71 protein-coding genes and 1 other annotated feature (2 of these 72 running past the window's edge) are annotated in these 55,919 nt (G+C 49.7%); of the genes, 68 read left to right on the top strand and 3 right to left on the bottom strand.

The genetic code is table 11. The features are described from left to right. The 4 genes from KXU80_RS16655 to pssA all read left to right on the top strand — a co-directional run. Positions 1-1,476: the 3' portion of an ATP-dependent Clp protease ATP-binding subunit gene (locus tag KXU80_RS16655; RefSeq protein ID WP_219834357.1), read on the top strand. Its footprint begins 984 nt before the window's first position; 1,476 of the gene's 2,460 nt are visible here — the last part of the coding sequence; its start codon lies beyond the left edge, outside the window; the stop codon is at positions 1,474-1,476. 174 nt (positions 1,477-1,650) lie between these two features. Further along, positions 1,651-3,018 carry a DNA repair protein RadA gene (gene radA / locus KXU80_RS16650; protein ID WP_219834356.1) on the top strand — a complete coding sequence of 456 codons (1,368 nt, stop codon included), beginning with the start codon at positions 1,651-1,653 and terminating at the stop codon, positions 3,016-3,018. A gap of 12 nt (positions 3,019-3,030) precedes the next feature. After that, entirely contained in the window at positions 3,031-4,107 is a 1,077-nt protein-coding gene (disA, locus tag KXU80_RS16645; protein WP_219839077.1) for a DNA integrity scanning diadenylate cyclase DisA, read from the top strand. Positions 4,108-4,264: 157 nt separating this feature from the next. Further along, a complete protein-coding gene (gene pssA / locus KXU80_RS16640) occupies positions 4,265-5,017 on the top strand; it encodes a CDP-diacylglycerol--serine O-phosphatidyltransferase (protein WP_219834355.1) in 753 nt (250 codons plus the stop codon). A gap of 88 nt (positions 5,018-5,105) precedes the next feature. Here pssA and KXU80_RS16635 read toward each other — a convergent pair whose 3' ends face one another. After that, a complete protein-coding gene (locus KXU80_RS16635; RefSeq protein ID WP_219834354.1) occupies positions 5,106-5,501 on the bottom strand; it encodes a nucleoside triphosphate pyrophosphohydrolase family protein in 396 nt (131 codons plus the stop codon). Between the two features lie 191 nt (positions 5,502-5,692). Here KXU80_RS16635 and KXU80_RS16630 point away from each other — a divergent pair, with 191 nt between their 5' ends. From KXU80_RS16630 to KXU80_RS16320, 63 genes are all read left to right on the top strand, one after another. Then, positions 5,693-6,787: a PIN/TRAM domain-containing protein gene (locus tag KXU80_RS16630; RefSeq protein ID WP_374987792.1), complete on the top strand. Its 1,095-nt coding sequence runs from the start codon at positions 5,693-5,695 to the stop codon at positions 6,785-6,787. Positions 6,788-6,941: 154 nt separating this feature from the next. Further along, positions 6,942-7,604: a 2-C-methyl-D-erythritol 4-phosphate cytidylyltransferase gene (gene ispD / locus KXU80_RS16625; protein ID WP_219839076.1), complete on the top strand. Its 663-nt coding sequence runs from the start codon at positions 6,942-6,944 to the stop codon at positions 7,602-7,604. After that, complete coding sequence (gene ispF, locus KXU80_RS16620) at positions 7,601-8,086, top strand: 2-C-methyl-D-erythritol 2,4-cyclodiphosphate synthase (protein ID WP_219834352.1); 486 nt, start codon at positions 7,601-7,603, stop codon at positions 8,084-8,086. Before ispD ends, ispF begins: the two co-directional genes overlap by 4 nt. A 39-nt stretch (positions 8,087-8,125) precedes the next feature. After that, positions 8,126-9,586: a glutamate--tRNA ligase gene (gltX, locus tag KXU80_RS16615; protein WP_219834351.1), complete on the top strand. Its 1,461-nt coding sequence runs from the start codon at positions 8,126-8,128 to the stop codon at positions 9,584-9,586. A gap of 481 nt (positions 9,587-10,067) precedes the next feature. Next, a complete protein-coding gene (cysE, locus tag KXU80_RS16610) occupies positions 10,068-10,742 on the top strand; it encodes a serine O-acetyltransferase (protein ID WP_219834350.1) in 675 nt (224 codons plus the stop codon). Further along, on the top strand, positions 10,739-12,139 hold the full coding sequence (gene cysS, locus KXU80_RS16605) for a cysteine--tRNA ligase (RefSeq protein ID WP_219834349.1): 1,401 nt from the start codon (positions 10,739-10,741) through the stop codon (positions 12,137-12,139). Before cysE ends, cysS begins: the two co-directional genes overlap by 4 nt. After that, on the top strand, positions 12,124-12,606 hold the full coding sequence (locus KXU80_RS16600) for a Mini-ribonuclease 3 (RefSeq protein WP_308858095.1): 483 nt from the start codon (positions 12,124-12,126) through the stop codon (positions 12,604-12,606). Before cysS ends, KXU80_RS16600 begins: the two co-directional genes overlap by 16 nt. After that, entirely contained in the window at positions 12,599-13,360 is a 762-nt protein-coding gene (rlmB, locus tag KXU80_RS16595) for a 23S rRNA (guanosine(2251)-2'-O)-methyltransferase RlmB (RefSeq protein WP_219834348.1), read from the top strand. The genes KXU80_RS16600 and rlmB overlap by 8 nt, the downstream gene beginning before the upstream one ends. 2 nt (positions 13,361-13,362) lie before the next feature. Further along, a complete protein-coding gene (locus tag KXU80_RS16590) occupies positions 13,363-13,884 on the top strand; it encodes an NYN domain-containing protein (RefSeq protein ID WP_219834347.1) in 522 nt (173 codons plus the stop codon). Positions 13,885-14,177: 293 nt separating this feature from the next. Continuing rightward, a complete protein-coding gene (sigH, locus tag KXU80_RS16585) occupies positions 14,178-14,828 on the top strand; it encodes an RNA polymerase sporulation sigma factor SigH (RefSeq protein ID WP_219834346.1) in 651 nt (216 codons plus the stop codon). A 310-nt stretch (positions 14,829-15,138) separates the two neighbouring features. Further along, positions 15,139-15,288, top strand: a complete 150-nt coding sequence (gene rpmG / locus KXU80_RS16580; RefSeq protein ID WP_090583192.1) for a 50S ribosomal protein L33 — start codon at positions 15,139-15,141, stop codon at positions 15,286-15,288. Positions 15,289-15,308: 20 nt separating this feature from the next. Beyond that, positions 15,309-15,518 (top strand): preprotein translocase subunit SecE, encoded by a 210-nt coding sequence (gene secE / locus KXU80_RS16575; RefSeq protein ID WP_219834345.1) that lies wholly within the window; start codon positions 15,309-15,311, stop codon positions 15,516-15,518. A gap of 32 nt (positions 15,519-15,550) precedes the next feature. Next, the gene (gene nusG / locus KXU80_RS16570; protein ID WP_161705150.1) at positions 15,551-16,084 is read left to right on the top strand and encodes a transcription termination/antitermination protein NusG; all 534 of its coding nucleotides are present in this window, start codon (positions 15,551-15,553) and stop codon (positions 16,082-16,084) included. Positions 16,085-16,134: 50 nt separating this feature from the next. Next, positions 16,135-16,560, top strand: a complete 426-nt coding sequence (rplK, locus tag KXU80_RS16565) for a 50S ribosomal protein L11 (protein ID WP_090649030.1) — start codon at positions 16,135-16,137, stop codon at positions 16,558-16,560. Between the two features lie 139 nt (positions 16,561-16,699). Then, a complete protein-coding gene (rplA, locus tag KXU80_RS16560) occupies positions 16,700-17,392 on the top strand; it encodes a 50S ribosomal protein L1 (RefSeq protein ID WP_219834344.1) in 693 nt (230 codons plus the stop codon). A gap of 13 nt (positions 17,393-17,405) precedes the next feature. Further along, positions 17,406-17,574 (top strand) — a sequence feature (ribosomal protein L10 leader region). Between the two features lie 58 nt (positions 17,575-17,632). Beyond that, the gene (gene rplJ, locus KXU80_RS16555) at positions 17,633-18,130 is read left to right on the top strand and encodes a 50S ribosomal protein L10 (RefSeq protein WP_219834343.1); all 498 of its coding nucleotides are present in this window, start codon (positions 17,633-17,635) and stop codon (positions 18,128-18,130) included. 201 nt (positions 18,131-18,331) lie between these two features. Then, on the top strand, positions 18,332-18,694 hold the full coding sequence (gene rplL, locus KXU80_RS16550) for a 50S ribosomal protein L7/L12 (protein ID WP_219834342.1): 363 nt from the start codon (positions 18,332-18,334) through the stop codon (positions 18,692-18,694). Between the two features lie 80 nt (positions 18,695-18,774). Beyond that, positions 18,775-19,377: a class I SAM-dependent methyltransferase gene (locus tag KXU80_RS16545; protein ID WP_219834341.1), complete on the top strand. Its 603-nt coding sequence runs from the start codon at positions 18,775-18,777 to the stop codon at positions 19,375-19,377. Positions 19,378-19,725: 348 nt separating this feature from the next. After that, positions 19,726-23,289 carry a DNA-directed RNA polymerase subunit beta gene (rpoB, locus tag KXU80_RS16540; protein WP_219834340.1) on the top strand — a complete coding sequence of 1,188 codons (3,564 nt, stop codon included), beginning with the start codon at positions 19,726-19,728 and terminating at the stop codon, positions 23,287-23,289. 139 nt (positions 23,290-23,428) lie between these two features. Beyond that, on the top strand, positions 23,429-27,049 hold the full coding sequence (rpoC, locus tag KXU80_RS16535; RefSeq protein ID WP_219834339.1) for a DNA-directed RNA polymerase subunit beta': 3,621 nt from the start codon (positions 23,429-23,431) through the stop codon (positions 27,047-27,049). A gap of 247 nt (positions 27,050-27,296) precedes the next feature. Beyond that, the gene (locus KXU80_RS16530) at positions 27,297-27,527 is read left to right on the top strand and encodes a ribosomal L7Ae/L30e/S12e/Gadd45 family protein (RefSeq protein WP_219834338.1); all 231 of its coding nucleotides are present in this window, start codon (positions 27,297-27,299) and stop codon (positions 27,525-27,527) included. A 133-nt stretch (positions 27,528-27,660) separates the two neighbouring features. Continuing rightward, positions 27,661-28,080 carry a 30S ribosomal protein S12 gene (gene rpsL, locus KXU80_RS16525; protein ID WP_219834337.1) on the top strand — a complete coding sequence of 140 codons (420 nt, stop codon included), beginning with the start codon at positions 27,661-27,663 and terminating at the stop codon, positions 28,078-28,080. Between the two features lie 68 nt (positions 28,081-28,148). Continuing rightward, positions 28,149-28,619: a 30S ribosomal protein S7 gene (gene rpsG, locus KXU80_RS16520; RefSeq protein WP_161705072.1), complete on the top strand. Its 471-nt coding sequence runs from the start codon at positions 28,149-28,151 to the stop codon at positions 28,617-28,619. Positions 28,620-28,648: 29 nt separating this feature from the next. Continuing rightward, on the top strand, positions 28,649-30,730 hold the full coding sequence (gene fusA, locus KXU80_RS16515) for an elongation factor G (RefSeq protein ID WP_219834336.1): 2,082 nt from the start codon (positions 28,649-28,651) through the stop codon (positions 30,728-30,730). Positions 30,731-30,847: 117 nt separating this feature from the next. Then, positions 30,848-32,038 (top strand): elongation factor Tu, encoded by a 1,191-nt coding sequence (gene tuf / locus KXU80_RS16510; RefSeq protein ID WP_219834335.1) that lies wholly within the window; start codon positions 30,848-30,850, stop codon positions 32,036-32,038. A 356-nt stretch (positions 32,039-32,394) separates the two neighbouring features. Then, complete coding sequence (gene rpsJ, locus KXU80_RS16505) at positions 32,395-32,703, top strand: 30S ribosomal protein S10 (protein ID WP_005544556.1); 309 nt, start codon at positions 32,395-32,397, stop codon at positions 32,701-32,703. Positions 32,704-32,743: 40 nt separating this feature from the next. Next, on the top strand, positions 32,744-33,367 hold the full coding sequence (gene rplC / locus KXU80_RS16500; RefSeq protein ID WP_219834334.1) for a 50S ribosomal protein L3: 624 nt from the start codon (positions 32,744-32,746) through the stop codon (positions 33,365-33,367). A gap of 25 nt (positions 33,368-33,392) precedes the next feature. Then, positions 33,393-34,016 carry a 50S ribosomal protein L4 gene (gene rplD, locus KXU80_RS16495; protein WP_219834333.1) on the top strand — a complete coding sequence of 208 codons (624 nt, stop codon included), beginning with the start codon at positions 33,393-33,395 and terminating at the stop codon, positions 34,014-34,016. Further along, positions 34,016-34,306, top strand: a complete 291-nt coding sequence (rplW, locus tag KXU80_RS16490) for a 50S ribosomal protein L23 (protein WP_161705080.1) — start codon at positions 34,016-34,018, stop codon at positions 34,304-34,306. The genes rplD and rplW overlap by 1 nt, the downstream gene beginning before the upstream one ends. A gap of 63 nt (positions 34,307-34,369) precedes the next feature. Next, positions 34,370-35,200, top strand: coding sequence for a 50S ribosomal protein L2 (gene rplB / locus KXU80_RS16485; RefSeq protein ID WP_219834332.1), 831 nt, complete (start codon positions 34,370-34,372; stop codon positions 35,198-35,200). 68 nt (positions 35,201-35,268) lie between these two features. After that, the gene (rpsS, locus tag KXU80_RS16480) at positions 35,269-35,550 is read left to right on the top strand and encodes a 30S ribosomal protein S19 (protein ID WP_219834331.1); all 282 of its coding nucleotides are present in this window, start codon (positions 35,269-35,271) and stop codon (positions 35,548-35,550) included. A 41-nt stretch (positions 35,551-35,591) separates the two neighbouring features. Then, on the top strand, positions 35,592-35,927 hold the full coding sequence (gene rplV / locus KXU80_RS16475; RefSeq protein ID WP_219834330.1) for a 50S ribosomal protein L22: 336 nt from the start codon (positions 35,592-35,594) through the stop codon (positions 35,925-35,927). Between the two features lie 13 nt (positions 35,928-35,940). Next, a complete protein-coding gene (rpsC, locus tag KXU80_RS16470) occupies positions 35,941-36,603 on the top strand; it encodes a 30S ribosomal protein S3 (protein ID WP_219834329.1) in 663 nt (220 codons plus the stop codon). Between the two features lie 2 nt (positions 36,604-36,605). After that, on the top strand, positions 36,606-37,043 hold the full coding sequence (rplP, locus tag KXU80_RS16465; protein WP_219834328.1) for a 50S ribosomal protein L16: 438 nt from the start codon (positions 36,606-36,608) through the stop codon (positions 37,041-37,043). Next, entirely contained in the window at positions 37,030-37,230 is a 201-nt protein-coding gene (gene rpmC / locus KXU80_RS16460; protein WP_219834327.1) for a 50S ribosomal protein L29, read from the top strand. Before rplP ends, rpmC begins: the two co-directional genes overlap by 14 nt. Positions 37,231-37,278: 48 nt before the next feature. Continuing rightward, positions 37,279-37,542: a 30S ribosomal protein S17 gene (gene rpsQ, locus KXU80_RS16455; RefSeq protein WP_219834326.1), complete on the top strand. Its 264-nt coding sequence runs from the start codon at positions 37,279-37,281 to the stop codon at positions 37,540-37,542. Positions 37,543-37,585: 43 nt separating this feature from the next. Then, positions 37,586-37,954: a 50S ribosomal protein L14 gene (rplN, locus tag KXU80_RS16450; protein ID WP_090583243.1), complete on the top strand. Its 369-nt coding sequence runs from the start codon at positions 37,586-37,588 to the stop codon at positions 37,952-37,954. Between the two features lie 45 nt (positions 37,955-37,999). Beyond that, complete coding sequence (gene rplX, locus KXU80_RS16445; RefSeq protein WP_219834325.1) at positions 38,000-38,353, top strand: 50S ribosomal protein L24; 354 nt, start codon at positions 38,000-38,002, stop codon at positions 38,351-38,353. A gap of 31 nt (positions 38,354-38,384) precedes the next feature. Beyond that, positions 38,385-38,927, top strand: a complete 543-nt coding sequence (gene rplE, locus KXU80_RS16440) for a 50S ribosomal protein L5 (RefSeq protein WP_219834324.1) — start codon at positions 38,385-38,387, stop codon at positions 38,925-38,927. Between the two features lie 22 nt (positions 38,928-38,949). Further along, positions 38,950-39,135 (top strand): type Z 30S ribosomal protein S14, encoded by a 186-nt coding sequence (locus tag KXU80_RS16435; RefSeq protein WP_090583249.1) that lies wholly within the window; start codon positions 38,950-38,952, stop codon positions 39,133-39,135. Between the two features lie 30 nt (positions 39,136-39,165). After that, complete coding sequence (rpsH, locus tag KXU80_RS16430; RefSeq protein WP_219834323.1) at positions 39,166-39,564, top strand: 30S ribosomal protein S8; 399 nt, start codon at positions 39,166-39,168, stop codon at positions 39,562-39,564. A 30-nt stretch (positions 39,565-39,594) separates the two neighbouring features. Beyond that, the gene (gene rplF, locus KXU80_RS16425) at positions 39,595-40,137 is read left to right on the top strand and encodes a 50S ribosomal protein L6 (RefSeq protein WP_219834322.1); all 543 of its coding nucleotides are present in this window, start codon (positions 39,595-39,597) and stop codon (positions 40,135-40,137) included. A 63-nt stretch (positions 40,138-40,200) separates the two neighbouring features. Beyond that, positions 40,201-40,569 carry a 50S ribosomal protein L18 gene (rplR, locus tag KXU80_RS16420; protein WP_219834321.1) on the top strand — a complete coding sequence of 123 codons (369 nt, stop codon included), beginning with the start codon at positions 40,201-40,203 and terminating at the stop codon, positions 40,567-40,569. Between the two features lie 31 nt (positions 40,570-40,600). Further along, on the top strand, positions 40,601-41,098 hold the full coding sequence (gene rpsE / locus KXU80_RS16415; protein ID WP_090649107.1) for a 30S ribosomal protein S5: 498 nt from the start codon (positions 40,601-40,603) through the stop codon (positions 41,096-41,098). Positions 41,099-41,111: 13 nt separating this feature from the next. Then, on the top strand, positions 41,112-41,297 hold the full coding sequence (rpmD, locus tag KXU80_RS16410) for a 50S ribosomal protein L30 (RefSeq protein WP_219834320.1): 186 nt from the start codon (positions 41,112-41,114) through the stop codon (positions 41,295-41,297). 117 nt (positions 41,298-41,414) lie between these two features. Further along, entirely contained in the window at positions 41,415-41,855 is a 441-nt protein-coding gene (rplO, locus tag KXU80_RS16405; RefSeq protein ID WP_219834319.1) for a 50S ribosomal protein L15, read from the top strand. Next, positions 41,856-43,157: a preprotein translocase subunit SecY gene (gene secY, locus KXU80_RS16400; RefSeq protein WP_219834318.1), complete on the top strand. Its 1,302-nt coding sequence runs from the start codon at positions 41,856-41,858 to the stop codon at positions 43,155-43,157. 86 nt (positions 43,158-43,243) lie between these two features. Then, complete coding sequence (locus KXU80_RS16395; RefSeq protein ID WP_219834317.1) at positions 43,244-43,897, top strand: adenylate kinase; 654 nt, start codon at positions 43,244-43,246, stop codon at positions 43,895-43,897. Then, entirely contained in the window at positions 43,894-44,655 is a 762-nt protein-coding gene (gene map / locus KXU80_RS16390; protein WP_219834316.1) for a type I methionyl aminopeptidase, read from the top strand. The genes KXU80_RS16395 and map overlap by 4 nt, the downstream gene beginning before the upstream one ends. A 6-nt stretch (positions 44,656-44,661) precedes the next feature. Further along, the gene (locus KXU80_RS16385; RefSeq protein WP_219834315.1) at positions 44,662-44,943 is read left to right on the top strand and encodes a KOW domain-containing RNA-binding protein; all 282 of its coding nucleotides are present in this window, start codon (positions 44,662-44,664) and stop codon (positions 44,941-44,943) included. A gap of 2 nt (positions 44,944-44,945) precedes the next feature. Further along, positions 44,946-45,161: a translation initiation factor IF-1 gene (gene infA / locus KXU80_RS16380; RefSeq protein ID WP_015847200.1), complete on the top strand. Its 216-nt coding sequence runs from the start codon at positions 44,946-44,948 to the stop codon at positions 45,159-45,161. 44 nt (positions 45,162-45,205) lie between these two features. Beyond that, complete coding sequence (gene rpmJ / locus KXU80_RS16375) at positions 45,206-45,319, top strand: 50S ribosomal protein L36 (RefSeq protein WP_003333770.1); 114 nt, start codon at positions 45,206-45,208, stop codon at positions 45,317-45,319. Between the two features lie 16 nt (positions 45,320-45,335). Continuing rightward, a complete protein-coding gene (gene rpsM / locus KXU80_RS16370) occupies positions 45,336-45,704 on the top strand; it encodes a 30S ribosomal protein S13 (protein ID WP_219834314.1) in 369 nt (122 codons plus the stop codon). Positions 45,705-45,722: 18 nt separating this feature from the next. Then, positions 45,723-46,118 (top strand): 30S ribosomal protein S11, encoded by a 396-nt coding sequence (rpsK, locus tag KXU80_RS16365; RefSeq protein ID WP_090986296.1) that lies wholly within the window; start codon positions 45,723-45,725, stop codon positions 46,116-46,118. Positions 46,119-46,244: 126 nt separating this feature from the next. Next, positions 46,245-47,189 carry a DNA-directed RNA polymerase subunit alpha gene (locus KXU80_RS16360; RefSeq protein ID WP_219834313.1) on the top strand — a complete coding sequence of 315 codons (945 nt, stop codon included), beginning with the start codon at positions 46,245-46,247 and terminating at the stop codon, positions 47,187-47,189. Between the two features lie 48 nt (positions 47,190-47,237). Further along, complete coding sequence (gene rplQ / locus KXU80_RS16355; RefSeq protein ID WP_219834312.1) at positions 47,238-47,606, top strand: 50S ribosomal protein L17; 369 nt, start codon at positions 47,238-47,240, stop codon at positions 47,604-47,606. Between the two features lie 70 nt (positions 47,607-47,676). Then, positions 47,677-48,420 carry a tRNA pseudouridine(38-40) synthase TruA gene (gene truA, locus KXU80_RS16350; RefSeq protein ID WP_219834311.1) on the top strand — a complete coding sequence of 248 codons (744 nt, stop codon included), beginning with the start codon at positions 47,677-47,679 and terminating at the stop codon, positions 48,418-48,420. A gap of 218 nt (positions 48,421-48,638) precedes the next feature. Beyond that, positions 48,639-49,076, top strand: a complete 438-nt coding sequence (gene rplM, locus KXU80_RS16345; RefSeq protein WP_219834310.1) for a 50S ribosomal protein L13 — start codon at positions 48,639-48,641, stop codon at positions 49,074-49,076. A gap of 19 nt (positions 49,077-49,095) precedes the next feature. Continuing rightward, positions 49,096-49,488 carry a 30S ribosomal protein S9 gene (rpsI, locus tag KXU80_RS16340; protein ID WP_126011507.1) on the top strand — a complete coding sequence of 131 codons (393 nt, stop codon included), beginning with the start codon at positions 49,096-49,098 and terminating at the stop codon, positions 49,486-49,488. A 148-nt stretch (positions 49,489-49,636) separates the two neighbouring features. Continuing rightward, the gene (locus KXU80_RS16335) at positions 49,637-50,329 is read left to right on the top strand and encodes a phosphoadenylyl-sulfate reductase (RefSeq protein WP_219834309.1); all 693 of its coding nucleotides are present in this window, start codon (positions 49,637-49,639) and stop codon (positions 50,327-50,329) included. A gap of 42 nt (positions 50,330-50,371) precedes the next feature. Beyond that, entirely contained in the window at positions 50,372-51,538 is a 1,167-nt protein-coding gene (gene sat, locus KXU80_RS16330) for a sulfate adenylyltransferase (RefSeq protein ID WP_219834308.1), read from the top strand. Between the two features lie 102 nt (positions 51,539-51,640). Continuing rightward, positions 51,641-52,435, top strand: coding sequence for an N-acetylmuramoyl-L-alanine amidase CwlD (cwlD, locus tag KXU80_RS16325; protein ID WP_219834307.1), 795 nt, complete (start codon positions 51,641-51,643; stop codon positions 52,433-52,435). An 83-nt stretch (positions 52,436-52,518) separates the two neighbouring features. Then, entirely contained in the window at positions 52,519-53,607 is a 1,089-nt protein-coding gene (locus KXU80_RS16320) for a P-loop NTPase (RefSeq protein ID WP_219834306.1), read from the top strand. Between the two features lie 114 nt (positions 53,608-53,721). Here KXU80_RS16320 and gerD read toward each other — a convergent pair whose 3' ends face one another. Continuing rightward, entirely contained in the window at positions 53,722-54,411 is a 690-nt protein-coding gene (gene gerD, locus KXU80_RS16315) for a spore germination lipoprotein GerD (RefSeq protein ID WP_374987709.1), read from the bottom strand. 245 nt (positions 54,412-54,656) lie between these two features. On the opposite strand from gerD, the gene KXU80_RS16310 reads away from it, so the two are divergent. Continuing rightward, on the top strand, positions 54,657-55,283 hold the full coding sequence (locus tag KXU80_RS16310; protein WP_258171036.1) for a KinB-signaling pathway activation protein: 627 nt from the start codon (positions 54,657-54,659) through the stop codon (positions 55,281-55,283). A gap of 27 nt (positions 55,284-55,310) precedes the next feature. On the opposite strand, the gene pdaB is transcribed toward KXU80_RS16310, so the two are convergent. Further along, positions 55,311-55,919: the 3' portion of a polysaccharide deacetylase family sporulation protein PdaB gene (gene pdaB, locus KXU80_RS16305; RefSeq protein WP_219834304.1), read on the bottom strand. 192 nt of this gene lie beyond the right edge of the window; the window shows 609 of its 801 coding nt (coding positions 193-801); its start codon lies off the right edge, out of view — the gene reads right to left on this strand; its stop codon occupies positions 55,311-55,313.

Here is a 55,919-nt window from a genome sequence, read left to right as displayed (position 1 = left end):
GCGCTGGAGCGCCGGTTCCAACCGATTACGGTGGATCAGCCTTCGCCGGAAGAAGCCATTCAAATTCTGCACGGACTTCGCGATCGTTACGAAGCGCATCATCGAGTGAAAATTACGGATGAGGCTATTGAGCAAGCCGTCAAACTGTCGGACCGTTATATTACGGACCGCTTCCTCCCGGATAAAGCGATCGATCTAATTGATGAGGCAAGTTCCAAGGTACGCTTGAAATCGTACACGGTACCGCCTAATTTAAAACAGCTGGAGAACCGTTTGGAGGACATCCGTAAGGAGAAAGACTCCGCCGTTCAAAGCCAAGAATTCGAAAAGGCAGCTGCGCTTCGCGATACGGAACAGAAAATTCGCGAAGAGCTGGATGTAACCAAGAATCAATGGAAAGAGAAGCAGGGACGCACGGATTCCGAGGTTACGCCTGAGGACATTGCGCAGGTAGTCGCAAGCTGGACCGGCATTCCGGTGTCGAAAATGGCGGAAGAAGAAACGCAGCGCCTGCTCAAGATGGAAGATATTCTGCATGACCGCGTCATCGGTCAAAGCGAAGCGGTTAAAGCGGTCTCCCGCGCAATCCGCAGAGCGCGTGCGGGCTTGAAAGATCCGAAGCGTCCGATGGGCTCCTTCATCTTCCTTGGTCCAACTGGCGTAGGTAAAACCGAGCTCGCCCGCGCGCTTGCAGAAGCAATGTTCGGCGACGAGAATGCGGTCATCCGCATCGACATGTCGGAGTACATGGAGAAGCACTCCACGTCGAGACTTGTCGGAGCGCCTCCGGGCTATGTCGGGTATGAAGAGGGCGGGCAGCTGACGGAGAAGGTGCGCCGCAAACCATACTCGGTCGTCCTGCTCGATGAAATCGAGAAGGCACATCCGGAAGTGTTCAACATCCTGCTTCAAGTGCTGGAAGACGGCCGTTTGACGGATTCCAAAGGTCGCGTCGTCGATTTCCGCAACACCTTGATCATCATGACATCGAATGTCGGTGCAGATCAAATCAAGCGCAATTCCTCACTCGGCTTTACGGCGACGCAGGATGCGGGCCGCGACTTTAACATTATGAAAGAGAAAGTGCTCGGTGAGCTGAAGAAAAGCTTCCGTCCAGAGTTCTTGAATCGGATCGACGAAACAATCGTATTCCATTCGCTGGAGCAAGAGCATATCGCTCAAATCGTAACATTAATGTCCGACGAGCTTCGCAAGCGCCTGCGCGAGCAGGAAGTGGACTTCACGCTGACGGAATCGGCGAAGATGTTCCTAGCCAAAGAAGGCTTCGATCCGCAATACGGCGCGCGTCCGCTCCGCAGAGCGATTCAGAAACATATCGAGGATCGTCTTTCCGAAGATCTGCTGCTCGGCAAGATCACCAAAGGCCACACGCTCGTTATTGACGAGAAGGATGGCGAATTAACGGTTGCGCACGTAGACAGCATCCCGGCGGCTGAAGAGCCGGCAACCAAGTAATCAAGGTTCAAATACCCTTCATCCTGCTGCATTCAAGCAGCGGATGGAGGGTATTTTTCTCGTCTGCGGACAGTGCCTCGAACCGACGATTTCGTTTAAGAATAATTAAGGTTTTATCGCAACCGTAGAAGTGGTAAACTTTGATTGATACGTCTTTTGCATAAGGAGCCGCTCATGGCAAAACTTAAAATCAAGTTCGCATGCACGGAATGCGGCAATGAATCACCCAAGTGGATGGGAAAATGTCCGGGCTGCGGACAATGGAATACGATGGTAGAAGAGAAGGAAACAGTCGTCAAGACGCAAGGGATGGGCGCTTCGATCATTCAGACGAAAGAAAAGCCCCAACCTATCATACATATAGAAAGTGGTCAGGAGAAACGGATTGAGACAACCAATAAGGAGCTGAACCGCGTGTTGGGCGGAGGCGTCGTTCCGGGTTCGCTCATTCTGGTCGGGGGCGATCCGGGCATCGGCAAATCAACGCTTCTGCTGCAGACCTCGCATGCGCTCGCTTCGAAGCAGCTGACGGTGCTCTATATCTCCGGCGAGGAATCCGTCAGGCAGACTCGCCTTCGGGCTGACCGCCTCGGTGCGTTGTCGGAAACGCTGTATGTATTGTGCGAAACGAACATGGAGCAAATTAATGATGCGATCGAATCGGTCAATCCCGATTTTCTCGTCATTGACTCCATCCAAACGGTGTATGATCCGCAGGTGCAGTCGGCACCAGGCAGTGTTTCGCAGGTTCGCGAATGCACGGCGCATTTTATGCGCGTCGCCAAAATCAAAGGCATCGCAACCGTGCTGGTCGGCCACGTGACCAAAGAAGGGGCGATCGCTGGGCCGCGGATGCTGGAGCACATGGTGGACTGCGTGCTTTATTTTGAAGGAGAGCGGCATCATTCCTATCGGCTTCTCCGAGCTGTGAAGAACCGGTTTGGATCGACGAACGAAATCGGCATTTTTGAAATGGTGGAGGATGGTTTGAGGGAAGTCAGCAATCCTTCGGAGCTGTTTCTCTCTGAGCGTCCAATTGGGGTATCCGGCTCGACCGTAGTTGCCAGCATGGAGGGTACAAGGCCAGTACTGGTGGAAATGCAGGCACTCGTCGCGACGACGAATTTCCCCTCTCCGAGGCGGATGGCGACAGGTATTGACCACAACCGCATGACGCTGATCGTCGCCGTATTGGAGAAGCGGATGGGCATGTTCCTTCAGACGCAAGATGCGTATCTTAATGTGGCGGGCGGCATCCGGCTCGACGAGCCGGCAGTGGATTTGGCGGCGGCGGTCAGCATTACGTCGAGCTTTCGCGATGCGCCGACAAGACCGTATGACGTCTTCTTCGGCGAGATCGGCTTAACCGGCGAAGTTCGGGCAGTGTCCCGCGCAGAGCAGCGCGTGAAGGAAGCGCATAAGCTGGGCTTCAAACGCGTGATTATGCCGAAGAAGAGCTTGAAGGGCTGGACCCCGCCTGCGGGGATTGAAATCATTGGCGTCGAGACGGTAGCAGAAGCGCTGTCCAAGGCATTCGGATAAGGGGGGTAGATGATGAAAGAGCTAAACCAGGCAGAAATGGTCAATCAACTGCTCCAAATGGTCGCACCCGGGATGGCATTTCGGGAAGGACTGGATAATGTGCTGCGAGCTAAGACAGGGGCGCTCATCGTTGTCGGCTACAGTCCCGAGGTTATGGAGGTCGTCGACGGCGGTTTCTCCATCAACTGCGATTTCTCCCCGAACTATTTGTACGAATTGGCCAAAATGGACGGCGCAATCATTCTGAGCGAGGATCGCAAGCGGATTCTTTATGCTAATACGCAGCTGATTCCCGACAGCTCGATTTCGTCGAGCGAAACGGGAATCAGGCATCGTACCGCGGAGCGCGTGGCCAAGCAGACCGGCAAGCTGGTCGTTTCCATCTCGCAGCGCCGGAATATTATTACGCTTTATCAAGGACAGTTCCGCTATTCGCTCAAGGAAATGGGCGTTATCTTAACCAAAGCCAATCAGGCGATTCAGACACTAGAGAAATACAAAGCGGTGCTTGGCCAGTCATTTACGAACTTGTCAGCGCTGGAGTTCGAGGAAATGGTAACCCTGCAGGAAGTGGCGCATGTCATCAAGCGGGTGGAAATGGTCATTCGCGTCAAAATGGAAATTAAGCGGTACGTGAATGAATTGGGCACGGAAGGCCGCCTGATCAGCATGCAGATGGAAGAACTGGTTGGAGGCGTGGAGGAGGAAGCGTGGTTCCTGCTGAAGGATTACGGCAAGGATCCGGCAGAGGAACGCGTTCGTGAAATCCGGGCCAATATCCGCAAGATGAGCTCGGAAGAGCTGCTTGAAGTTCCGCAGATTATTAAGCAGCTGGGCTACAGCAGTAATATCGCTGCCTCCGAGGAAATGGTTGCTCCCCGCGGATATCGGCTGCTTAGCCGCATTCCGCGTCTACCGGCTAACATTCTGAACAACCTGGTGGAGCGGTTCGGGACATTGCCTCACGTGCTGATGGCTACCATTGAAGAGCTTGATGCCGTTGACGGAATTGGTGAGGTTAGGGCGCGCACGATCAAGGAAGGCTTGAAGCGCATCCAAGAGCAGATGTTCATTGACAGACAAATTTAAATCCCATACAATGAGGGAATGCAGATGGGCATTGGTTACAACTGACAATTTAAACCTTTAACGCATCCAGAAACTTCAGCGAAGTTTCTTTTCTCAGGATTGCCATCCATGCTGTTTGTTGCAGTTTTGGGGCATAGTAAAGATGAGGTGGAGCAGAATGATCACGAAGTCAATACCGAGTCTTTTTACAGTGGCGAACTTGTTTCTGGGTATCATCGCCATTATTCTCGTTTTTCCTGAAAATGCAAAGCCGGAATTGGCTGCCATGATGGTTATCATCGCAATGCTGATGGATGGTGTAGACGGTCGGGTCGCCCGGGCATTGAATGCATCGAGCGAATTTGGTAAAGAATTGGATTCCTTATCCGATGTCATTTCCTTCGGAGTCGCGCCAGCGTTTATTATGTATAGTGTTGCTTTCCAGGAGCTTAATCCGGCGCCAGCTTGGATCATTACGGCTCTCTTCCCGATCTGCGGAGCGCTTCGCCTAGCGAGATTTAACGTCGTATCCGGAATGCCGGGCTATTTCATCGGTCTTCCGATTCCGGCAGCAGGCGGCGTATTGGCTACACTGGCTCTGTTCCACAAAGACATCGCGTTATCTGTCCTTATGGCAACAACCCTGGTACTGTCCTTCTTGATGGTTAGCACCGTGCGGTACCCGAACTTCAAGAAACTCGGCATTCCAAAGAACGCCATCTGGGTCGTTCCAATTGTCGTCCTGGTAGCGGTTGTACTAGGTATATTGTTCCCGCACCATTTATCTAAGATCATATTCGTACCGCTCGTTCTATACGCGCTGTACGGCCTAAAAAAAAACGTTGATCGGCGCATTCCAAGCAGGAAACGCAAGCGCAGATTGGAAAATCAGCTTCAAGAAGAAGCTGTTCATAGCGAGCACAGCGCCTAAAGCGCGTCAGTCAATGAAAAAGACCGCCTTCCTCCTCCACTTGGGAGAATGAGGCGGTCTTTTTGTAATGACTTTTGGCGATGCAGATCTAGGTCAGGTTAAACAGGCCGAGTGTACTGCATTTATCGGATTCGCGTTCAATGACGTCGTCCAGCTTGATCTCAAGCAGGTTGCACATGGCGGACATGTAGAACAAATTGCGGCCTAGCTCGTTTTGAATGGCTTCTTTGCAATGCTCGCAAAGCTCGCCCGAGATGTGGTGATGAACCTTGGTCTTGGCTTGCTCCAGATTAAAGTCATCTTCAAATTGCTGCTTACGGGCGTTTAATTCAATGCATCCGCATTCGGTTACGGATTTGGCAACGGCACGGTTGACGGAAGCGCCGGATTGACCGTACTTGGACAGGACGTCCAGCAAGCTGCGATGTCGCAGCAGCAGCTCGGATACTTGCTGCTGAAATTGCTCCAACGTTGGTGCATGCATCAGTTCCACCTCATTTCAAGAATGGGTTGCTATGGTATTATTATAAGCCTCCTCGCCCCGTATTTCAAAACGGATTTGCCCTATTTGTCCCAATACGGCGGCAAGTTAATAATTTCTAATGCTTTCCTGTCCTCCCTACGATTAACGTTACAATAATTGGAACATAATTGTAATGGAGGTGGATTTATATGATGATGAGACGAATGATTCAAGGGATTGGGCTATTGTTTGGCGGTGTGCTCGGAGCTCGAATGTACAGCTCGTTAAACGCAGGCATCAGCTGGTCAGCTTCGACTAGCGGCTTGCTGCAGCATTCCGGCGGGTATTACATGAATGTAGGGATCGGCGCAATCTGCGGCTTAGCGGCGGCAACCATATTGGCAGGGCCAATCATGAGGCGGGTGCAGCAGGGGGCAGAACGGGTATCAGCGATGCCGATGGGCGAATTGCTGGCAGGCGGAGCCGGGTTGCTGGGCGGCCTGGCATTATCAGCACTGCTCTATCCGGTATTGTCGGGGTTTAGCGGCGCGGCGATGTTTATCCCGGCTGTGCTGACGTTGTTTCTAGGGTATGCTGGATTGCGGGTAGGCTTGAATAAACGGGAAGAGTTTGCGGAGCGGATCGCGGCATTGGCCGAGCGGAGTTCGAAAGCCGTGCGTGTAGATGAGGAAAGCAGCTATGAGGAACACAAAATTCTCGATACAAGCGTCATTATTGACGGCCGAATCGCCGATATCTGCAAAACCGGTTTTATTGAAGGTACACTGGTCATTCCCGAGTTCGTGCTGGAGGAGCTGCAGCATATTGCGGATTCGTCCGATTTGCTGAAGCGTAACCGGGGCCGCCGCGGACTTGATATTTTAAACAAAATTCAAAAAGAGCTTGACGTGAAAGTGCTAATCTACGAAGGCGACATGGAAGAAGGCGAAGTAGACAGCAAGCTGGTGAAACTGGCTAAGGCGCTGCACGGCAAAGTGGTGACAAACGATTTTAACCTGAACAAGGTGTGCGAGCTGCAGGGCGTATCCGTACTTAATATCAATGATTTGGCCAATGCCGTGAAGCCGGTCGTTCTGCCGGGCGAGGAAATTGTCGTTCAGGTTATTAAGGATGGCAAGGAGCACGGTCAAGGCGTTGCTTATTTGGATGACGGCACGATGATCGTGGTAGAGGGCGGCAGAGATTACATCGGAACGACGATGGAAGTGCTCGTAACGAGCGTGCTGCAAACGTCCGCTGGGCGCATGATTTTCGCCAAGCCGAAGCTGTTGGAAAAAGCGCTGTAACAAGGTATGATAGTACACGGATGATTTTCCCTGCTGAGAGGTTTTTCGGGCGGAGGGAAAGTCGAAGTTTACAGCGGCGGGGCGGTTGAAAGGCGTGGAAGCAGCAGAGGCAAAATGGGGTGTTGTCGTCGTGGCGGCGGGCCGTGGAACACGTATGGGAACGGCCGAGAGCAAGCAGTATTTGCTGCTGAGGGACAAGCCAATACTTGTGCATACCCTGGAAGTGTTTGAAGCGATGGCCGAAATCGCCGATGTATGTCTTGTCGTTGGCGAAGACGATGTTTCGCGCTGCGAGGCCATGGTCGCCACCTATGGTTTGCATAAGGTGAAGACTGTCTTGGCAGGGGGCAGCGAACGGCAGCATTCCGTGCGGATCGGCATGGCTGCGCTCCATAGCGATGTGAATTGGATCATGGTGCATGACGGCGTAAGGCCGTTCGTTACGCATGAAGCGGTACGAGCCTGTATGCGCAAAGCTACCCTTACAGAAGCCGCGGTGATGGCCGTGCCTGTTAAAGATACGATTAAACAAGTGAATGAGGCCGGCGTCATCACGAAGACCCCGGAACGGCGGAGCTTGTGGGCGATTCAAACGCCGCAGGCTTTTCGCCGTTCTTTGCTGTGGGAAGCGCTGGAGCGGGCGGTGCAGGATGATTTTCTGGGCACCGACGATGCGATGGCGGTTGAACGGCTGGGCGTAAGCGTCTCGGTGGCCCAAGGCGATTACACGAACATCAAAATCACAACACCGGAGGATCTGCCTTATGCGGAATTTTTGCTGGCGGTCCGCGACCGGGAGAGGGGAACGGAGCAATGATTCGAGTAGGACAAGGCTTTGACGTGCATCAGCTGGTGAAGGGACGACCGTGTATTATTGGAGGCGTGACCCTTCCGTACGAAAGGGGACTGCTTGGCCATTCCGATGCGGATGTGCTGCTGCACGCGATCAGCGATGCGGTGCTGGGGGCGCTTGGACTTGGCGATATCGGGAAGCATTTTCCTGATACGGATCCGGCTTTCAAGGATGCGGACAGCTTGAAGCTGCTTCAGCACATCTGGTCGCTTGTAAAGGAGCGAGGCTACAAGCTCGGCAACGTGGATGCGACGATCATTGCGCAGCGGCCGAAGATGGCGCCTTATATCCCGCAAATGGTGGAAGTGATTGCCGGTGCACTAGAGGCGGAAGACAACACCCAAGTAAACGTAAAGGCGACGACGACGGAGCAGCTCGGCTTTACTGGACGCGGCGAAGGCATTGCCGCGCAAGCGGTTGTCTGCCTTGTAAAAGTTATGCTATGATTCAGCAATACGTATAGTCGACGGGAGGAGCGGAGCTTTATGTCCGATCAAATCAGGGTGCGTTATGCACCGTCACCTACAGGGCATCTGCATATCGGCAATGCAAGAACGGCCTTATTCAATTATTTGTTCGCCCGCAATCTTGGGGGCAAATTCATTATTCGGATCGAAGATACCGACGTGAAGCGCAACGTAGCGGGCGGCGAGGAAAGTCAGCTGACTTACTTGAAATGGCTCGGCATCACATGGGATGAGAGCGTGGATGTCGGCGGCGGATACGGTCCATATCGTCAAACGGAGCGTCTCGATATCTACCGGAACTATTGGCAGGAGCTGCTCGACCGCGGGTTGGCATACAAATGCTACTGCACGGAAGAAGAATTGGAGCAGGAGCGGGAAGAGCAGACGGCGCGCGGCGAAATGCCCCGCTATTCCGGCAAGCACCGCAGCCTCACGGCTGAGGAGCGGGCGACGTTCGAAGCGGAAGGACGGATCCCAAGCATTCGTTTCCGCGTGCCGGAAGGCAAATCCTACGCCTTTGACGACCTCGTCAAAGGACAAATCAGCTTCGAATCCGACGGGATCGGCGACTTCGTCATCGTGAAGAAGGACGGTATTCCAACGTATAACTTTGCCGTTGCGCTCGATGACCATCTCATGGCAATTAGCCATGTGCTTCGCGGCGAGGACCATATTTCCAACACGCCTCGTCAATTGATGATCTACGAAGCGTTCGGCTGGGAGCCGCCGGTTTTCGGCCATATGACGCTCATCGTGAATGAAAACCGCAAGAAGCTCAGCAAGCGCGACGAGTCCATCATTCAGTTCATTGAGCAGTACGACAAGCTGGGCTATTTGCCGGAGGCGATGTTCAACTTTATTACGCTGCTCGGCTGGTCGCCTGAGGGCGAGCAGGAGATTTTCACGCGCGAAGAGCTGATCTCTGTATTCACGGCGAATCGTCTGAGCAAGAGTCCGGCTGTTTTCGATACGAACAAGCTGAGCTGGATGAACAATGAGTATATGAAGAAGACGGATGTTCCTCGTCTAGTGGATATGTGTATTCCCCATTTGCTGAAGGCAGGCAGACTGTCTTCCGGTGAGCTTTCCGAGGCCCAGCGCGCGTGGGTGAACGATCTTGTCGCGCTGTATCAGGATAAGCTGCGTTATGCAGCCGATATCGTACCGCTGACGGAACTGTTCTTCCTGCCGGAAGCTGTCGATGAAGATGAAGCGGCTGCCGTGCTCGCGGAAGAACAGGTGCCGATCGTGCTGGCAGCATTCCTGGAACAAGTGAAAGTGATGGGTGATTTGCATGTCGACGGCATCAAGGCGGCGATCAAATCTGTACAGCAGACGACTGGCTTCAAGGGTAAGCAATTATTCATGCCGATCCGCGCTGCCTTGACGGGTCAGACGCATGGGCCTGATCTGAACGCAACGATCGTGCTGCTCGGTAAAGCGAAGGTACAAAATCGCCTGCAGGGCAGGCTGGCATAATTTAGTTTGTCCGGTCAGTAACTGGGCGGAGGGGTACTTGTCAGTTGTAGGGCTGTGGGCTATACTTGAGGTACTCATTTGAAATCGAATCTTTTTATCATAAGCAATAAGGCTTAGAACAGGATCGTTTATTTCAAGAAGGAATTTCAGAGAGGGCGACCTTTCAAACGGAGCCGTGCGGGATGATAGTCTTTTCGTATGCACCATTCGTTTGATCGGCTGTGAGTCGCTTATTCCTGGGGATGGACATTGCACCTGGGAGCCGCATCTCCGAACTGCGCTGGCAGGGTGGGTGATGACGCTTCGTCCGCGTTAGGGACGAATAAGACGTTCGCGTGCTGCTGCATGCGATACGAAGCAGAGTGGAACCGCGTTGACACGCCTCTGCAGCCTTTACGGCTGCGGGGGCTTTTTGTTTGTCTGGCTTTGCATAGAATCAAACGAAGCGACAGTCAGGTTATGGTAGAGAGGGGGGCTGGCCATGCTGCGCAGTTTGAAAACCGATATCCAGACTATACTCGAGAACGATCCCGCTGCCCGGAATAAATTCGAGGTTATTTTTACTTATTCGGGTCTTCATGCGATCTGGGCTCACCGGTTCGCGCACGCGTTATTCAAGCGCAAATGGTATACGCTGGCACGCTTGATTTCGCAGACGAGCCGGTTTTTTACGGGGATTGAAATCCACCCGGGAGCGCAAATCGGCGAAGGTCTGTTTATAGACCACGGGATGGGCATTGTCATTGGGGAAACCTGCGAAATCGGAGATAACGTCGTTATCTATCAAGGCGTCACGCTCGGCGGCACCGGCAAAGAGAAAGGCAAGCGGCATCCCACCATCGGGAACAATGTTGTTATTGCATCCGGCGCTAAGGTTCTAGGCTCTTTCAAGGTTGGAGACAATGTGAATATCGGGGCGAACTCCGTCGTTCTTCGAGAGGTTCCGCCCAACAGTACGGTCGTCGGTATTCCAGGCAGAATCGTCAAGCGGGACGGCGCGCGCGTAAATGACCGGCTAGACCACGCCCAGCTCCCCGATCCTGTCATCGAGATGCTTCGGACGATGCAGAAGGAAATTGCGGATTTACGGGCCGAATTGGATAAGGAAAAACATAATCATAAACAACCTGTTGCTGGAGGAGAGAAGAGACCATGACCCTGCGTATCTATAATACGATGACCCGCGAGAAAGAAGTTTTTACGCCTCTTGCTGCGGGTAAAGTAAACATGTATGTGTGCGGGCCGACCGTATACGACTATATTCATATCGGCAATGCGCGTCCGGCGATCTTCTTTGATGTTGTCCGTCGGTATTTGGAATCGATAGGTTATGCCGTTAATTATGTCGTTAACTTTACGGATGTCGACGATAAATTAATTCGCAAGGCGGAGCAGCTGGGTACGACGGTACCCGAGGTAGCTGAGCGTTTCATTGCGGCCTTCAAAGAAAATATCGAAGGATTGGGCATTCACAAGGCGACGATGAACCCGCGGGTAACGGAGAATATGCCGGAAATCATCGCGCTGATCGAGGAGCTTGTGGCTAATGGCAACGCCTACGAGAACGGCGGAGACGTCTTCTTCCGTACGAGCACGTTCGCGGATTACGGCAAGCTGTCACATCAGAATTTGGAGGAGCTGCAGCTTGGCATCCGGATCGGCGTCGACGAGCGCAAAGAAAGCGGCCAAGATTTCGTGCTGTGGAAAGCGGCGAAGCCAGGGGAAATCAAGTGGGAAAGCCCATGGGGACCGGGACGTCCGGGCTGGCATATTGAGTGCTCGGCGATGGCGCGCAAATATTTGGGCGATACGCTGGACATTCACGGCGGCGGACATGACCTGCAGTTCCCGCATCACGAATGCGAGATTGCGCAGTCGGAATCGGTAACGGGCAAGCCGCTTGCGAACTATTGGATGCATAACGGGTACATTAACATCAACAATGAGAAAATGTCCAAGTCGCTTGGAAACGGCATTACGGTGCATGAAATGCTAAAGACGATTAAGCCCGCAGTCATTCGATATTTCATGCTGTCCGCGCATTATCGGAGCCCGCTGAACTTCAGTGACGAGACAATTGCACAGGCGGAGAACAGCGTCGAGCGCATCGCTAACTCTGTGGCAAACATCAAGCACCGTCTGGAAGTGGCAGTCAGTGCGCCCGGCGAGGAACAGGCTGCGCTTCAAGCGCGTGTTGCGGAAATCGAGGCGCAGTTCCATGCCAAGATGGATGATGATTTTAATACGCCGGATGCCATTACTGCCATATTCGAGCTGGTGAGCGAAGCCAATCTTCACTTGCAGCGGCCAGTTGTATCGGCAGAAGCGCTTCGCGTGCTCCTGTCGGCATTCGAGTCGTTTGACCGAGTGCTGGGCCTGCTCGCTGCAGACGAAGAACTGCTGGATGCGGAGATTGATGCGTTGATTGTGGAACGGACCGAAGCGCGCGGCAGCAAGAATTGGAAGCGTGCGGACGAGATTCGCGACCTGCTTGCGGCGCAGGGCATTGTGCTGGAAGATACACCGCAGGGCATTCGTTGGCGGCGCAAATGATGGACATCGGCATGGAAGAGCGGGAGAGTCTCTGGTTTCATGAACCGATGAAGCCCATTAACCTGATGAACCCCATTGTGCTTGCCTACATTGGAGACGCTGTGTTCGAGGTGCTGGTAAGGCAGTATTTGATTTCACTGCCCAACCATAAGCCGAATCATTTGCACAAGCAAGCGACACAATTTGTATCAGCCAAATCCCAGTATTTGATTTTAGAGAAATGGCGGCCGCATTTGACGGAAGAAGAGTCGGACATGATCAGGCGCGGGCGCAACGCGAAGTCTGGCACGATGCCGAAAAATGCGGATCCCGCCCATTATAAACAGGCGACGGCGCTGGAGTGTCTCGTTGGCTACTTATATTACGGAAAGAGAATCGCCCGTTTGCGCGAGCTCATGGAGATCGCTTTTGGAGAAACAGCAGAAACAAGCGACAACGTCGCATCGAAGGAGAATCACAATGAGTGAGCACGAAGAAGGTTCGCAGGAGTGGATTGCAGGCAAGCATCCCGTTATGGAGGCCATCCGCTCCGGCCGCGAAATCAATAAGATTTGGGTAGCGGAACAAGCGCAGAAGAATGCGCAGCCGATTTTGCTGGAGGCGAAGAAAGCGGGGCTTGTCGTACAGGTTGTCGATAAGCGCAAGCTGGATCAGATGGTGGAAGGCGCTGCGCATCAAGGCATCGTCGCGCAGGCGGCGGCTTACCGCTACTTTGAAGTGGAGGAATTGCTGGCGCGGGCGAAGGAAAGCGGCGTAACTCCGTTTTTCCTGCTGCTTGATGAAATCGAGGACCCGCATAATTTAGGTTCTATCCTGCGGACGGCGGAATGCACGGGGGTCCACGGCGTTATTATTCCGAAGCGTCGTTCGGCATCGCTCACGGCTACTGTGGCGAAGACCTCGGCTGGTGCGGTGGAATATGTGCCGGTAGCGCGCATTACGAATATGGCGCAGACCATCGACAAGCTCAAGGAAGCGGGCGTTTGGGTTGCGGGAGCGGATGTCGGCGCCAAGCAGGATGTGTTCGCATCTTCTACCAAATTCGATATGCCGCTTGCGCTTGTTATCGGAAACGAAGCCAAGGGCATCGGCAGACTCATTCGCGAGAAATGCGATTTCCTCATCAAACTTCCCATGCAGGGACAGTTAAACTCATTGAATGCTTCCGTGGCGGCAGGCGTGCTCATGTATGAAGTGCTGCGTCAGCGTTTGAACGGGTAGTCATGCGTCGGCGCGATGATGTGCTCCTGGTCGACGGCTACAACATGATCGGATCATGGCCGGAGCTTGCCTCGCTGCGCGACAAGGATTTGGAGGATGCCCGCGACAGGCTGCTGGAAATGCTGGCGGACTATCAAGGCTTTACCGGCATGATGGTCATTGTGGTATTTGACGCGCATCAAGTTCCGGGAGCGGGCTCAACCTTCAAGCAGCACCGGCTGACTGTCGTGTATACGAAGGAGAAAGAAACGGCGGATGCCTGCATCGAACGCTTAGCCTCAGAACTGGCGCAGCGTAGCCGCAACCTTCACGTGGCGACATCGGATCTGGTGGAGCAGCACGTCGCCTTCGGTAAAGGGGCGCTCCGTATATCAGCCCGGGAGCTTCTTATCGAAATCAAACAAAACCGCAAAGCCATTGAGCGGAAGGTCGAAGAGAAGAGCAAGGTGCGTAATGAGCTTGATGGTAATTTGAGCATCGATATTCGAATGAAGCTGGAAAAGTGGCGGCGAGGACAGAAGTAGATGCACAGGCGAGTCAATTTCGTGTTAGTTAAGGTGACGCAACCGACGAAGAAATCGGCTAAAGGCACCATTTTTGCTAGATTTAGAGGGCAGTTTCGGCGTCATCGTCATTGACGGTTCAAGGTTACGTAATGTATACTAAGTCTATGTTTCTGAACGGGGATAGCTGCTAGACTGTTTTGCGTAACAGTCAGGCTTACACGATCCGATTGATAATGACATTGGCGCCGGTAAATGGAATATGCTACTGAAGTTAAGGGCGTTGGAAGCCTTTCGAGCCGGAGGGATTGTTCGTGAGCATCGACCTCAGAGAATGGAAAACGCTGGATTTTGACTGCAAAACGGACGAAGACATTGTCGAGATGGTTCGCGACGGCGACGGCGAAGCGCTGGAGTATTTGATTAATAAATACAAGAACTTTGTCCGGGCCAAAGCACGTTCCTATTTCCTTATCGGGGCCGACCGCGAGGATATCGTCCAAGAAGGCATGATCGGACTCTATAAAGCGATACGAGATTTTAAAGGGGACAAGCTCGCTTCTTTCAAGGCGTTCGCTGAGCTGTGCATAACGCGGCAGATCATAACCGCGATTAAGACGGCCACGCGGCAGAAGCATATTCCCTTGAATTCCTATGTTTCGCTGGACAAGCCGATTTACGACGAGGATTCAGACCGCACGCTGCTAGACGTCATCTGTGGCACGCGCGTCTCCGATCCGGAAGAACTGATTATAAACCAGGAAGAATTCGTAGGGCTTGAGGACAAAATGTCCGAAATTCTCAGCGATCTGGAACGCAAAGTGCTTATGCTTTATTTGGATGGCAGGTCTTATCAGGAAATCGCAGTCGATTTGGATCGTCATGTGAAATCCATCGACAACGCGCTGCAGCGTGTGAAGCGCAAACTTGAGAGATACCTGGAAGTCCGCGACATCGGTATTTAATAGGGTTTAACCGGAGCCGAAACGGGGCTCTTTTTTTATGGGAAGGTATAATAGGGTTTAAATCTTCCGCCCAGCGACCATACTGGGTAGTGCGGAAATGATTTTTCGTCTTTTTTGCGCTGTTGCCTCGGATTGGAACACGAACGTGCTGCAAGAGAATAGAGAGGCTTTGCGGAGCAGGTTTCCGTTGACACTACCTATTGCTTGTGATAAAGTGTTTTGGTAGCCCTAAATAGGTCTTTTTTTATTATGGGTCAATCAGGCTAGATTCACATACAGCGTTTTATGCTTAGTTTGGGAGGTGTCAACAATGCGGGTTATTATTACGTTGGCTTGCACAAACTGCAAACAAAGAAACTATGCTTCCAGCAAGAACAAACGGAATCACCCTGACCGTATTGAGATGAAGAAGTTTTGCAAGTATTGTAACGAGCATACTCCTCATCGCGAAACAAGATAGGTCAATTTGGAGGTGTGGACGTGGCATTTTTAGCTAAACTGAAGCAAAGCTTCGGGTCGACGTTTTCCTTCTTCACCGACAGCTTCGCGGAATTGAAGAAAGTCCGCTGGCCAAGCCGTAAGGAATTGACAAGCTATTCGCTCGTGGTATTTTTCACGATCCTAGCTGTAACGATTTACTTCTGGGTTCTGGACATTGGAATTTCCGCATTGGTCGAACTGATTGTTTAAGAAGGGGCCAAGGGTGGCTTGTTATGGAAATCATGGAAAAAAGATGGTATGTTGTTCACACCTATTCTGGGTATGAGAACAAAGTAAAAGCGAACCTCGAGAAACGCGTTGAATCCATGGGCATGGAAGATAAAATCTTTCGTGTGCTTGTACCGATGGAGGAAGAAGTGGTAGACAAAGACGGTAAGAAAAAAACCGTCATGCGTAAAGTTTACCCCGGCTATGTCCTCGTCGAAATGGTTCAAACGGATGATTCTTGGTATGTCGTTCGCAACACACCAGGCGTAACTGGCTTCGTCGGTTCAACTGGCTCCGGTTCAAAACCAACTCCGCTTTTGCCTGATGAAGTGGAACAAATTTTGAAACACATGGGCATGGAAGAGCCGAAACCGAAAATCGAATTCGATTTGAAGGAAACAGTACGCGTTAAAGTCGGGCCATTCGCTAACTTTGTCGGAACCGTGGAAGAAATTCTACTCGACAAAAGTAAGTTGAAGGTTCATGTCAACATGTTTGGAAGAGAAACTCCGGTTGAACTGGACTACGGTCAAGTGGAGAAGGTTTAACGGACCGTTCCTCAAGAGCATGTGATTATTACGGCAAGGAGGTGTTCATCATGGCAAAAAAGGTCATCAAGTTGGTAAAACTGCAAGTTCCAGCGGGTAAAGCGAATCCGGCTCCGCCGATCGGTCCAGCGCTAGGTCAAGCAGGTGTTAACATCATGGCGTTCTGTAAAGAGTTCAACGCTCGTACAGCGGATCAAGCGGGTTTGATTATCCCGGTTGTAATCACTGTATTCGAGGATCGTTCGTTCACTTTCGAAACAAAAACGCCGCCGGCTGCAGTTCTTCTTCGCGTAGCTGCTAAGATCGCTAAAGGTTCCGGTGAGCCGAACAAGAAGAAAGTCGCAACGGTTAAACGTTCTGTTGTTCGTGAGATCGCTGAACAAAAAATGCCTGACCTCAACGCAGCTTCTGTAGAAGCAGCAATGCGCATGGTTGAAGGTACAGCGCGCAGCATGGGCGTTATCGTCGAGGACTAATTTCGATAGATGCACCATGCTTCGGACACGCTAGACTGCGTTGTCTGACTGACGGACCGGTTGGTTTCGTTCAGGTGGGAGGGTCTCCGTATTCGTATGGAGGATTTTCCGTTATTACCACATAAGGAGGAGAATTTTAATGGCTAAGCATGGTAAAAAATATCAAGAAGCTGCAAAGCTGATTGATGCTGAAGCGACTTATGAGTCGTTTGAAGCAATTGAACTCGTTAAAAAAGCCGCTACTGCAAAATTCGACGAAACTGTTGAAGTTGCTGTGCGTCTGGGTGTAGACCCTAAGAAACAAGACCAAGCTGTCCGCGGTGTTGTTGTACTACCGCACGGTACTGGTAAAACAAAACGCGTACTCGTTTTTGCGAAAGGCGATAAAGCTAAAGAAGCAGAAGCAGCAGGCGCAGACTATGTTGGCGATGCTGACGTAATCGCTAAAATCCAACAAGGCTGGTTCGAGTTCGACGTTTGCGTTGCGACTCCGGACATGATGGCTGAGGTTGGTAAGCTCGGCCGTATCCTCGGCGGTAAAGGCCTTATGCCTAACCCTAAAGCGGGTACAGTAACGTTCGACGTTACGAAAGCCGTTCAAGAGATCAAGGCTGGTAAGATTGAATACCGTCTCGACAGAGCAGGTCAAATCCATGCACCGATCGGTAAAGTGTCGTTCGACTCCACAAAGCTGAACGAAAACTTGAAAGCACTGATTGATGCGCTGAACCGTGCAAAACCGGCTGCAGCTAAAGGGGTTTACCTGAAAGGTATTTCTGTTTCCTCGACAATGGGTCCAGGCGCTCGTTTGAACGCTTCTGCATACCGCTAAGAGAACAGAAATTTAAAATCGAATATGCATACCGAAGACAGTAGGTGCCTTCATGAAGAGGCTTAATTTCCTACCGAGGTGTTATGATAAACGTGTTTGTACGCTTTCATCCTCCGGGATGAAGTGAGTAACGGACCATCATGGCCTTCGCACTGTCTGCGGGGGCCTTTCTCATGCATCGCGGGGAAGGAATCCGCTGCAACAATCGGGATGTTGACAACATAACGGGAGGTGTACATTTTGGCAAACGCAAAAATCATTCAAGATAAAGAGCTGGCTGTTGCAGAGATCACGACGAAACTTCGCGAGAGCTCGAGCACAGTTGTTGCTGATTATCGTGGTCTTAACGTAGCGCAAGTAACTGAGCTTCGTAAACAATTGCGCGAAGCTAACGTCGAGTTTCAAGTATTGAAAAACTCGCTCGTTCGCCGTGCAACTGCACAAGCGGAACTGACTGAATTGGATGCTGTTCTGGCCGGCCCTACGGCCATCGCTTTCAGCAAAGAGGATGCAGTAGCTCCAGCCAAAATTTTGGCTGACTTCGCTAAAAAGAACGATGCTTTGAAACTTAAAGGCGGCGTTGTTGAAGGTCAAGTATTTAACGCGGATCAAATCAAAGCGCTGGCAGATCTGCCATCCCGCGAAGGTTTGCTTTCCATGCTTCTCAGCGTGCTTCAAGCACCTATGCGCAACTTTGCCCTTGCGGTTAAAGCTGTTGCAGAGAAACAAGAAGCTTAAGATGATTGGTTTGACTTGACCTTATGGTCGAGTCAGCATTCATCTAAGATGATTGGTTTGACTTGACCCATGGTCGAGTCAGCATTTATCTAAGACGATTGATTTGTGTAGACCTTTGGTCTACACAGCAATTATCTGCAATTCTGGCTTGCCGGATTCCATGCACGACCATACTAAAACAAATTATTGGAGGTTTATCTCATGAGTAAAGAGCAAATCTTGGAAGCCATTAAAGGCATGAACGTTCTTGAACTGAACGACCTGGTTAAAGCAATCGAGGAAGAATTCGGCGTAACTGCTGCAGCACCTGTAGCATTCGGCGGCGGCGCAGCAGCAGCTGTAGTTGAAGAGCAATCCGAATTTGACGTTATCTTGAACAACGCTGGTGCTTCCAAAATCAACGTTATCAAAGTCGTTCGCGAAATCACAGGTCTTGGCCTGAAAGAAGCGAAAGATCTTGTTGACAGTGCTCCAAAAGCAATCAAAGAAAAAGTATCCAAAGAGGATGCTGAAGCAGTTAAAGCTAAACTCGAAGAAGCAGGCGCTTCTGTAGAAGTGAAGTAATAAACTGCTTATAGCGGAAAGCCCCTTGAAGCGATAAGCTTCAAGGGGCTTCCTTTATTCCGCTGAACAGGAGGGATAACATGTCGGACCATTATTACACGCAAACTCCGGAGACGAAGCATGATCGCCATGAGCTCGAAACCGTGCTGCGCGGACATAAGCTGCGTTTTATGACAGATGCCGGCGTATTTTCCAAGACGGGAATCGACTATGGAAGCCGTGTCCTCATTGATGCGCTGCAAATTAGCGAACAGGCCCGTGTATTGGATGTGGGCTGCGGTTACGGTCCCATGGGGATTACAGCTGCGAAACTAGCTCCCGGCGGACATGTGACGATGATCGACATTAACGAGAGAGCGGTTGCTCTTGCCGCGGAGAATGTGCAGCGTAATGGCGTGACGAATGCAGTGGTTTTGCAAAGCGATATTTATGAGCAGGTGAAGGATCAGTCATTCGATACCATTATTACGAATCCGCCGATTCGTGCGGGTAAAGATGTGGTTCATCGGATCTTCGAGGAAGGCGAACGCTTGCTTGAGCCGGGCGGTTCAATGTGGGTCGTGATCCAGAAGAAACAGGGAGCACCGTCAGCAGCCGCAAAACTGGAAGCATTATTTGAAAGCGTAGAAGAAGTGACGAAAGACAAAGGCTATCGCATTTTTAGGGCAAGGAAGAGTCAATAGGCAGGGGTATAACAATTTGTTGACTTGAATTTGTCGATGTGGTATCATTATGAAATGTCAGCATTAAAATGGGCTCAATCTCTTTAGTAGACTAAAATGTCAAGCGCTTTTTTAAATGTATAGGAAGCGTGAAATTGACGTATAATGTTTACGTTTTGGGTCAAAATTACTTGGTATGAGACTTTTGCGGGGCAAGCAGCGTAGAAGCAGGACTGACTGAAGCACGCTCTTTTTTCGAACTTTCGATAAGGGCTTTTCTTTATTTGAATCAGAATTTGTTTGCTGCACATTCTGGTTACAGCAATGTTTGTGTATACAAGGTCATTGTTCACTTTCTGTGAAGCAGACATGAGGGGTGAGGTTAAGTTGGCAGGACAACTTGTTCAGAATGGGCGTCGCACGCGTAGAAGCTATGCCCGCATCCACGAGGTTCTCGAAGTTCCGAACCTGATTGAAATCCAACAAAAATCGTATGAGAAGTTTTTGGAGAAGGACTTGCTTGAGCTTTTCCAAGACATTTCGCCGATTCAGGATTTTACAGGCAATTTGATGCTAGAGTTCATCGACTATTCACTTGGCGAGCCGAAGTATTCTGTTGATGAGTCGAAGGAGCGCGACGTTACTTATGCTGCGCCGCTTCGTGTTAAAGTTAGGCTCATTAATAAAGAGACCGGCGAAGTGAAAGAGCAAGAAGTGTTCATGGGCGATTTTCCGCTGATGACCGAGACGGGCACTTTTATTATTAATGGTGCGGAGCGCGTCATCGTCAGCCAATTGGTGCGTTCACCTAGCGTTTACTTTAGCACGAAAGTAGACAAAAACGGTAAGAAAAATTACACGGCAACGGTAATTCCGAACCGCGGCGCTTGGCTGGAGCTTGAAACCGATGCGAAGGACATTATTTATGTCCGTATTGACCGTACTCGTAAAATTCCTGTGACGGTTCTTCTGCGTGCGCTTGGATTTGGTACCGATGCTGAAATTTTGGAATTACTGGGCCACGATGAGTATATCCGTAACACGCTGGATAAAGATAACACCGATTCCACCGAAAAAGCGCTTATCGAAATTTACGAAAGACTGCGTCCAGGCGAGCCGCCAACGCTTGATAACGCCAAGAGCTTGCTCGTCGCGCGTTTCTTTGATCCAAAGCGTTATGACTTGGCTAATGTCGGCCGGTACAAAATCAATAAGAAACTGCACATCAAGAACCGGTTGTTCAATCAACGTTTGGCTGAAACATTGGTGGATCCGTCCACTGGCGAGATTTTGGCTGAAGCCGGTCAAATGATTGACCGCCGTTTGCTGGATGAACTGATCCCGCACTTAGAGAACAACGTCGGATTCAAAACGTATCACGTTGCTAATGGTGTACTTGATGCGGATAGTATTCCTCTTCAAACCATCAGTGTATACTCGCCTCTTGATGAGAGCAAGGTCATCAAAGTCATTGCTAACGGCATTATCGATAAAGCCGTTAAACATGTGACTCCGGCTGATATTATTGCATCGATCAACTACTTTATTGACCTGCTGCACGGTGTCGGAAGCACGGATGACATTGACCATCTGGGTAACCGTCGTTTGCGTTCTGTGGGCGAGCTGCTTCAGAACCAATTCCGTATCGGTCTATCCCGTATGGAACGCGTGGTTCGCGAGCGCATGTCCATTCAAGATGCTAACGCGATCACGCCGCAGGCGCTGATCAACATACGTCCGGTCATTGCGTCCATTAAAGAGTTCTTTGGGTCCTCCCAATTGTCGCAATTTATGGATCAGACTAACCCGCTTGCCGAGCTTACGCACAAACGCCGTCTGTCCGCACTCGGACCCGGCGGTTTGACTCGGGAACGCGCGGGCTTCGAGGTCCGTGACGTTCATAACTCCCACTACGGCCGTATGTGCCCAATCGAGACACCGGAGGGTCCGAACATCGGGCTGATTAACTCCTTGTCCACATTTGCGCGCATTAATGAGTACGGATTTATCGAAGCGCCTTATCGCTGGGTAGATCCTAAAACAGGAATCGTAACGGAGCAGATTGCATATCTAACGGCTGATGAAGAAGATAACTATGTTATCGCGCAAGCAAATGCGAAGCTTACCGAAGAAGGCAAGTTCGTGGATGATGCCGTTATCGTACGTTATAACAAACAAGCCGATAATATTTTGACCATGCCTACGGAACGTGTTGACTATATGGACGTTTCGCCAAAACAAGTTGTATCCGTCGCGACGGCGCTCATTCCGTTCCTCGAGAACGATGACTCCAACCGTGCGCTCATGGGATCCAACATGCAGCGGCAGGCTGTTCCGCTTCTCATTCCGAAAGCACCGCTTGTTGGTACAGGAATGGAACATAAGTCTGCGAAAGACTCCGGCGTGTGTATCGTTTCCAAGCATGACGGTATCGTAGAACGCGTATCCGCAAATGAAATCTGGGTTCGCCGCGTCGAAATGGTCGACGGCAAACCGGTTACAGGCGATTTGGTGAAACATAAACTGCATAAGTTTATGCGTTCTAACCAAGGTACGTGCATCAACCAACGTCCGATCTGCCAAAAAGGCGACATCGTGAAGAAAGGCGACATCCTTGCGGATGGACCTTCTACAGAAATGGGCGAATTGGCCCTTGGCCGAAACGTAGTCGTTGCGTTCATGACGTGGGAAGGCTACAACTATGAGGATGCCATCCTGCTTAGCGAGAAACTGGTCAAAGAAGACGTGTATACGTCCATTCATATTGAAGAATATGAATCGGAAGCGCGTGACACCAAGCTTGGACCGGAAGAAATTACACGCGACATTCCAAACGTCGGAGAAGAAGCGCTCCGCAACCTAGACGAGCGCGGAATTATCCGCGTAGGCGCTGAGATCAGCGCAGGAGACATTCTCGTCGGTAAAGTAACGCCTAAAGGGGTTACGGAGCTGACGGCTGAAGAACGCCTGCTGCATGCGATCTTCGGTGAGAAAGCGCGTGAAGTTCGCGATACTAGTTTGCGCGTTCCGCACGGTACGGACGGTATCGTTGTAGATGTTAAAGTATTTACCCGCGAGAACGGCGATGAGCTGCCTCCTGGCGTAAATCAGTTGGTTCGCGCATATATCGCTCAGAAACGTAAGATCTCTGAAGGCGATAAAATGGCCGGACGTCATGGTAATAAAGGGGTTATCGCCCGCATCCTTCCGGAGGAAGATATGCCGTTCCTGCCGGATGGAACGCCTGTAGAGGTTGTTCTTAACCCGCTCGGCGTACCTTCGCGGATGAACATCGGTCAAGTGCTTGAAGTCCATCTTGGTATGGCTTGTAAGCGTCTTGGCATCCACGCCGCAACACCGGTATTCGACGGCGCGCGCGAGTATGACGTATTTGATTCCATGGAAGAAGCCGGCATGCAGCGCAACGGTAAAACGATCTTGTACGATGGACGCTCCGGCGAACCGTTCGAGCGTGAAGTTACCGTCGGCGTCATGTACATGATCAAACTGGCACACATGGTTGATGATAAAATCCATGCCCGTTCTACAGGTCCTTACTCACTTGTTACGCAGCAGCCATTGGGCGGTAAAGCTCAGTTCGGCGGCCAGCGCTTCGGGGAGATGGAGGTATGGGCGCTTGAAGCATACGGTGCAGCTTATACGCTGCAAGAGATTTTGACCGTCAAGTCCGATGATGTCGTTGGACGGGTTAAAACATACGAATCCATCGTAAAAGGCGAGAACGTTCCTGAACCGGGCGTTCCGGAATCCTTTAAAGTTTTGATCAAGGAGCTTCAGAGCTTGGGCATGGACGTGAAAATCCTGACCGAGAACGAAGAAGAGATCGAAATGAAAGAAATTGATGATGAAGATGACGGTACGTCGGATAAACTCAACCTCAATCTTGAAGGTTCGGAAGTCGGCGTGGAATAACGAGCTACAAGCTTTTCTACGAATGCCGGTTCGTCTTCACGGGCGAGTCAAGCCGGAGAGTGCCTTCGCGAGCACGCTCCGGCTGTAAGGCATTCATACAGCAAGATCAAAGTGAACCATGACGAAGGAGGGTTGCTCCTTGTTGGACGTGAACAACTTCGAGTATATGAAGATTGGATTGGCATCGCCGGATAAAATCCGATCGTGGTCCCGCGGAGAAGTGAAGAAACCGGAGACGATCAACTACAGGACGTTGAAACCGGAGAAAGAAGGTCTTTTCTGCGAAAAGATCTTTGGACCTACGAAAGATTGGGAATGCCATTGCGGTAAATACAAACGCGTTCGTTATAAAGGCGTTGTCTGCGACCGCTGCGGCGTTGAAGTAACGCGTGCAAAAGTACGTCGTGAACGGATGGGCCACATTGAGCTGGCAGCTCCGGTTTCGCATATTTGGTACTTCAAAGGGATTCCTAGCCGTATGGGCCTTGCGCTCGATATGTCGCCTCGTTCCCTAGAAGAGATCATCTATTTTGCATCTTATGTAGTAACGGATCCAGGGGATACGCCGCTTGAGAAGAAGCAGCTGCTCTCCGAGAAGGAATACCGCAGCTACCGTGAGAAGTACGGCTATGGCTTCCAAGCCGGCATGGGTGCTGAAGCAGTCAAGAAGCTTCTTCAAGATATCGATGTTGAACGTGAGCTGGAAACGCTGAAGGAAGACCTGCGTACGGCACAAGGCCAACGTCGTAACCGTGCGATAAAGCGTCTTGAAGTTATCGAAGCTTTCCGCAACTCCGGCAACATGCCGGAATGGATGATTCTCGATGTGCTTCCGGTCATTCCGCCTGAGCTTCGTCCGATGGTGCAGCTTGACGGCGGACGTTTTGCGACGTCTGACTTAAATGACTTGTACCGCCGTGTAATTAATCGCAACAATCGTCTGAAACGTCTGCTCGATCTCGGTGCTCCCGACATCATCGTGCAGAACGAGAAGCGTATGCTTCAAGAAGCGGTTGATGCGCTTATCGATAACGGCCGCCGCGGCCGCCCTGTAACGGGCCCGGGTAACCGTCCGCTTAAATCGCTCAGCCATATGCTTAAAGGTAAGCAAGGTCGCTTCCGTCAGAACTTGCTCGGTAAACGGGTTGACTACTCTGGTCGTTCCGTAATCGTTGTTGGTCCTAGCTTGAAGATGTTCCAATGCGGTCTGCCGAAAGAGATGGCGCTTGAGCTCTTTAAGCCATTTGTTATGAAAGAATTGGTTAATAAAGGTCTTGCGCACAACATTAAGAGCGCTAAGCGCAAAGTAGAGCGTGTCAGCCCTGAAGTATGGGATGTTCTTGAAGAAGTCATCAAGGAACACCCCGTTCTTCTCAATCGTGCCCCGACCCTTCACCGTTTGGGTATCCAAGCGTTCGAACCGATCTTGGTTGAAGGCCGTGCGATCAAGCTGCATCCGCTCGTTTGTACCGCCTACAATGCCGACTTTGACGGTGACCAAATGGCTGTTCACGTACCGCTGTCTGCGGAAGCGCAAGCTGAAGCTCGCCTGCTGATGCTGGCATCGGGTAACATTTTGAACCCGAAAGACGGCAAGCCGGTTGTAACGCCTTCGCAGGATATGGTACTCGGCAGCTTCTATCTGACGATGGACAATAAAGACGGTCAAGGCAACGGATCCGTATTTGCGACGGTGAACGAAGCGATTTCGGCATATCAACGTGGTATTGTATCCCTGCATGCTCGGATCTTCATCCCCGTTAAAGTGCTGAAGAAAACATCTTTCACGGATGCACAACAGAAAGCTCTGATTTCGACAACGGTGGGTAAAGTTATTTTCAATGAGATCTTCCCGCCTGATTTCCCGTATATCAACGAACCGACTAAAGTGAACTTACTTCAAGGTACGCCGGACAAATACTTTGTCCATGAGAAAGGCGCGGATCTGATTGAGTTCATGAACGGGATCGCACAAATCGGAGGAGTCGGCAAAGAGTATCTTGGCTTGATCATTGCGGAATGCTTCCGTCAATACCATACAACTCGTACATCCATTATGCTTGATCATATCAAGCAGCTTGGTTTTACGTACTCGACTCGTGCGGGTATTACGGTTGCGGTATCTGACGTTATCGTACCGAAAGAGAAACAAGAGATTCTAAGGGAATCTGAAGATAAAGTTAAAGTCGTCTCGAATCAATACCGTCGCGGTTTGATTACGAACGAAGAACGATACGATCGTGTCATCGAGATCTGGAGCAAGACTAAAGACCAGATTACCGAAATTCTCATGAAATCGATGGATCGTTACAACTCCATCATGCTCATGGTGGACTCCAAAGCGCGGGGTAACAAATCTCAAATCACGCAGCTTGGCGGTATGCGCGGACTGATGGCCAATCCATCCGGACGTATTATCGAGTTGCCGATCAAATCGAACTTCCGTGAAGGCCTCACAGTCCTCGAGTACTTTATCTCGACGCACGGTGCGCGTAAAGGTCTTGCCGATACAGCGCTGCGGACAGCTGACTCGGGTTATCTGACCCGTCGTTTGGTTGACGTTGCGCAAGACGTTATCGTGCGCGAAGATGATTGCGGAACAGACAAGGGCTTCAGAGTTAGCAGAATTCAAGACGGTAAAGAGGTCATCGAAGACCTGTACGATCGTATTGAAGGCCGTTACTCCTTCGAAACCGTCCGTAACCCGCAATCTGGTGAAGTTATTCTTCACCGGAACCAACTGATCGACTCGAACAAAGCTGAGGAAGTCATTGCAGCTGGCGTAGAGAGTCTGCAAATTCGTTCCGTACTGAGTTGCCGCGCTCGTCATGGCGTCTGCAAAATCTGTTATGGACGTAACCTGGCAACAGGTAAATTCGTTGAGATCGGTGAAGCAGTAGGCATCATCGCTGCGCAATCGATCGGTGAGCCGGGAACACAGCTTACTATGCGTACATTCCATACCGGCGGTGTTGCCGGAGACGATATCACGCAAGGTTTGCCGCGTATTCAAGAGCTCTTCGAAGCACGTAACCCGAAAGGTCAAGCGATCATTTCCGAAATCGACGGGGTTATTAAAGACATCCGCGAAACGAAGGATCGCCGTGAAATCGAAGTGCAGGGCGAAGCCGAGTCCAAAACGTATGCAGTTACGTACGGATCACGTATCCGCGTAGTCAAAGGCAAGCAAATAGAGGCTGGCGACGAGCTGACAGACGGCTCCATCGATCCGAAAGATATGCTTCGGATCAAAGGGATCCGCGGCGTGCAGAACTATATCCTTCAGGAAGTTCAGCGCGTTTACCGGAACCAAGGGGTAGAAATCAACGATAAGCATATTGAAGTAATGGTCAAACAAATGCTTCGTAAAATCCGGATCATCGAAGCAGGGGATACTGCGCTTCTGCCGGGTGCATTCGTTGATATTCATGAATACGAAGCGGCTAACCGCGAGGCGATTCTGTCTGGTAAAGAGCCTGCAGTTGCCAAGCCGGTTTTGCTTGGTATTACGAAAGCGTCGCTTGAGACGGATTCCTTCCTGTCCGCGGCATCGTTCCAAGAAACGACACGTGTCTTGACTGACGCTGCAATCAAAGGAAAAGTCGACCAATTGCTAGGTCTGAAAGAGAATGTTATCATCGGTAAGCTGATTCCGGCAGGAACGGGCATGCAGCGCTATAGAAGCGTGCACGTAGCTGGAATGGACGATGAAGTGGTTGAAGAACAGCTGGAAGCCGAAACGGTTTCTGTAGAATCCTAAAGGTTCAAGCTTGCCTTAAACGAACAGCATGAGGTCAAAGAGCGAGAGGGAGTTTTCGAATTGCTTCGAGAACGCCAGCCGCTCTTTGCGCTGTTAGGCGAGCAGGCGTGAATTTACATCTATTTCAATAACTATCTCTACAGCCATGCTTGACATTGTTATGATTAAAATGCTAATATGTCGTAGTGTGCCTAATCGCACAACCTCTGCACTGGTCAGTTTCGAGTGACTTGGAAGGATGGTTATTATGCGATTTATTATAGGTAGTAAACAAACGACGAAGTTGGTGGAGCAAGGCAAGGCCACCCAAGTCTATGTTGCGCAAGATGCAGATCCGCGGCTGAAGGACAATATTGTTCGGCTTTGCGAGACAGCAAGTGTGCCTATTATCTGGTCGGATTCAATGAAAAGCCTTGGGGAAACCTGCGGAATTGAAGTTGGCGCAGCGATGGCAGCGGTTATAACGGAAATCGAATAGGGAAATGTTGTTTTTACACCGCCAGAAGGCGAGGTAAAAACTTTCGTTTGTCTCTTTATGAACCGCCTGGATCTGTGGGCTTAATCGCCAATATGTCTTGAATGCTTTACTAATTGAGGAAGGGGGATGCAACATGCCAACAATTAACCAACTGGTCCGTAAAGGCCGTGAAGCGAAAATCGTTAAATCGAAATCGCCAGCGTTGCAAAGAGGATTCAATGCACTTAGACGTGAAGAAACAAACCTGAGCTCACCACAAAAACGCGGGGTTTGCACACGTGTAGGCACGATGACACCGAAAAAACCGAACTCCGCATTGCGGAAATATGCGCGTGTACGTTTGACGAACCGCGTAGAGGTTACGGCTTATATCGGAGGTATTGGACACAACCTTCAAGAGCATAGCGTAGTATTGGTTCGCGGCGGCCGGGTAAAAGATCTTCCGGGTGTTCGTTACCATATCGTGCGCGGTGCGCTTGATACTGCGGGTGTTAACAACCGTAAACAAGCTCGTTCCAAATACGGAACTAAACGTCCTAAAGTTAAAAAATAAGACAAGCATAGCCGGTAACGGTTAATCTTATCCTAAAATGTAAAACTAGAAGAAAGGGGGACTTCCACATGCCACGTAAAGGTCCAGTAACAAAACGTGATGTTTTGCCAGATCCGATGTACAGCAGCAAGCTTGTAACTCGTTTGATCAACCGTATTATGGTTGACGGCAAACGCGGTGTAGCGGCTACAATTTTGTATGATGCGTTCAAGCTTATCAATGAGCGTACAGGCAAAGACCCGATGGAAGTTTTTGAAGTAGCAATTAAGAACATCATGCCAGTACTTGAAGTTAAAGCACGCCGTGTCGGCGGTTCGAACTATCAAGTGCCGATCGAAGTTAAACCAGAGCGTCGTACAGCGCTTGGTCTCCGTTGGCTCGTGAACTACTCACGTAACCGCGGTGAGAAAACGATGGAGGAGCGTCTAGCTGCCGAAATCATCGATGCTTCGAACAACACAGGTTCATCCGTTAAAAAACGCGAAGATACACACAAGATGGCTGAAGCGAATAAAGCGTTCGCTCACTATCGTTGGTAGAATTCGCATAAACGAAAGGAGACTGAATTATGGCAAGAGAGTTCTCCTTGAAAAATACGCGTAATATCGGGATCATGGCGCATATTGACGCAGGTAAAACAACCACAACGGAGCGGATCCTGTTTTATACAGGCCGTACCCACAAAATCGGCGAGGTGCACGAAGGTGCAGCAACGATGGACTGGATGGAGCAGGAACAAGAGCGCGGAATCACGATTACGTCCGCTGCAACGACTGCTCAATGGAATGGTCACCGCATCAATATTATCGACACCCCGGGACACGTTGACTTCACAGTAGAAGTTGAGCGTTCCCTTCGCGTATTGGACGGGGCCGTTGGTGTTTTCAGTGCAAAGGAAGGCGTTGAACCGCAATCCGAAACAGTTTGGCGTCAAGCTGACCGTTACGGAGTACCGCGGATCGCCTACGTCAACAAAATGGATATTATCGGCGCAGACTTCCTTAACGTAGTTAGAGATATGCGCTTGCGTCTTAACGCAAATGCTGTAGCTATTCAATTGCCGATCGGTGCAGAGAACGACTTCGTAGGCGTAATCGACTTGGTTGAACGAGTTGCTTACAAATACAAAGACGATCTTGGTAAGGATCCGGAGAAAATTGAAATCCCTGCAGAATACAAGGACCAAGTTGAAGAACTCCGCTTGGAAATGATCGAGAAAGTTGCTGAGCTTGATGAAGAGCTCACAATGAAATATCTCGAAGGCGAAGAAATCACTGTTGCTGAGATTAAATCCGTACTTCGCAAAGGTGTTTGCGATGTTAAGATCTTCCCAGTTATCGTTGGTTCTTCGTACCGTAACAAAGGCGTTCAGCTGATGCTTGATGCAGTTGTCGACTACTTGCCGGCACCGATCGATGTTCCTGACATCAAGGGTCACCTTGAAGATGGTACGGAGACGATTCGCAAGTCTGCTGATGACCAGCCTTTCGCAGCACTGGCGTTCAAAATCATGACTGATCCTTACGTAGGTAAACTGACGTTCTTCCGCGTATATTCCGGCGTTCTTAGCTCCGGTTCGTACGTTGTGAATGCAACGAAAGGCAAACGCGAACGGATCGGCCGTATCCTTCAAATGCATGCAAACAGCCGTCAAGAAATCAGCGAAGTTTACTCCGGTGACATCGCAGCTGCGGTAGGCTTGAAAGATACAACAACTGGTGATACGCTATGCGATGAGAAGAACCCGGTTATCCTTGAGTCGATGAACTTCCCTGAGCCGGTTATCCAGCTCGCGGTTGAGCCTAAGACAAAAGCTGACCAAGACAAAATGGGTATCGCTCTTCAAAAGCTATCTGAGGAAGATCCTACGTTCCGTGCACATACGGACGAAGAGACTGGCCAAACGATTATCGCTGGTATGGGTGAGCTTCACCTTGAAATCCTTGTTGATCGTATGCTTCGTGAATTTAAAGTCGAAACTAACGTTGGTAAACCGCAAGTTGCTTACCGTGAAACGTTCAAAACGGCTGCGAAGGTCGAAGGTAAGTTCGTTCGTCAATCCGGCGGACGCGGTCAATTCGGACATTGCTGGGTTGAATTCTCCCCGCTTGAGCCAGGCTCAGGCTTTGTATTCGAGAACAAAACAGTGGGTGGTTCCATTCCACGTGAGTTCATTGCTCCAATTCAAGCAGGTATCGAAGAGTCGATGAAGAATGGTGTCGTTGCCGGCTTCCCGGTAGTAGATATCAAAGCAGTCGTAGTCGACGGTTCCTACCATGACGTTGACTCCTCGGAGATGGCGTTCAAAATTGCTGGTTCGATGGCGCTTAAAGCAGCGAAAGAGAAATGTAGTCCGATTCTGCTTGAGCCTATCATGAAAGTAGAAGTTAGCGTTCCTGAAGAGTACATGGGCGATGTTATGGGTATGTTGAGCTCCCGCCGTGGACGTATCGAAGGTTCGGACACACGCCATGGTGCGTTGATCGTTCGTGCTAAGGTGCCTCTGGCTGAGATGTTCGGTTACTCGACGACACTTCGGTCCGGTACGCAAGGACGCGGCGTGTTCTCCATGGAGCTTTCGCACTATGAAGAAGTACCACGTTCGATCTCGGAAGAGATTATCTCCAAATCCAAAGGCGCTGCACAATAAGGGCCCTTTAAACAAACTTGTTTCGTATAAGTTGCACGTTGGCCGAATGATGGATGACCTATCGGCTCCCATTCGGCCGATCACATAATCTTCTAAATATGAAGGAGGAAGAGTTCAATGGCTAAGGCTAAATTTGAACGTAATAAACCGCACGTTAACATTGGTACAATCGGTCACGTCGACCATGGTAAAACAACGTTGACTGCTGCTATCACAACTGTACTTTCCAAAAGATATGGTGGCGCTGCTGTAGCGTTTGACCAAATCGACAAAGCACCAGAAGAGCGCGAGCGCGGTATCACAATCTCCACTGCTCACGTTGAGTACGAAACTCCTAACCGCCACTACGCACACGTTGACTGCCCAGGTCACGCCGACTATGTTAAAAACATGATCACTGGTGCTGCACAAATGGACGGAGCAATCCTGGTTGTATCCGCAGCTGACGGCCCAATGCCGCAAACGCGTGAGCACATCCTGCTTTCCCGCCAAGTAGGTGTACCTTACATCGTCGTGTTCCTGAACAAATGCGACATGGTTGAAGATGATGAATTGCTTGAACTCGTTGAGATGGAAGTTCGTGACCTTCTTAGTGAATATGAATTCCCAGGCGACGACACGCCAATCATCCGTGGTGCAGCTCGTGAAGCGCTGCAAAACCCAGAGGGTGCATGGGCTGACAAAATCATCGAATTGTTCGAACAAGTTGATACGTACATCCCGACTCCACAACGTGATACTGACAAACCGTTCCTTATGCCAGTTGAGGACGTGTTCACAATCACAGGTCGTGGTACAGTTGCTACAGGACGCGTTGAGCGCGGCGTAGTTAAAGTATCTGACGAGATCGAAATCATCGGTATCGCTGAAGAAACTCGCAAATGCGTAGTAACAGGCGTTGAGATGTTCCGTAAATTGCTTGATTCCGCACAAGCGGGCGACAATATAGGCGCATTGCTTCGTGGTGTTGACCGTAAAGACATTGAGCGTGGTCAAGTTCTGGCTAAGCCAGGTTCCGTTAAACCACACACAAACTTTACAGCTCAAATCTACGTACTGACTAAAGAAGAGGGCGGACGTCACAAGCCATTCTTCACAGGTTATCGTCCACAGTTCTACTTCCGTACAACTGACGTAACGGGTATCATTTCCCTGCCAGAAGGCACAGAAATGGTTATGCCTGGCGATAACATCACAGTAACGGTTGAGCTGATCGCTCCAATCGCACTGGAAGACGGTACTCGCTTCGCTATCCGCGAAGGCGGTCGTACAGTTGGTGCCGGTGCAGTAGCATCCATCCAAAAATAATACGGCTGCAGCGTAAGCTGCGGCTCTGAAACCCTCACTACGGTGAGGGTTTTTTCTTTAATTTGATGTTTGCAGGGAATGCGTTCCTTCATTAATAATAGAAAAGACTTGTTAAAAGGAAATCACGAGACTCTATAACTATTTGTACTTATCGAGCTAAATAAGAAAAACAATGAAAACTGAAGGTTTTTGTTGCAATCGCCCATCGTTTTCGATATAATAGTGAAGTTGGTCTGTGACGTTGCGATGATGTGAGAGGTTGCCGACACACACGGCTCCTTTGCCATGAGGGGCGTGTCGGGTTTTCCCACGGAGTATGTCCGATACTAAATTGGGCGATAGAAGGAGGGACTTATATGGCTAAGCAAAAGATTCGTATTCGCTTGAAAGCATACGATCATAGAATTCTGGATCAATCCGCAGAGAAAATTGTTGAAACTGCGAAACGTTCCGGTGCAGGCGTGTCTGGGCCGATTCCGCTTCCAACTGAGAAGCAAATCATCACCATTCTGCGTGCGGTACACAAGTACAAGGATTCTAGGGAACAATTCGAAATGCGCACACACAAGCGCTTGATCGACATTGTTAACCCAACGCCGCAAACGGTTGATGCATTGATGCGTCTTGACCTGCCATCCGGTGTAGATATCGAAATCAAATTGTAGTTCTGTATATTTGAAAATGGAAAGGGAATGAGGTGTCAACATGAAAGGTATCTTAGGTAAAAAACTAGGGATGACGCAAGTGTTTACTGCTGAAGGTAACGTAGTACCGGTAACGGTCATCGAAGCAGGTCCTTGTGTTGTTTTGCAGAAGAAAGACCAAGAGAATGATGGATATGTATCCATTCAAGTGGGTTTCTCTGATAAGAAAGAAAGCAGAGCGATTAAACCGGAAATCGGCCACGCAAAAAAAGCCGAAACGGCTCCTAAGCGCTACATTCGTGAATTCCGCGGCATTACGATCGGGGAATATGAAGTTGGCCAAGAGCTTAAGGCTGACCTATTCACAGCTGGCGAATTCGTTGACGTAACTGCAACATCGAAAGGTAAGGGTTTCACAGGTACGATTCAACGTTGGAACCAAAGCCGCGGTCCTATGGCGCACGGCTCGCGTTACCACCGTGGACCAGGTTCGATGGGTTCCATCCAAGCGAACCGCGTACCGAAAGGTAAACACCTTCCAGGACATATGGGTAACGAAACCGTTACGATTCAAAACCTTGAAATCGTACGCGTTGATGTAGAACGTAATGTACTGCTCGTTAAAGGCTCCATCCCAGGTCCTAAAAATAGCTTTGTTAAAGTTAAATCTACGGTGAAGAAATAATCGTTAAAGAAAGGAGGAACATGAAATGCCGAAAGTAGCTCTTTATAGCGTGAACGGCTCACAGGTGGGTGAAGTTGAATTGTCCGAATCCGTATTCGGAATTGAACCTAACGTTCACGTACTGCACAGCGCAGTTTTGCTTCAGCAAGCTTCTGAACGCAGAGGCACGCATAAAACAAAAGGTCGCTCCGAAGTACGCGGCGGTGGTCGTAAACCTTGGAAACAAAAAGGTACAGGCCGCGCACGTCAAGGTAGCATTCGCTCCCCGCAATGGGTAGGCGGCGGTACGGTTTTTGGACCAACACCTCGCAGCTATAGCTTCAAACTTCCTAAGAAAGTTCGTCGTTTGGCGATCAAATCTGCACTGTCTTCTAAAGTGGTTGATAATGAGATTATCGTTCTTGATCAACTGGCGTTCGCGCAACCGAAGACAAAAGAATTCGCAGCGATTCTGAACAACCTGAAAGTGGCTCGCAAAGCACTGATCGTTACAGCGAACTATGAAGATAATGTAGCACTCTCAGCTCGTAACCTTCCTAACGTGAAGTTCGTTGCAGCCGATGGCATCAATGTTCTCGATGTTATGAAATACGACAAGCTGATTATCACGAAAGAAGCAGTTGAAAAAGTACAGGAGGTGCTTGCGTAATGAAAAATCCTCGCGATATTATCAAGCGCCCAATCATTACAGAACAAACGAGCGAATTCATGGCTAACAAACGCTATGTATTTGAAGTTGATCTTCGTGCAAACAAAACAGAGATCAAACTCGCGATCCAAAACATTTTTAAAGTTAAAGTAACAAGCGTAAATACGCTTCGCATGCCAGCGAAACCAAAACGTTACGGCAAACACAGCGGATATACATCCGAGTGGAAAAAAGCCATCGTTCAATTGAGCGCTGACAGCAACGAGCTAGAGTTTTTTGAAACAGTTTAATTAACGTAGTAGCTGCAGGCTAACGCGTAGTTAGACTAGACATTGGTTAAGGAGGGAATCGAAGTGCCAATTAAGAAGTATAAACCGACTTCTCCTGCACGCCGTGCAATGTCTGTCTCGACATTTGAAGAGATCACAGCAAGCACACCGGAGAAATCGCTACTTGCGCCGCTTTTCAAAAAAGCTGGTCGTAATAATCAAGGTAAAATTACGGTTCGTCATCATGGTGGCGGGCATAAACGTAAATACCGGATCATCGACTTCAAACGTAACAAGGACGGTATTATTGGTAACGTAGCGTCGATCGAATACGATCCGAACCGTACCTCTAACATCGCGCTTATCCACTATGTGGACGGAGAGAAAGCTTACATCATCGCTCCAAAGGGACTTAAAGTTGGAGACAAAATCGTTTCTGGTCCGGATTCGGATATCAAGATCGGCAACGCTTTGCCGCTCGAGAACATCCCGGTCGGTACAGTTATCCACAACATCGAGCTGAAACCTGGTAAAGGCGGACAATTGGTTCGTGCTGCTGGTACGGATGCTCAACTGCTTGGTAAAGAAGAGCAATACGTAACGATTCGCTTGACGTCTGGCGAGGTTCGTCGTATTCTGAAAAAATGCCGTGCAACAATCGGTTCTGTTGGTAACGAAGATCACGAACTCGTGAAAATCGGTAAAGCCGGCCGTTCCCGTTGGATGGGCAAGCGCCCTGAAGTCCGCGGTGTCGTCATGAACCCGAATGATCACCCACACGGTGGTGGTGAAGGTCGTGCACCTATCGGACGTAAATCTCCGATGTCTCCATGGGGCAAACCTACACTCGGATTCAAAACACGCAAAAAGAAAAAGGCTTCGAGCCAATACATCGTGCGTCGTCGCACGAAATAATAGACGCCTTGGCGTCATCCGCGTGACGCGCTGCGTCGCGTAACGCTCGTGTGAAGGGAGGATCATCTATGGGTCGCAGTTTGAAAAAGGGACCGTTTATCGACGGATACCTGCTCAAGAAAGTTGAAGTATTGAACGAGGCCAGCAAGAAAACGGTTGTTAAGACATGGTCGCGCCGCTCAACTATTTTCCCGCAATTCATCGGACACACTTTCGCTGTTTATGACGGTCGCAAACACGTGCCGGTCTATGTAACGGAAGATATGGTTGGACACAAACTCGGTGAGTTCGCGCCAACACGTTCGTACAAAGGTCACGGTAATGACGACAAGAAAACAGGTCGCCGTTAATCGCTGAAATAGCAGGATAAAGATCGAGAGGAGGTTCATCCATGTCAGAAGCTAAAGCATACGCAAACCACGTTCGCATTGCTCCCCGCAAAGCGAAGCTGGTTGTGGACTTGATTCGCGGTAAGCAAGTAGGCGAAGCGATCGCGATTCTGCGTCACACGCCGAAATCCGCTTCTCCAATCGTTGAGAAGCTGCTGAATTCCGCAATCGCAAATGCGGAGCACAACTTCCAATTGGACGTGAACAAACTGGTGGTAACACAAGTGTTTGTAAACCAAGGTCCGACTATGAAACGTTTCCGCCCGCGCGCTATGGGTCGCGCTAGCCGGATTAATAAAAGAACCAGCCACATCACTTTGGTGGTATCCGAAAAATAAGGAGGGACAACGTGTGGGACAAAAAGTAAACCCGGTCGGTTTGCGTATCGGAGTTATCCGTGATTGGGAATCCAAATGGTACGCAGGTAAAGACTTCGGCGACTTGCTTATGGAAGATGTTAAGATCCGTGAGCACCTTAAAAACAAGTTGAAAGATGCGGCTGTTTCCAAGTTCGAAATCGAACGTGCAGCAAACCGTGTTAACGTTACGATCCATACAGCTAAGCCTGGTATGGTTATTGGTAAAGGCGGCTCCGAGGTTGAAAACCTTCGTTCCGAACTTTCCAAGATCGCTAAAGGCAAAAAAGTGCATATCAACATCTCCGAGATTAAACATCCAGAACTGGATGCCATCCTCGTTGCTGAAAGCATTGCACAACAACTTGAACGTCGGATTTCGTTCCGTCGTGCAATGAAGCAATCCATCCAACGTACAATCCGTTCGGGCGCGAAAGGCATCAAAACAGCCGTTAGCGGTCGTTTGGGCGGCGCTGAGATTGCTCGTCAGGAAGGCTATAGCGAAGGAACTGTTCCTCTTCATACGCTACGTGCGGATATCGACTATGGAACAGCAGAAGCGCATACTACTTACGGCCGTATTGGCGTTAAAGTATGGATCTATCGCGGCGAAATCCTTCCGACTAAGAAGAAAGCTCCACAGGAAGGAGGCAACTAATCATGTTGGTCCCAAAACGTGTCAAACATCGTAAGCAACAACGTGGTCATATGAAAGGTAACGCTAAAGGCGGTACTGAGGTAGCTTTTGGCGAATACGGTTTGCAAGCACTTGAGCCTTCGTGGATCACAAACCGTCAGATCGAAGCAGCGCGTATCGCGATGACTCGTTACATTAAACGTGGTGGTAAAGTTTGGATTAAGATATTCCCAGCGAAGCCAATTACTCAAAAGCCTCTTGAAGTTCGGATGGGTAGCGGTAAAGGTAACGTTGAGAAATGGGTTGCAGTCGTTAAACCGGGCAAAATCATGTTCGAGCTTGCTGGCGTATCTGAAGAGATCGCTCGTGAAGCAATGCGTCTTGCAGCACACAAACTGCCAGTTAAAACGAAGTTCGTGAAACGCGAAGAAGTGGGTGGTGAAGCAAATGAAAGCAACTGATTTCCGCAACCTTACCTCTGTTGAACTCGAACAAAAAGTCGCTGGATTCAAAGAAGAGCTATTCAACCTTCGTTTTCAATTGGCTACCGGCCAACTGGAAAACCCAACTCGTATCCGTGATGTTCGTAAGGATATAGCTCGTGCCAAAACCGTTCTTCGTGAAAGAGAACTCGGAATTAGCAGCTAGTCTGCGATCGTCCGTGACGAATAACGAATGTGTGGAAGGAGGATGAACATGAGCGAACGTAATGCCCGCAAAGTTCAAATCGGTAAAGTCGTGAGCGACAAAATGGACAAAACAATCGTAGTTGCGATTGAAACGTACAAAAAGCACGAACTGTACCACAAACGTATTAAATATACGAAAAAATTCAAGGCTCATGACGAAAACAATACAGCCAAAATCGGCGACATTGTTAAAGTTATGGAAACACGCCCGTTATCGAAAGACAAACGGTTCCGCCTGGTCGAAATCGTTGAATCTGCTGTTATTTTGTAAGAATGCTTATTGATAAGCATTTTCTCGAAAGGAGGACGTTGAAATGATTCAACCATTTACACGTTTAGCTGTTGCTGACAACTCTGGCGCGAAAGAACTGATGTGCATTCGTGTGCTCGGTGGTACTGGACGTCGTGTTGGCCATATCGGCGATTTGATCGTTTGCTCCGTAAAACAAGCAACACCTGGTGGCGTTGTCAAAAAAGGTGATGTAGTAAAAGCGGTTATCGTTCGTACGAAACGTGCGGTTCGCCGTAAAGACGGTTCTTACATCGCATTTGATGAAAATGCAGCTGTTATCGTAAAAGAAGACAAAAGCCCGCGCGGCACACGTATTTTCGGACCAGTTGCTCGTGAACTTCGCGACCGTGACTTCATGAAAATCGTATCGCTTGCTCCGGAAGTTATCTAAAAAGTACTTTGCGCATTCGGCGCAAGCACGCAGGAGGTGTAACTCATGCCACGGTTGAAAAAAGTGTTGGAATCTCATAACAATAAATTGCACGTGAAGAAAGATGACACGGTTATGGTCATCACAGGCAAAGACAAAGGCAAAAAAGGCCGCGTTATTGCTGCGTATCCGCGTCAAAACCGCGTTCTGATTGAAGGCGTCAATATGGTGAAGAAACATACTCGTCCTTCGCAAACTAATCCGCAAGGCGGCATTATTGAGCAAGAAGCGGCGATTCACGTTTCTAACGTTATGCACATCGATCCGAAGAGCGGTAAAGTAACGCGTATCGGATACAAAGTGCTGGATAACGGCAAAAAAGTCCGGATCGCTAAGAAATCCGGCGAGGTAATTGATTAATTGACCGATACGGAAAGGAGGTTCACGTTAGATGGCAGCAAGAATGAAAGATCGTTTCCTGAATGAAATCACTCCTGCTCTGATGCAGAAGTTCAACTATACATCGGTTATGCAAGTACCGAAAATCGAGAAAGTCGTAATCAACATGGGTGTTGGTGAAGCTGTTTCCAACTCCAAAGTACTCGATACTGCTGTTGAAGATATGCGTCTGATTTCTGGTCAAAAACCGGTTGTAACTCGCTCCAAAAAATCGATCGCTGGTTTCAAACTTCGCGAGAATATGCCTATCGGGGTTAAAGTAACACTGCGCGGCGAGCGTATGTACTACTTCCTTGATAAACTGTTCAACGTCACTCTTCCACGCGTACGCGACTTCCGCGGCGTTTCGAACAAAGCGTTCGACGGTCGTGGTAACTACACACTCGGCTTGAAAGAGCAATTGATCTTCCCGGAGATCGAGTACGATAAAGTGGATAAAGTGCGTGGTATGGACGTCGTCATCGTCACGACGGCAAAATCGGACGAAGAAGCTCGTGAACTGCTGACCCAATTGGGCATGCCGTTTACGAAGTAATCCACAGGAGGTGTAATACCAAGTGGCAAAAACTTCGATGAAGGTAAAGCAGCAACGTGCTCCTAAATTCAAAGTGCAGGCTTATACACGCTGCGAACGTTGCGGTCGTCCGCATTCCGTTTTGCAAAAGTTCAAAATTTGCCGGATTTGTTTCCGTGAATTAGCATACAAAGGCCAGATACCTGGCGTTAAAAAAGCAAGCTGGTAATCAGCCTAGTTCGGGAAGGAGGTTTACACAATGGTTATGTCTGATCCGATCGCAGATATGCTTACACGCATTCGCAACGCTAACGTTGTGCGTCATGAGACCGTAGAAATGCCTGCTTCGAAAGTAAAGAAGCAAATCGCTGAAATTTTGAAACGCGAGGGCTTTATCCGCGATGCCGAGTATATCGAAGATAACAAACAAGGGATGATCCGTATTTTCTTGAAATACGGCCCGAACCAAGAGCGTGTAATTACGGGGCTGAAACGCATCAGCAAACCGGGTCTGCGCGTTTACACGAAGAGCACTGAAGTGCCTCGCGTGCTTGGCGGCCTGGGAATGGCTATCATTTCCACGTCACAAGGCATTATGACTGATAAAGAAGCTCGCCAACAGAAATCCGGCGGCGAAGTAGTCTGCTACGTTTGGTAATTAACCGTCACAACGATTGGAGGTGTAACAATGTCTCGTATTGGCCGTAAACCGATCCAAGTGCCTGCTGGCGTTAACATCGACTTGGACAACAGCTTCATCACAGTTAAAGGACCTAAGGGTACACTAAGCCGCGGCATCCACAAGGATATGAAAGTGGTTGTAGCGGACAGCGTGATTACAATTGAGCGTCCTTCTGACAATAAACTTCACCGCTCCCTGCACGGTACAACTCGCAGCGTCATCGCTAACATGGTTAGCGGTGTAACTGAAGGTTTTGCAAAAAACCTTGAGCTTGTAGGCGTTGGTTACCGCGCAAACAAAACTGGCGAGAAAATCGTACTTAACGTTGGTTACTCTCACCCAGTTGAAATCACGCCTGAGAGCGGCATCGAATTCGAAGTTCCTTCGAATACGAAAATCATCGTTAAAGGCATCGACAAAGAACTCGTTGGTGCAACTGCTGCGAAGATCCGCTCCGTACGCGAACCTGAGCCGTATAAAGGTAAAGGGATCAAGTATGAAGGCGAGCGTATCCTTCGTAAAGAAGGTAAAGCTGGTAAGAAGAAATAAGCAGCCCATCGGGCCGCTTAACGGTATAGCATCGTAAGACAGAAAGAAAGGAGTGTACAATGAATGATTACAAAAAGCGATAAAAACAAAGCACGTCACAAACGTCACCTGCGTGTTCGTAAGAAAATCAACGGAACTACGCAGCGTCCGCGTCTCTCTGTATTCCGTTCCTCCAAGCACATCTATGCACAACTGATTGATGATGTTCTAGGCGTAACGGTTGCATCTGCATCGACTGTAGATAAAGAAGTCGCAGAACAGTTCAGCAACGGCGGCAACATTGAAGCTGCTCGTAAAATCGGTGAAGTCATCGCAGCTCGCGCGAAAGCGAAAGGCGTAGACAAAATCGTATTTGACCGCGGAGGATACTTGTACCACGGAAGAATTCAAGCATTGGCCGATGCAGCTCGCGAAGCAGGCCTTGAATTCTAATCGATAATACTTATGAAGGAGGTAAATCGACTTGCGTATTGATCCAAACTCGTTGGAACTAACTGAGAAGGTAGTTCAAATCAACCGCGTAGCTAAAGTAGTAAAAGGCGGACGCCGTTTTAGCTTCAGCGCGCTGGTAGTTGTAGGCGACGGTAAAGGATACGTTGGCGCAGGGATCGGTAAAGCTGGCGAAGTACCAGATGCGATTCGCAAAGGTATTGAAGATGCTAAGAAGAACCTGATCCATGTTCCACTCGTAAAAACGACAATTCCACATCAAGTACTTGGACATTTCGGCGCTGGCCGTGTATTGCTTAAACCAGCTTCCGAAGGTACTGGAGTAATCGCAGGCGGACCTGTTCGCGCAGTTCTTGAGCTTGCTGGTGTGGGTGACATTCTGACTAAATCGCTTGGCTCTTCGAACTCCATGAATATGGTTAACGCGACACTTGAAGGACTTTCCCGTCTGAAACGTGCCGAAGACGTTGCTAAACTTCGTGGAAAAACTGTAAAAGAGCTTTTGGGCTAAGGAGGAGAATACGATGGCAAAATTGCAAATCACCCTCGTTCGCAGCCTGATTGGTCGCAACGAGAAGCAGCGTGCGACTGTTGCTACGCTTGGTCTTCGCAAAATTCGTCAATCGGTTGTCCACAGCGACAGCCCGGCTATCCGCGGCATGATCACAAGTGTCAGCCACTTGGTTAAAGTTGAAGAAGTACAAGCATAAATCGCCATTCAGGGCGGAAGTAATGAATGAAGAATCAGTGTGCTTTCCCGATGAGTTTGCTGACATCAAGCAAGCTCGACAGAAGGTAACGCAAACTTTAAGGAGGTGCAACGTACGATGAAATTGCATGATCTCAAACCAGCACCGGGTTCCCGTAAAGAGGGCTTCCGCGTTGGCCGCGGTATCGGTAGCGGCAACGGCAAGACTTCAGGTCGCGGTCACAAAGGTCAAAATGCTCGTTCCGGCGGCGGCGTTCGCCCAGGATTCGAGGGCGGTCAAAATCCATTGTACCGTCGTTTGCCTAAGCGCGGCTTTAACAACCCGTTCCGTAAAGAGTATGCGATTGTGAACATCGATGAGTTGAACAGCTTCGCAGCTGGCACAGAGGTAACACCTGAGCTGTTGATGGAGCAAGGTATCGTCAAAAACCCACAAAGCGGTATTAAAGTTTTGGGCAACGGCGAAATCACGGTTCAACTTACGGTAAAAGCAAGCAAGTTCTCTCAATCTGCGGTAGAGAAAATCCAGGCTGCCGGCGGTAAAACCGAGGTGATCTAATTGTTCAAGACCGTGTCCAACATTTGGAAAGTGGAAGATCTTCGCAAGCGGATCCTGTTTACCCTGTTCATCTTATTGGTTTACCGGATCGGGTCCTTTATCCCGGTTCCAGGAGTCAACAAAGATGTTTTCACACAGACAAACCAGGCCGGTTCTGAATTGTTTGGTTTGCTTAATACGTTTTCAGGTGGGGCGCTGTTTCAGTTCTCAATCTTTGCGATTGGGATCATGCCCTACATCACCTCATCTATCATCGTACAGCTGCTGTCGATGGACGTTATCCCGAAATTCGCCGAATGGGCGAAGGAAGGCGAGAACGGAAAACGTAAACTTGCGCAGATCACCCGTTACGGCACGATTATTCTTGGGTTGGTCCAAGGCTTCGGTACGGCAATCGGGTTTAACCGGCAATATTCGTACGATATGATTCCTGGTGCAACGGTAACGGATTATATCATGATTGCGATAATTCTTACCGCAGGAACTGCCTTCCTCATGTGGCTCGGTGAGCAAATCACGGAGAGAGGCATCGGCAACGGGATTTCGATCCTGATCTTTGCCGGTATCGTAGCAAGAATTCCAGCTCACATTCGTTCGATCTACTCGCAAGAATTTGTTGATGCGGGCGATGCGCTTTTCCTTGGTATCGTGAAGGTGGTTGCTATCGTGATAGCAATCATCGCGATCATTGTTGGCGTCATATTCGTTCAACAGGGGATTCGCAAAATTCCGGTCCAGTACGCTAAACGCGTCGTTGGTCGGAAAATGTACGGTGGTCAATCGACTCACATTCCGCTGAAAGTAAACGGAGCAGGCGTTATCCCGGTCATCTTCGCGGTATCGCTGCTGACCTTTCCGATTACGATTGCGAATTTCTGGTCGACTCACTCATGGGCGCGATGGACTCAAGAACATTTGTGGTACGACAAGCCACTTGGCATGGTCCTCTACGTGATTTTGATTGTTGCGTTCACATTCTTCTACACGTTCGTGCAAATCAATCCGGTGCAGATGGCTGATCAAATGAAGAAGAATGGCGGTTACATCCCGGGTGTTCGCCCAGGCAAACCGACCTCTTCTTACATTACACGCGTCATGTCGCGGATCACACTCAGCGGAGCGATTTTCCTATCGGTTATCTCGATCCTGCCGGTGCTTTTCGGATCGCTTGCTGGTTTGCCACGTGATGTGCAGTTGGGCGGCACTTCGCTGCTCATTGTAATCGGTGTTGGACTGGATACGATGAAGCAGATCGAAACGCAGCTGATTAAACGCCACTACAAAGGGTTTATCAATAAATAACAATAGGTTCGAAAGCGGGATTCCGAGCATCTTGCAGGTGGCGGAACCCGGCCGAGCCTATTATGTTTAAAGCGAGGAACACGCTAATGAACATCTTATTCATGGGCCCACCAGGAGCCGGAAAAGGCACGCAGGCGGAACGTATTGTGGATACTTTCAAAGTTCCGCACATTTCGACGGGCGACGCTTTCCGTTTGGCAATGAAGCAAGGCACAGCACTTGGTTTGAAGGCGAAAGAATTCGTAGATCAAGGTCTTCTTGTTCCCGATGAAATCACGAACGGCATCGTTCGTGAACGCCTTCAGCTTGAGGATTGCAACGGCGGCTTCCTGCTCGATGGTTTTCCGCGCACGCTGCAGCAAGCAGAAGCACTGGATGGAATGTTGGCTGAAATGGGACGCAGTATCGATCACGTTGTTAACTTGAAGGTTGACCGCGGTCTGCTGCTTGCGCGTCTGACCGGTCGCCGCATTTGTAAATCATGCGGCTCCACTTACCACGTCATGTTCAACCCGCCTAAGCTAGAGGGCGTTTGTGATAAATGCGGCGGCGAGCTGTATCAGCGGTCAGACGATACGGAAGCGAAAGTAGGCACGCGTCTTGACGAATACATCTCCAAAACGGCTCCATTGCTCGATTACTACACAAGCAAAGCGGTTTTGTGCGAGGTAGACGGCGAGAAAGAAATCGATGAAGTTACAGCGGACATCGTAAGCTGCCTACGGGGATCTGCGGAATGATCATATGCAAATCCGAAGCGGAATTGCAATATATGAGAGAAGCTGGACGCATTGTAGCGGACACGCATCGTTTGCTTAAAGCAGCGGTTCGACCGGGCGTGACGACTAAGGAATTGGACGATATTGCTGAAACCTACATTCGCAGCCAGCATGCAACACCTTCTTTTAAAGGGTACAATGATTTTCCTGCCAGCATTTGCGCTTCTGTGAACAATGAGCTGGTACACGGTATACCGGGATCGCGAATTCTGAATGATGGCGACATTATCAGTATTGATATTGGTGCACAGTACGAAGGTTATCATGGCGATTCGGCATGGACCTACGGCGTGGGCCGGATCAGTGAAGAGGCGCAGCGACTGCTCGACATTACAGAACAGTCACTTTATGCGGGGCTCGCACTCGTGAAACCGGAGGTTCGCTTGTTTACCGTCTCGCATGCGATACAACAAGTGATCGAAGCTGCCGGCTTCTCGGTTGTTCGGGATTATTGCGGTCATGGGATTGGTTCTGATCTTCATGAAGAACCGCAAATTCCTAACTACGGATTAGCTGATCGCGGACATCGTCTGAAGCCAGGAATGGTGCTGGCGATTGAACCGATGGTTAACATCGGTGAGCGGTATGTGCGTACACTGGCGGATAATTGGACAGTTGTCACCGAGGATCAATCATGGTGCGCTCACTTCGAGCATACGGTGGCTGTAACGGCGGATGGCTGTGAAATCTTAACCCGATCCAGGGAGCAGGCAGGTTGAGTACACTTGGAATATAAGCCGGAGATTGGCCGCGTCGTAAAGGTGCTGCGAGGAAAAGATGAGGGCTCATACGCCGTTATCGTTCAGCTGCTGGATGAACGTTTTGTCCTTGTAGCTGATGGAGACAAACGTCGCTTCGATCAATCGAAGAAGAAGAACGTACTGCATCTTCTGATGCAGCCGGTCGTTAGTCATGAAGTGACGGACAGCATGCGGGAAACCGGCCGTGTAACAAACGCTAAATTGCGTTATGCCATTCAGAAGGCTATGCAAGGGAAAGGAGATTGACTTTGGCCAAAGAAGATGTCATTGAAGTCGAAGGTACGGTCATCGAACCATTGCCTAACGCTATGTTCAAGGTAGAACTGGAGAATGGACATCAGATCCTCGCCCATGTATCGGGTAAGCTCAGAATGCATTTCATCCGTATTCTGACGGGAGATAAAGTCGTTATTCAGTTGTCGCCTTATGATTTATCTAGAGGACGCATTACCTATCGGAAGTAGCCCGTTCGCGGTCTGCCGACGAAAGAATTCGGGAGGTAATCACAATGAAGGTTAGACCTTCGGTCAAGCCGATTTGCGAGAAATGTAAAGTCATTCGCCGCAAAGGCAATGTTATGGTTATTTGTGAAAATCCGAAACACAAACAAAAACAAGGATAAGGAGGGATAACGATACATGGCACGTATTTCTGGTGTAGACTTACCGCGTGATAAACGCGTTGTCATCGCTCTGACATACATCTTCGGTATCGGCAGAACAACTGCTGATAAAATCTTGAGCACAACCGGTATTAACGAGAATACTCGTGTTCGCGATCTAACGGAAGATGAAGTCAGCCAACTTCGCGAAACAATTGACAAGTCTGTTAAAGTGGAAGGCGACCTTCGCCGCGAAATTTCGCTTAACATCAAACGTCTGATCGAAATCGGCTGCTATCGCGGTGTTCGTCACCGTCGTGGTCTTCCGGTTCGCGGTCAACGGACGAAAACAAATGCTCGTACGCGTAAAGGTCCACGCCGGACTGTAGCGAACAAGAAGAAATAATAAGGGGGGATAACCGAAATGGCAAAACCAAAGAAAGTGGTTCGTACAAAACGTCGTGACCGTAAAAATATTGATACTGGCGTAGCGCATATCCGCTCGACATTCAATAACACGATCGTAACGATTACTGACCCGCACGGAAATGCGATTTCTTGGGCAAGCTCGGGTAACCTCGGATTTAAAGGTTCCCGTAAGAGCACGCCGTTCGCAGCTCAAATGGCTGCTGAATCTGCAGCAAAAGCGGCAATGGAACATGGTATGAAAACAGTTGAAGTGATGGTTAAAGGCCCAGGCGCTGGCCGTGAAGCGGCAATCCGCTCGCTGCAAGCAGCTGGTCTTGAAGTTAACCTGATCAAAGACGTAACGCCGGTTCCGCACAACGGATGCCGCCCGCCTAAACGTCGTCGCGTATAGTCAGAATTTGTGGTATCAAATTACTGCAACTTGTGAATAATGGTTGTGAAGGTTTGCCATACTACATGATTTGACTGCAATCGCGATAATGGTAACGGAGCGACGTTTTGAGGGAGGGTACTATTAGTGATTGAGATCGAAAAGCCGAAAATCGAAACCGTAGAGCTGAACGAGGATGGCACATACGGGCGTTTCGTTGTTGAACCGCTTGAACGCGGATACGGAGCGACGCTTGGAAATTCCCTTCGGAGGATCCTATTGTCGTCGCTGCCCGGCGCAGCTGTAACCTCTGTTCAAATCGACGGTGTTCTTCACGAGTTCTCGACGGTTCCAGGTGTGATGGAAGACGTAACTGAAATCATCCTGAACCTCAAAGGGCTCTCGTTGAAAATCCATTCCGACGAAGAGAAGGTTCTGGAGATTGATGCTGAGGGTGATGGCAACGTTACGGCTGGCGATATTCGCGCAGACAGCGATGTCGAGATTTTAAGCCCAGATCTTCATATCGCGACGCTGGCCTCCGGTGCACGGCTCCATATGCGGGTATTTGCTAATCGCGGACGCGGTTATGTGCAAGCAGATCGCAATAAACGGGAAGATCAGCCAATTGGCGTTATTCCAGTAGATTCGATCTACACACCGATTACTCGTGTTAACTACACGGTTGAGAATACTCGTGTTGGTCAAGTGACGAACTACGATAAACTCACACTTGAAGTTTGGACCGACGGAAGCATTCGTCCGGAAGAGGCTGTAAGCCTCGGCGCCAAAATTTTGACTGAGCATTTGGATCTGTTTGTCGGTCTGACAGACGAAGCGAAAGATGCTGAGATCATGGTTGAAAAAGAAGAAGACAAGAAAGAGAAAGTACTGGAAATGACGATCGAAGAACTCGATCTTTCCGTACGTTCTTATAACTGTCTGAAACGTGCAGGAATCAATACCGTTCAAGAGCTGATCACGAAAACGGAAGAAGACATGATGAAAGTCCGTAACCTCGGACGCAAGTCTTTGGAAGAAGTTCAAGAGAAGCTGGAAGAACTCGGTCTTGGCCTTCGCATGGAAGAATAGTGCAGCACAGACTAAGGTCGTAAGACTGGTTTAAGGAGGGGAATTTCGATGGCATATTCTAAATTGAGCCGTGACGCTAGCTCCCGGAAAGCATTGTTCCGCGATCTCGTCACTGACTTGTTCTTGTATGAGCGTATTCAAACGACGGAGGCGAAGGCGAAAGAGCTTCGTCCAATCGCTGAGAAGCTGATCACGCTTGCGAAACGCGGTGATTTGCACGCACGTCGTCAAGTTGCAGCGTTTGTTCGCCGTGAGTCCATTGCAGCAGGTGAGCAGGATGCAATTCAAAAACTGTTCTCTGATCTGGCTACCCGTTATTCGGAGCGTCCGGGCGGTTATACGCGTATCTTGAAGCTAGGACCTCGTCGCGGAGACGCGGCGCCTATGGTTTATTTGGAACTGGTGGATCGCGCGTAGCAAACGAAGGGTGGACCTTGCGGCCACCTTTTTTTGTTGCCTGAGGATGCATGCGGTGAGGGAGGCGCGAATGAGAAATATTCGGATGGCTGTCAGCTATGATGGAAGCCCTTATCATGGCTTCCAGACGCAGCCGATTGGAAATACCGTGCAAGACGTGCTTGAACACGGCTTGAAGGTTCTGACGGGCGAAGACATCAGCATCACGGCTTCAGGCCGTACAGACGCCGGTGTACACGCACGTCGGCAATATTTTAACTTCGTCACCTCCTCTCCGATTCCGCCCGAGCGCTGGGCGCTGGCACTGAACTCCAGACTGCCGGATGACATTGTTATTCTGCATGCGGACGAAGTGCCGATGGCGTTTCATTCCTCATACAGCGCGAAACGCAAGACCTACCGCTATGGCATTGATACGAGTAAATTCGGCGATGTATTTGAACGGAAATTCCGCTTCCATTATCCAATGCCACTACGGCTCGACGAGATGAAGCTCGCGCTCGCGCAAGTCATCGGCAAGCATGACTTCACTTCGTTTGCTTCAATGCGCTCTACGAAAGTATCCCATGTCCGGACGATTCTCGATGCTCGCATTGTAGAGAGCCAAGGGAAGTTGGATATTTTCATTACAGGAAACGGATTTCTGTATAACATGGTCAGGATTATCGTAGGGACGTTGTTCTGGGTGGGCGAAGGAAAGCTGAGTGCAGCTGATTTTGGACGCATCCTGGAAGCGCGGAACCGCTCTGCAGCGGGTCCAACCGCTATGGCGCATGGTCTCATGTTGTGGGATGTGGAGTACGACGAAGCGTGAGTATTCTGCATGTCAAATGTTGAGCGGTTTGCAATAAATAACTTGCGCTTGCTAGGCTGATGTAGTAGAATATAACTTGTGCTTTCTTAGTGGCTCTCCCACAGCCCCGACTAAGAACGGCCATTGAAACCTTAACAATTAACACAATGTAACCGATACAACGGTTACGTAACTTTATACATGAGAACGATTGTTTGAATGAAGAAGGAGGATCATCCATGCGCATTACCTATATGGCCAAGCCAAATGAAGTTGAACGCAAATGGTACGTCATTGACGCAGAAGGCAAAACTCTTGGCCGTCTTGCGAGCGAAGCTGCAAGCATCATCCGCGGCAAGCACAAACCACAATTCACTCCGCACGTAGACACTGGCGATTTCGTCGTGGTCATCAATGCTGAGAAAATTCACCTGACGGGTAAGAAGCTTCAAAACAAAATGTACTACCGTCACTCCATGTACGCTGGTGGTTTGAAAGTGACTCCAGCGCAAGACATGATCAAGAACAAACCAGAACAAGTTCTGGAGCAAGCTATTTACGGCATGCTTCCGAAAAACCGTCTTGGCGACAAAATGAAGCTTAAGCTGAAAGTTTATGCCGGCGCAGAACACCCACATCAAGCACAAAATCCGGAAGTTTACGAACTTCGCGGGTAAATAGAGGGAGGACAGTTTCATGGCACAAGTTCAATACTATGGAACCGGTCGTCGTAAACACTCTGTAGCACGTGTACGTCTCGTGCCGGGTGAAGGACGAATCATTATTAACAAACGTGATTTGAATGAGTACTTCGGTCTTGAAACACTGAAGCTGATCGTGAAACAACCGCTTGCACTTACTGAAACTGCAAGCAAATACGATATTCTGGTTATTGCGCATGGCGGCGGTATTTCCGGTCAAGCAGGCGCAATCCGTCACGGTATCTCCCGTGCTCTGTTGAAAGCAGATCCAGAATTCCGTCCAGCTTTGAAACGTGCGGGCTTCTTGACTCGTGACCCACGTATGAAAGAACGTAAGAAATACGGTCTTAAAGCTGCTCGTCGTGCACCACAATTCTCCAAACGTTAATCGATACGACCAAATGCCTCTGCTGTTCTACAGCAGAGGCATTTTTTATTTGCATTGGCGTATTTCAGTCATTGAACATTATGTCTAATGGACGTATAATTTAATGTAGATTAATTTACTTGGATATTGTAAACGGAGGGAATCATCTATGAACCTTTTTGAGAAGGAAGCTTTGATTACGGAAAAGGCGGTTGAGTTGGAGAGCGCAACGCCGCAAGAAATCCTTAAATTCGCAGTCGAAACGTTTCCGAACATTACATTTGCGTGCAGCTTCGGCGCTGAAGATGTAGTGCTTGTCGATATGCTGCAAAAAATCAGCCCTAATACCGACATTTTCTATCTGGATACGGATTTTCATTTCAAAGAGACCTATGAGACGCGCGATAAAATGGCTGAAATCTACGGTCTTAAATTCGTGGAAGTGAAGCCAGCGATCACACCGGCTGAGCAAGCGGCCGCACATGGAGAGGAACTGTGGAAAAGCAATGCGAATCAATGCTGCGATATTCGCAAAGTACAACCGCTGACGCAAATCCTTTCTAAGTATGAAGCTTGGATTACTGGTATCCGTCGCGATCAAGCTCCTACCCGTGCTAACGCCAAGAAGATCGAATACGATACCAAATTCGGTTTGGTCAAATTCAACCCGATTGCTGATTGGACTTCGGAAGATGTGTGGAACTACATTCGCGAGAATAATGTGTATTACAATCCGCTTCATGACAACCACTATCCAAGCATTGGTTGCGAGCATTGCACGCGCCAAGTTATGCCGGGTGAGGATCCGCGCGCAGGACGTTGGTCGGGTCAAGAGAAAACGGAATGTGGATTGCATAAATAAACGAATCGTTATCGAAATAAACTTAGGGGGCACTTGCATACAATGAGCAGCATTAAGCCGCATGGCGGCGTACTCATCAATCGAGTCGCGACTGGAGCCGAGCGCGACTCGCTGCTTGCCGAAGCGGCGTCTTTAACTTCCATCATCGTTAACTCGTGGACCATCTCGGATTTGGATTTAATTGCTGTTGGCGCATTTTCGCCATTGACGGGTTTTATGAACGAAGCAGATTATCGTTCTGTTGTAGAGCGTATGCGCCTTGCGGACGGAACGGTTTGGAGTATTCCGATTACGCTGGCCGTTGAAGAAATTAAGGCGTCTGAGCTCGCTGCTGGTCAGCGCGCTGCGCTTGTCGGCGAAGATGGTATTGTATATGCAGTCATTGACGTCGATAGCATCTTTAGCGTTGACCAGAAGGTCGAAGCGGTTCATGTGTTTAAAACGGATGATATTGAACATCCCGGTGTCGCGAAGCTCTTCGGCCGTCCTTCCACGTACGTCGGTGGATCCATTACCGTATTGAATCGGCCGGTGCCTGAGAAGTTCAATGAGTTCTACTTTGATCCTGCGGAAACGAGAAGGATCTTTGCAGAGAAAGGTTGGAAGTCGATTGTCGGTTTTCAAACCCGGAATCCGGTTCACCGTGCGCATGAATACATTCAGAAGTGCGCGATGGAAATCGTGGATGCCCTATTCCTAAACCCGCTAGTTGGCGAGACGAAGTCGGATGACGTGCCTGCCAATGTACGAATGAAGAGCTATATTGCTTTGCTCGAGAATTACTACCCTGCGGATCGTACGTTCCTCGGCGTGTTCCCGGCGGCTATGCGTTATGCCGGTCCGCGTGAAGCAATTTTCCATGCGATGGTCCGCAAAAACTACGGCTGCACGCACTTCATTGTCGGCCGTGACCACGCTGGTGTAGGCGATTACTACGGTACGTATGAAGCGCAGGACTTGCTTCGTTCATTTACTGCGGATGAGTTGGGCATTACGCCGCTTTACTTTGAACACAGCTTTTTCTGTACGAAATGCGGCAATATGGCATCGAGCAAAACATGTCCGCATGACAAAGCAGATCATTTGACGCTTTCAGGTACGAAAGTTCGCGCTCTGCTCCGCGACGGCGTTTGCCCGCCTCCAGAGTTTTCGCGTCCGGAAGTCGCCAAGATTCTTATTGAAGGCATGGCTGAACAGCCGGTAAATTAAGGGCTGTTCGCATAAGTAGCCACCTCGTCCCATAGGATGTTAAAGAGCGCAGGACAGCCTCCTGCGTTCCTTCATCAGATGGAGAATGGGGTGGCTTTTTGCATGCGCAGAGTCCGGAGTCGATTTGTCATTTGGATTACGTATCGGGGAGCAGTTCGGATCGGATTAGGAATTGCAGCCGTGCTGCTTACCGTGATTTTACTTACGCAGGAAGTTCCTGCAACGCGAACATGGACGTACTGGACGCTGCCGTTGTCAGGTAAAGTCATCGCAATCGATGCTGGTCACGGGGGGGCGGACGGCGGTGCAGTCAGTAAGCAAGGATTGGTGGAGAAGGATCTGAATTTAGCGATCGCGCTGCAGCTTCGGGATTATTTGCAGCAAGCAGGCGCGATTGTAGTGATGACGCGCGAAGGAGATAATGATTTGGCAGAGGAAGGGACTTCGAAGCTGAGCAAGCGAAAGACGCAGGATTTGCAGAAACGGGCAGAGTTCGTCAAGGAAAAGAATGCGAATCTGCTGCTTAGCATTCATATGAACAGTATTCCTTCACCACGGTGGTCGGGTGCGCAAACGTTCTTCTATCCGAATCTGCCAGAGAATGCCGTACTTGCTTCCTTAATCCAAGATGAGATCCGGCGCAATTTGGAAAATACGGAGCGACTGGCTGCGACGGTAAATACGGTGTACCTGCTGAAGGCGATGAATGAGGTGCCGAGTGCGCTCGTTGAAGTGGGTTTCTTGTCTAATCCGGGAGAAGCCTCGAGACTGGCTGATTCGGAGTATCAGAAGCGGGTAGCGGCATCCATTTACCAAGGCGTACTCAGGTTTACGGCAGGAGAGAAGTGGGGTTCCCGTCCGGAAGGAAGCGCGAATGCCGGGAAGAGCGGTAGTTGACCAAGCTTGGAACAGGCTCTCCGACTTGTTATAATGTAGGAAGTTCGGTTTGTATACAGGGACAAGAGGAGAGAAGACCAACCATGTTGAACCGCGAGGAAGCTTTAAAGGCCGCCGAAACTGCGGCGGCCCCATATAATGCGGAAGGAGCGATTTCCTTCCGCGATGTTGTAGTGAAAGACCGTGGCGTATCGCTTACAGTGCTCGGAGCAGCAGCTAGCGCGGAGCGCGCGATTGAGGCTGCGCTGCGCGAAGCACTTACCGCTGCAGGCGCCGAAACGGTGCACTGCAGGTTTCGGGCAGCCGAGACGGCTCCAACAGGTACGCAGAGCGCTGCGGCTGCGGGGGGTGCCTCCGGCGCCGCTACAGGCCCAGTCAAAGGCCACGGGGCCGGGCTTGAGGCCCATCCACTGCTCAGTGCGGAGAGCCGCGTGCAATTTATTGCCGTCGCGAGCGGCAAAGGCGGCGTCGGCAAGTCCACGGTGACTGTTAATCTCGCAGTCGCCCTCGCCCGCAGGGGCAAACGCGTCGGCATTATAGACGCTGACATCTACGGCTTCAGCGTACCAGATATGATGGGAATCGAGGAGCGGCCGGAGGTCGTCAACGAGCGTGTCATTCCGATCGAGAAGTTCGGCGTGCGCGTCATATCCATGGGCTTCTTTGTGGAAGACAATGCACCCATCGTTTGGCGCGGACCGATGCTTGGCAAGATGCTTCGCAACTTTTTTGCCGAAATCGAGTGGGGCCAATTGGATTATCTTCTGCTAGATCTGCCTCCAGGTACAGGCGACGTGGCGCTTGATGTGCATCAGCTGATTCCTCAAAGCAAAGAGATTATCGTGACGACGCCGCATGCCACGGCAGCTTTCGTAGCAGCGCGTGCTGGAGCGATGGCAATCAAGACTGAGCATGAAATCATCGGTATCGTCGAGAATATGTCGTATTACATCAACAAGGACGGCGAGCACGAATACGTATTCGGCCGGGGTGGAGGCGCGAGACTGGCGGAATCCTTGAATGCTGATCTGATGGCACAAATTCCGCTGGGCGCACCCGACAATCACATATCCGAGCCGGATTTTGCCCCGTCTGTCTACAAGGAAGACACTGATACGGGAAAGATTTATTTGGATATCGCCGATCGTGTCATTGCGAAATGCGAAGCTTAATGATTCTTTAACCCCGTAGATTATCATACCAACAAGAAAGAAAGCCAACATCCTCACGCAAGCGTGATCGATGTTGGCTTTTCTCATGCCTAAGGTATGTTTCGTATGGAATAATTAACCGCCGCCTTGTTCGCCCATTCCTCCGCTGTCTCCTTGGTCTCCGCCCTGACCGCCTCCTTCGCCCCCGCCGCTGTCCTTTCCTTTCGTGATCTTTTCATCCGGCTTCGGCTTTAACTCTTCTTGAACGGCTTTCTTTAGAAGATCCAAGATCTCCAAGCGATAAAGCGGGCTTTGCATGGACTCCTGCATGATGGACATTACTTGCTTGCGGTACTGCGTACTCTGCAGTACTTCAAGGATCATTTTATCCATCTCGGGACTTTTCATGACTTGAATAAGATCTTTCTGATAGGTCGGATCCTTGAGCAGATCCTTGTGGATCTGTTTATTTTGCTTGTTAACGGCTTTGGCGAATTCGCCCGCGAAACGGGGGTCCGTCATTAATCGTTCGATGACTTTGTTGTACTCAGGCGCGACAAGTGTTTCCTTGACCGCTAAACGCACCTGCTCTTGATCTTGAACCGACAGCAGCTTGGAACTGAATCCGGTATTCCCGGTTGAAGACATCGCGGATTCCTGAAGCGCCTTTTGGGCATCCTCTGTTTTAAGTATGTCAATAACCATTGATTTCATGTCTTTGTAGCTGATCGGTTCATTCGATGCACTGGATGGTTCTGAGCCGCAGCTTGAAAGGACGGATGTAAGAATTAAAGCGGCACCTATCCTTACGAAACGCTTAAGCATGATGTCCATGTCTCCCTTCTGCAAATAACGACATTGTTGTGGTTGTAGTATGCACAATGTTCATCGGATTATCATGGACGCGGCGTAGCTTTTTATGACGAACGTGGTAAAATGAAGGGGGTTAAGCATGCTCAAAATAATCCAAATTTTCAAGACAAGCGACGCTTTCTTCGTTTTTATTATCTTAGGGAGCGGGAGCTTAAATGCATTGTATTCGCGAAAAAACATTATAGGAGATGCAAAAGGTGAACTTACGCAAATGGTTTTTCTTATTCTGGAGCACAATGGCCGTAGGGGGAGCGGTATCAATGATCGTGGGTACGGTCATGCAATGGGCTGATCCGTCCTTTGGTTTTTTGGGGATGAAAGCGACCGGATTTAACGCACTCATGATGCTGATTGTCGGCCTGCTGTTCGGCGCATTCAGCCAAATGGGCTTTTTCTCCTATTTAACGCTCAATTACATCGCGCTTAGCGTATTCCGCAAAAATTACCTATGGAACGCCTTGCAGGCTTATACATCGCTCTTTGCACTAGGCGGAGTTGGCTATATCCTGTACCAGGAGCGGGACACGCTGCATAATAATTGGATGTTCTGGGTGCTTCCGCTGACGTTGGCGCTGGCTTCTTGGGCAGTTGCCTATGTAAAGGTGAAGCAAACGAACAACAATGCCTTTATTCCTACCCTGTTTCTGCTCATAGTCATAACGCTGCTCGAAGCATGGCAAACGCTCCATAGCAATGCCACAGCTATGACTTTTATGGTTATTCCGATGTTCGTCTGCAATGCTTACCAGATACTGTGGCTGCATCGATTGTTGCGCAAAGAGCAAACAACCGGCTCCGCATCAAATGCGAAACCGGTCGTATAGGAACAGCAGGATAGTCGAGAAGGAACACTATTCTACCGATGCATCAAGCTGTTCAAACATGGCTGTTTTATCCTGTACGGTCTTTCCTTGCAGTTCGGTTTGGGCGATTAGTTCAGAAACGGTCACGAACTCGTAGCCTTTGTCTCGCAGCTGATCAATAATGGCGGGGAGTGCCTCGTGCGTTTGCTTCACAGAGTCACTAGCATGCATTAGAATAATATCCCCAGGATGAGCCTTTGTGACGACGCGGTTGACGATTTTATCCGTGCCGATATTCATCCAATCCAGCGAGTCCGTGTCCCATTGAATAACTTTATAATTCATTTGCTCGGCGATTTTCAGCACGCGTTTGTCAAAATCGCCGTTTGGCATCCGAATCAGTGAAGGAGTCTTACCTGTTACCTGCGTCAAAATCGTCTGCGCGGTTTCGATTTGGGTGCGGATTTCTTCGTCGCTGAAGGTGCTGTAATTCCCGTGTTTATGCCCATGGCTGCCAATTTCATAACCGGCATCGACGATTTTCTTTACGATATCAGGATGCGTTTGACTCCAAGGAGAAGAGAGGAAGAAGGTTACGTTCTTCACGCCCTTTTGCTTCAGCACCTCCAAAATCGGTTCCGTACGCTTCTCCCCCCA

The sequence above is a fragment of the Paenibacillus sp. R14(2021) genome, assembly GCF_019431355.1.
GTDB lineage: Bacteria > Bacillota > Bacilli > Paenibacillales > Paenibacillaceae > Paenibacillus_Z.
The sequence above is the reverse complement of the archived record's forward strand: the minus strand, read 5'-3'. Positions and strand labels throughout refer to the sequence as shown.

Bases quoted from the DNA above. Each gene is read 5' to 3' on its own strand.
- radA (WP_219834356.1), top strand. From the start codon at position 1,651: ATGGCAAAACTTAAAATCAAGTTCGCATGCACGGAATGCGGCAATGAA.
- disA (WP_219839077.1), top strand. From the start codon at position 3,031: ATGAAAGAGCTAAACCAGGCAGAAATGGTCAATCAACTGCTCCAAATG.
- pssA (WP_219834355.1), top strand. From the start codon at position 4,265: ATGATCACGAAGTCAATACCGAGTCTTTTTACAGTGGCGAACTTGTTT.
- KXU80_RS16635 (WP_219834354.1), bottom strand. From the start codon at position 5,501: ATGCATGCACCAACGTTGGAGCAATTTCAGCAGCAAGTATCCGAGCTG.
- KXU80_RS16630 (WP_374987792.1), top strand. From the start codon at position 5,693: ATGATGAGACGAATGATTCAAGGGATTGGGCTATTGTTTGGCGGTGTG.
- ispD (WP_219839076.1), top strand. From the start codon at position 6,942: ATGGGAACGGCCGAGAGCAAGCAGTATTTGCTGCTGAGGGACAAGCCA.
- ispF (WP_219834352.1), top strand. From the start codon at position 7,601: ATGATTCGAGTAGGACAAGGCTTTGACGTGCATCAGCTGGTGAAGGGA.
- gltX (WP_219834351.1), top strand. From the start codon at position 8,126: ATGTCCGATCAAATCAGGGTGCGTTATGCACCGTCACCTACAGGGCAT.
- cysE (WP_219834350.1), top strand. From the start codon at position 10,068: ATGCTGCGCAGTTTGAAAACCGATATCCAGACTATACTCGAGAACGAT.
- cysS (WP_219834349.1), top strand. From the start codon at position 10,739: ATGACCCTGCGTATCTATAATACGATGACCCGCGAGAAAGAAGTTTTT.
- rlmB (WP_219834348.1), top strand. From the start codon at position 12,599: ATGAGTGAGCACGAAGAAGGTTCGCAGGAGTGGATTGCAGGCAAGCAT.
- KXU80_RS16590 (WP_219834347.1), top strand. From the start codon at position 13,363: ATGCGTCGGCGCGATGATGTGCTCCTGGTCGACGGCTACAACATGATC.
- rpmG (WP_090583192.1), top strand. From the start codon at position 15,139: ATGCGGGTTATTATTACGTTGGCTTGCACAAACTGCAAACAAAGAAAC.
- nusG (WP_161705150.1), top strand. From the start codon at position 15,551: ATGGAAAAAAGATGGTATGTTGTTCACACCTATTCTGGGTATGAGAAC.
- rplK (WP_090649030.1), top strand. From the start codon at position 16,135: ATGGCAAAAAAGGTCATCAAGTTGGTAAAACTGCAAGTTCCAGCGGGT.
- rplA (WP_219834344.1), top strand. From the start codon at position 16,700: ATGGCTAAGCATGGTAAAAAATATCAAGAAGCTGCAAAGCTGATTGAT.
- rplL (WP_219834342.1), top strand. From the start codon at position 18,332: ATGAGTAAAGAGCAAATCTTGGAAGCCATTAAAGGCATGAACGTTCTT.
- KXU80_RS16545 (WP_219834341.1), top strand. From the start codon at position 18,775: ATGTCGGACCATTATTACACGCAAACTCCGGAGACGAAGCATGATCGC.
- rpoB (WP_219834340.1), top strand. From the start codon at position 19,726: ATGAGGGGTGAGGTTAAGTTGGCAGGACAACTTGTTCAGAATGGGCGT.
- KXU80_RS16530 (WP_219834338.1), top strand. From the start codon at position 27,297: ATGCGATTTATTATAGGTAGTAAACAAACGACGAAGTTGGTGGAGCAA.
- rpsL (WP_219834337.1), top strand. From the start codon at position 27,661: ATGCCAACAATTAACCAACTGGTCCGTAAAGGCCGTGAAGCGAAAATC.
- rpsG (WP_161705072.1), top strand. From the start codon at position 28,149: ATGCCACGTAAAGGTCCAGTAACAAAACGTGATGTTTTGCCAGATCCG.
- fusA (WP_219834336.1), top strand. From the start codon at position 28,649: ATGGCAAGAGAGTTCTCCTTGAAAAATACGCGTAATATCGGGATCATG.
- tuf (WP_219834335.1), top strand. From the start codon at position 30,848: ATGGCTAAGGCTAAATTTGAACGTAATAAACCGCACGTTAACATTGGT.
- rpsJ (WP_005544556.1), top strand. From the start codon at position 32,395: ATGGCTAAGCAAAAGATTCGTATTCGCTTGAAAGCATACGATCATAGA.
- rplC (WP_219834334.1), top strand. From the start codon at position 32,744: ATGAAAGGTATCTTAGGTAAAAAACTAGGGATGACGCAAGTGTTTACT.
- rplD (WP_219834333.1), top strand. From the start codon at position 33,393: ATGCCGAAAGTAGCTCTTTATAGCGTGAACGGCTCACAGGTGGGTGAA.
- rplW (WP_161705080.1), top strand. From the start codon at position 34,016: ATGAAAAATCCTCGCGATATTATCAAGCGCCCAATCATTACAGAACAA.
- rpsS (WP_219834331.1), top strand. From the start codon at position 35,269: ATGGGTCGCAGTTTGAAAAAGGGACCGTTTATCGACGGATACCTGCTC.
- rplV (WP_219834330.1), top strand. From the start codon at position 35,592: ATGTCAGAAGCTAAAGCATACGCAAACCACGTTCGCATTGCTCCCCGC.
- rplP (WP_219834328.1), top strand. From the start codon at position 36,606: ATGTTGGTCCCAAAACGTGTCAAACATCGTAAGCAACAACGTGGTCAT.
- rpmC (WP_219834327.1), top strand. From the start codon at position 37,030: ATGAAAGCAACTGATTTCCGCAACCTTACCTCTGTTGAACTCGAACAA.
- rpsQ (WP_219834326.1), top strand. From the start codon at position 37,279: ATGAGCGAACGTAATGCCCGCAAAGTTCAAATCGGTAAAGTCGTGAGC.
- rplN (WP_090583243.1), top strand. From the start codon at position 37,586: ATGATTCAACCATTTACACGTTTAGCTGTTGCTGACAACTCTGGCGCG.
- rplX (WP_219834325.1), top strand. From the start codon at position 38,000: ATGCCACGGTTGAAAAAAGTGTTGGAATCTCATAACAATAAATTGCAC.
- rplE (WP_219834324.1), top strand. From the start codon at position 38,385: ATGGCAGCAAGAATGAAAGATCGTTTCCTGAATGAAATCACTCCTGCT.
- rpsH (WP_219834323.1), top strand. From the start codon at position 39,166: ATGGTTATGTCTGATCCGATCGCAGATATGCTTACACGCATTCGCAAC.
- rplF (WP_219834322.1), top strand. From the start codon at position 39,595: ATGTCTCGTATTGGCCGTAAACCGATCCAAGTGCCTGCTGGCGTTAAC.
- rplR (WP_219834321.1), top strand. From the start codon at position 40,201: ATGATTACAAAAAGCGATAAAAACAAAGCACGTCACAAACGTCACCTG.
- rpmD (WP_219834320.1), top strand. From the start codon at position 41,112: ATGGCAAAATTGCAAATCACCCTCGTTCGCAGCCTGATTGGTCGCAAC.
- rplO (WP_219834319.1), top strand. From the start codon at position 41,415: ATGAAATTGCATGATCTCAAACCAGCACCGGGTTCCCGTAAAGAGGGC.
- KXU80_RS16395 (WP_219834317.1), top strand. From the start codon at position 43,244: ATGAACATCTTATTCATGGGCCCACCAGGAGCCGGAAAAGGCACGCAG.
- map (WP_219834316.1), top strand. From the start codon at position 43,894: ATGATCATATGCAAATCCGAAGCGGAATTGCAATATATGAGAGAAGCT.
- rpmJ (WP_003333770.1), top strand. From the start codon at position 45,206: ATGAAGGTTAGACCTTCGGTCAAGCCGATTTGCGAGAAATGTAAAGTC.
- rpsM (WP_219834314.1), top strand. From the start codon at position 45,336: ATGGCACGTATTTCTGGTGTAGACTTACCGCGTGATAAACGCGTTGTC.
- rpsK (WP_090986296.1), top strand. From the start codon at position 45,723: ATGGCAAAACCAAAGAAAGTGGTTCGTACAAAACGTCGTGACCGTAAA.
- rplQ (WP_219834312.1), top strand. From the start codon at position 47,238: ATGGCATATTCTAAATTGAGCCGTGACGCTAGCTCCCGGAAAGCATTG.
- truA (WP_219834311.1), top strand. From the start codon at position 47,677: ATGAGAAATATTCGGATGGCTGTCAGCTATGATGGAAGCCCTTATCAT.
- rplM (WP_219834310.1), top strand. From the start codon at position 48,639: ATGCGCATTACCTATATGGCCAAGCCAAATGAAGTTGAACGCAAATGG.
- rpsI (WP_126011507.1), top strand. From the start codon at position 49,096: ATGGCACAAGTTCAATACTATGGAACCGGTCGTCGTAAACACTCTGTA.
- KXU80_RS16335 (WP_219834309.1), top strand. From the start codon at position 49,637: ATGAACCTTTTTGAGAAGGAAGCTTTGATTACGGAAAAGGCGGTTGAG.
- sat (WP_219834308.1), top strand. From the start codon at position 50,372: ATGAGCAGCATTAAGCCGCATGGCGGCGTACTCATCAATCGAGTCGCG.
- cwlD (WP_219834307.1), top strand. From the start codon at position 51,641: ATGCGCAGAGTCCGGAGTCGATTTGTCATTTGGATTACGTATCGGGGA.
- KXU80_RS16320 (WP_219834306.1), top strand. From the start codon at position 52,519: ATGTTGAACCGCGAGGAAGCTTTAAAGGCCGCCGAAACTGCGGCGGCC.
- gerD (WP_374987709.1), bottom strand. From the start codon at position 54,411: ATGCTTAAGCGTTTCGTAAGGATAGGTGCCGCTTTAATTCTTACATCC.